Source organism: Reichenbachiella versicolor (assembly GCF_003171675.1).
GTDB classification, from domain to species: domain Bacteria; phylum Bacteroidota; class Bacteroidia; order Cytophagales; family Cyclobacteriaceae; genus Reichenbachiella; species Reichenbachiella versicolor.
In genome coordinates this window covers 1-57,671 of record NZ_QFZQ01000005.1, presented here as the reverse complement: position 1 = coordinate 57,671, position 57,671 = coordinate 1, and the positions used below count along the sequence as shown (strand labels likewise).

The following is a 57,671-nucleotide window of genomic DNA, read 5'->3' as shown; positions in this document are numbered from 1 at the left end:
GTTTCCGCTGCTAGATTATCTAGCTCTACAGTAGAAACACCATCATAGATTCCATTGATTACCTTTTTAGCTATATCAATTGGCTCTAGAAAGCGTGTGTTTAAACCGTAGCACATTTTTTCGATACGTGCTGTTACTTTGTCGAATTTGACGGATTCGTGCCTTCCGTCTCTCTTTACTACTAACATTGGCTATGGGATTAGGGGGTAAGGGTTATACAATATGTTTTTTAAAAATCTTCGTCTAGACTGAATTTAGGAGCATCATCATTTTCTTGATTCATGACGCCAGCTTTTTGATATTCAGCTACTCTCTTCTCAAAGAAGTTGGTTTTTCCCTGAAGAGAAATCATATCCATAAAATCAAATGGATTAGTAGCCTCATATATTTTGGGGCATCTAAGTTCTAAGAGTAGTCGATCCGCTACGAATTCAATATATTGACACATTAGGTCAGCATTCATTCCGATTAGCTTTACAGGAATAGCTTCTGTAACAAACTCTTTTTCTATTTCGACTGCGTCCTTAATAATAGTCTGTATAGTTTCTACGGAAAGCTTGTTTACTAGATGGTCGTTATATAACAAACATGCAAAGTCACAATGCAATCCTTCATCTCTTGAAATTAACTCGTTGGAAAAGGTCAATCCTGGCATCAAGCCTCTCTTTTTTAACCAGAAAATAGAGCAAAAACTACCAGAGAAGAAAATTCCTTCTACAGCTGCAAATGCAATAAGCCTTTCTGCAAAAGATCCATTTTCAATCCATCTTAGTGCCCAATCAGCTTTCTTACCTACGCATGGAATGGTTTCAATAGCATGAAAAAGCTTATCTTTTTCTTCAGCATCTTTTACATAAGTATCTATAAGCAACGAATAAGTTTCGGAGTGTATGTTTTCTATAGCAATCTGAAAACCATAGAAGAACTTCGCTTCTGTATATTGAACTTCTGCAACAAAGTTTTCAGCTAAATTTTCATTAACAATTCCATCACTGGCCGCAAAGAATGCCAACACATGTGTTATGAAGTGTCTTTCGCCATCATTCAGATTCTCCCAGTCCTTTAGGTCTTGACTCAGGTCAATCTCTTCAGCAGTCCAAAAGCTAGCTTCTGCTTGCTTATAAAACTGCCAGATATCGTCTTTCTGTATAGGGAAGAGGACGAATCTATCTTTGTTTTCCTTTAATATTGGTTCGTTTTCCAAATTCTGCTTTTCCATTCTTTTAGGTAAACTCTGTTTAGGTCCCAAAAAATAATAAAACTCCCCTAGGGCACTCCTTTTTTACAAAGTGTGCCTTGCACATATTAGTTAGCTAATGGCGAATTAGCTGGTGGTCGTACGTTTTTCTAAAGGAATACTTGTCCTGGTTGAGCGCATAATACTTTGAACAAGCGTTACAAATATGAAAAAAAGAGCTCTAAAAATCAAAGTCTAAATCTGTCTGCTAAAAGGCATGTTTGCATAATTCAAAAAGTCTTTAAAATAAAGATTAACAGTGAGTTATGTTGGTTTGTTAAATTTTGTCTTCATCGAAATTTAACAGTATAGAGGGGTTGATATTTGCTTAAAAAAAAAATTATTTTTTTAGTGGGGGTAAACAGTTGGATGAGTGTTTGAAAATTGATATAGAACAATTACTTTTGCAGACCCATTTTGAAACGGGATAATATTACAAACAATTTATGTACGCAATAGTTGATATAGCAGGAAAGCAGTTCAAAGTAACGCAAGACCAGTTCATCTATACTCCATCATTGGAAGGTGAAGAAGGCGCTTCCGTAGTGTTTGACAAAGTGTTGTTGGTAGACAATGACGGGAAAGTCAAAGTAGGTGCTCCTACAGTAAGTGGTGCACAAGTTTCAGGTAAGATCCTTTCTCACTTGAAAGACGATAAAGTTATCGTGTTCAAGAAAAAAAGAAGAAAAGGGTACAAAAAGCAAAATGGTCATAGACAAGGATTGACCAAAGTATTGATCGAGAACATAAAATAATAGATATACCATGGCACATAAGAAAGGAGTAGGTAGTTCTAAAAATGGAAGAGAGTCACACAGTAAAAGATTAGGTGTGAAAATCTTCGGAGGTCAGGATATCGTTGCTGGCAACATTATCGTAAGACAGAGAGGTACTCAGCACCACCCAGGTAAAAATGTTGGGATGGGTAAAGATCACACTTTATTTGCATTGACTGATGGTGTGGTTGAATTCAAAAAAGGAAGACAAAATAGATCTTATGTATCTGTAGTTGAGAAAACTGCTGAAGCTTAAGTAAGAAATATTTAAGGTTAATGATACAGAGCCTTCTATGATCATCATAGAAGGCTTTTTTGTTTCATATGGTTGACTCTGCCTGATTATCAAATTTATATTTTAAGTAAAAAGTCATTCTGTAGATGTATCTTCACTTTATGAAAAGACTAATCTTACTTATTGCAATCGCAATGGCTTGCTTTGCATTCTCCCCCCAATCAATTAAAAAGTATAAAGCGGAAGTTTTTTTAGAAGAACAGAATAAGCTTGGTGAAGGAGCTATTTGGAATTATAAAACAAACCAACTTTGGTATATAGATATACTCAATGGTTTATTCAAAACAATTAGCCTTGATCATTCAAATGGAGCTACTTATAATATGGAACAGCATATAGGTACAGTAGTACCTACAGATCAGGGTAATGCTGTAGTAGCACTTCGTGATGGAGTGTATCAATACAGTTTAAAAGAGAAACAATCCACATTAATGACAAGCCCAGATCAAGGAATTGAGGATATTAGATTCAATGATGGTAAATGTGATCCGTCAGGAAGATTTTGGGTAGGGTCCATCGTTAGTAAGAAGAGAGCGGGGGAGGCATCACTTTATAGGGTAGAGAGCAAAGGTGAGACAACAAGAGTTTTGGATAGTATTACTTGTTCTAATGGTATAGTTTGGACTTCTGATAAGAGAACAATGTACTATGTTGATAGTTTTGATAAAAAAGTGAAGGTATTTGACTACGATGATAAAACAGGTAATGTTTCTAATAGGAGAGTAGCTTTTGATGTGTCGCAATATGGGACTCCTGATGGTATGGCGATAGACGCTAATGATAATCTTTGGGTTGCTGTTTGGGGTGGTAGTATGGTCGGCTGCTGGGATCCCGTTTCGGGTAAACTCTTAGCTAAAATCGAAGTTCCAGCTTTAAATGTTACCTCATGTGCCTTTGGTGGTAAGAAGTTGGATTCTTTATTTATTACAACAGCTATTGTAGGAATGAAAAAAGAACAGAGAGATCAATACCCTCTTGCCGGAAGTATTTTCGTTGCTACTCCTGGAGTGAAAGGTGTTAAGACTGATTTTTTTAAAGAGGAGAAACATTAAAATCTTAATACTTAGCCATTGTACTTGGTAATTACTATTAGTTGTAAGGTGCAAGTAAGTCGGCGTATTTCTCTTTTTGGATATTCTAAAATGAAAATAAGTTCTTAAAAATTAATTTTTTAAGTATTGAAACTCCCTCCTCTCCTCTAAAAAAATTCCCAGAAATAGGTTGTTCTAGAACAAGAGTGTATGTTTAAAGTACTCTAATCAAAGAATGGGAATACGATATTTTTAGTCAATTACCATTCAACGACCATTTTTACCATTCGACCTCTTTTTTATACCGTTTGACGATAATCAACGAAAACACCTTCCTACATGCACTACCATTGAGGAAAATTTCACACCAATGTTAGTACAAGAAGTAAACCTCGATAATGTATTTTCTCAATTAAGTAGAGACAGCATTAATATTATATCAATTGGTGAAAAGGCCAGTTTAGATATAGATGAATTGATCGAAAGGTCAAATGAAAACGGAATTAAGATAGCAGGAGGAATTTTTCCTATGATTGTTCATGAGACCAAAGCTTATGATGATGGTCTCATTATTAAGCAAATAGACAAGGGAAATAGAACCATCCTGTTGCAGGATATACACAATACAGAAATTGTCTTTCCGAAGCTAGAAAAGCATGAAAAATCGTGTATAGTTTTTACTGATGGACTTTCTACAGGTACTTCATATTTGCTTGATAGGCTTTATGAGCACTATTGGAACAAATTAAGTTATGTAGGAGGAGGTTGTGGGTCTCTGTCATTAGAGCAAGCACCATGTGTCTTTACTAATGAAGGAGTTTTTCAAAATGCTGCTGTTATTCAATTAATTGATCGCGATATAGATTTAGGTATTTGTCATGGTTGGGAGAAAATTTCTGGGCCATTTGTAGCTAACAAAACTGATGGAAATAGAATTTTAGAACTTAATTGGAGACCGGCTTTTGAAGTTTATAAAGAGGTTGTAGAGCAATACAGTGAATTGAGTTTTGAGGGAAATAGTTTCTTTGATATTTCACAAGCTTTTCCATTTGGTATTTATAAAGAAGGACATGAAGATATAGTAAGAGACCCAATTATGGTTGATGAAGAAGGGGCTCTTGTATGTGTAGGGCAAATAGGTCAGAATGTTTCATTGAATATTTTAAAAGGAGATACTGAGAATTTATTTAGTTCCGCGGCTAAAGCCACAGAAGATTCAATTAAGAATAATAATGTTAAGGACGTATTTGTTGTTGATTGTATCTCTAGAATGCTCTATCTTAAAGAGGATTTTCAAAAAGAACTGCAAGCTGTTCATCAGAAAATCACAGATTCTAACCCTAATGTTGAATTGGAAGGTGTCTTATCTTTAGGCGAAATTGCTTCAAATCATGAAGGGTATTTAGAGTTTTATAATAAAACAATAGTCGTTTCATCAACCAACTAAAACTATATGGATAGAGCACTTGAGTTGCTGTCCTTACTCTACGAGCTCAGCCTTACTAACCAACAATATCTATCTCCCCAAGAAACTGCCAGAAATTTTATTCAGAAATTTCTGTCAAGGAAATCTCTCCAATACGGAGCAGTGTGGAAAATTGATTCTTATGACAAACCTTATATGAGATTGTCTAGAATCTATTCTATCCCAAGTCAACCAGATGAAAGAGAACTTGATCTCGATATATTCTTGAACTCATTTGGTAAAGAAAGTTTTACTTTAACGAAGAAGTCCATATTCAAGAATGTCGATATGGAAGGCGATTTTGTATACTTTCTGTTGAAGGATTTTGCAATTTTTGAATTGTATCATGAGAAAAACGAAAAATTATTTACCAAAGTAGGTTTTGCTCCCTTTTTGGATGTAGTAAAACAGTTTGCCACTAGTCTTGAAAGTAGATACGCTTATGATATGCTTCAGCAAGAAGTTGCCCAGAGAAAAAAAGCGGAGCTGTCTCTTATGGCTAATGAAGAAAAGTTTCGAAGGATTATTGATAATATAAGTCTAGGGCTAATGGAGGTTGATAATAACGAGATCGTTCAATACGCTAATGAATCTTTTCTAGAGTTTACAGGATATGATCTTGAAGAAATTTTAGGAAAGAAGGCATCAGATATATTCTTAGATGAGGAACAAAAGCCTGTAATGTACAATGAAAGTGAGAGTCGTAAGGAAGGTAAATCAAATTCCTATGAACTATCAATGATAGATAAATATGGTAACAAACGCTGGGCAATTATTAGTGGAGCTCCGAACTATGACAAAAACGGGCAGCTTATAGGCTCGATTGGAATACATCTAGATATTACTGAAGAGAAAAAATTGAGACAAGAGAATGAATTTAAGGATGCTCAATTGAAAAAACTTTTTGAGAAGTCTCTTGATGCTCTTGTTTCTATAGATTCTAAGGGAGTAATTTTTGAATGGAGTCCACAAGCAGAGAAAATTTTCGGTTTTTCTGCGGAAGAAATAATAGGTACTCATTTGAGTGAATCTATAGTACCAAGTAAGTATTTGGAGGCGCATGAAACAGGGATGAAAAATTATTTAACCACTGGTCATGGTCCGGTTCTTAATCAGAGAATAGAAATTACAGCTACTAGAAAATCTGGAGAAGAGTTCCCTATTGAGTTGACAGTATTTCCGTTGAAGCATGATCATGAGGAATACTTTACTGCCTTTGTGAGAGACATTACGGAGATTAAGGCTTCCAAAGAGAATATGGAAAAAGCCCTAGAACGGCAAAAGGAATTAAATAATATGAAGTCTCAGTTCATTTCTATGACATCTCATGAATTGAGAACTCCATTAACTACCATAAAAAGCAATACTGAATTGCTTAACTATCAATTGACAGAGCAGGATCAAATAGTTAAAGCAAGATTACTGAAGAATGTTGATAGAATAGAGAATAATGTTGATCGTCTTAATCATTTGATTAACAATATTTTGATGATAGGTAAATTAGATTCGGACAAAGTACCATTTGCACCTGAGCCCATAGATATTGTTCGGTTTATTGAGCGAGAATTGCTACCAGATTTGGAAAGTCGTGGAAAGAACCTTGTCATCGAAGTTTCGGGAGAGCCAGATAAGGTACTTCTGGATAAGAAGTTATTTACTCATATTCTTACCAATTTAGTAGAGAATGCATTTAAGTATTCTGAGGAAAGTCAGAATTCTCCCGAGTTACATTTAATGTATAGGTCAGATGAAGTAGTTATAGATATCAAGGATTATGGAATAGGGATACCACCCGAGGATTTATCTAGCTTGTTTAGTATTTTCTTTAGAGCTTCCAATGTAGGGAATATACAAGGTACAGGATTGGGACTTTCTATTGTAAAACAATTCGTGGAGCTACATGAGGGCACAATAGATGTTACAAGTCAAGTCGGGGAGGGTACAGTTTTTCATCTATACTTCCCAAATAAACCAAACTAACAAAATGGGATATCAAATATTAATTGTAGAAGACGATCAGTGGATCGCAGAATCTCTTTCGGAGATGTTGGAGGTTTTAAATCACGATGTAGTGAGTGTTGTAGACTCTTATGATGCTGCAATAACTATGCTTGAAGAGGTGAAAGTAGAAATAGCTCTACTTGATATACAGATTAGAGGGGAGAAGACGGGTATTGATTTAGCAGAAAAAATCAAAAATGACTATCATATCCCTTTTATATTTACTACTGCGTATGCAGATAAAGAAACAATAAAAAAAGCGTCTGTGCAGAGTCCATATGGGTATCTGGTTAAACCATATGGAATGAAAGATATCAGTGTTAGCTTTGATTTTGCTATAGAAAATCATCGTTTCATATCTGGTATTACAGGGTAGGTTTTGTTTTAGAACAAGAGTGTCCAATCATTTTTTGAAAATGAGATTATTGAAAGTATGACAAGAATTAAATGGTTCTCTACCTCTTAAATAGAGGTAGAAGTTTTTTCTACACAATACTTTAAAGGGAATGATAAATTTGAATAAGAGTCAATCCTTACGTCAATGATTTGATTTAATGATTAACCTTTTATAGCTAGTTGTACCTGAATATGAGATTGTTAGAGAAAATTCAAACAAAAGAACTTATTATAGCTTGCGGTTCCACTTTTTTAGCCTGTATTCTAGTAGAATAAGTGTTTATGGTTGTTTAACCCAGATAAACGGTCTGATAAGATAGTTAAAATGTAGTCTGATATTATTTAACAATTTGACACAGCAATAGCACATGTTGTCGATGCCTACCTTCCATTCAACTTATTACAAGACTTACATAGCCGATTCATTAGTTGCTTTGAGTATTCAACTAAATAAAACAGCTATGTACGAAATTTTAATAGTAATATATAATGTGAAGGAAGAGGTGTACGAGATGTCTAAGGTAGTAGCGGATTACTCCCGAATATATGACGCCAATATCTTGCATGTATTTGAAATATATCAAGAAACACTGGCTAATACAGTTGTTAAGAATTTAAACAGAGCTCGTGAAATGAGTATTGACCCTTCGTATTCTTGGTGAGTTTTAAGGTAGCTTCAGTATTATATAGATGTATATTTTGTCAGCGAATAGATTTTTGAGAAGGGTATTGAAATGGGAGGTTTTTTATGTTAATAATTAACTTCCCTTTCACTAAGCAATAGTGCTTTTATGTCTTAAGTTAAGTGTCTACTCTTTAATTCAAATAACGGATTATTTGATTATATACAATAAACTCTTGTGTTTGTAGAATAAGGAGGAGCAAGAAAATTTACTGGTTTAAAAAGGTAATTTTAGATTTTCATTAAATAAATAGATTGCCTTTAATTGTGTTCCCTGCTTTTCACAGTTCTACTTTCCCACTTTGTTTTATCTTCATTTAGCTTTCTCTTTTCTTTATCAGTAAGGTCCAAAGTCAGTAACTCAGAAAGTTCAGGTTGACCAGCATCAGCCCAAGCAGTATACCATATATCACCAATCATTTTTATACTAGCTCTCATTCTTCGTTCAACCATACCATTAAGAAGCATATGGTATTTGTAGCTATATGGTTTTGAATAGACTTTTACATTCGTGGCACCACGGGTTTCATAGGAGTACTTTTTACCAGGTTTTGTTTCTTCATTAAGTTTCTGTTCCAGTAGTAAAACAGAATCCTTAGCAAGGTGAGCTTTTTCTATTGCCGTCCAAATGTATTCTTGTACGTCGGGAATGTAATTAGCTCTGCCTACAAAAAAGTCATAGTTTTTAGAATATAACTCAGGAAGCCGAGATTCCCAAAAACCATGAATACCATGCTGATGAGTGAGTTGACCATTATAATTTTCCGTAGTGTGTAATGGAACGTTAGCGTCAGCAATATAATGTCCTAAATCAGCCGAGTGTCTTAAAATAGCGTCCAGATTTTTTTCTTCAAACGCTTTTCTAAGCCAGTGGTAGACTCTATATGTATGCCATGGAACGATTCCATATGATAATAAAGTGTCTTCAGAGTATTTTGAAACCGCACTATCCCATCGATGCGGAACTTCTTTGAGTCCGTCTTTTCCATATACATCTAGATCAATAAAATGTCTAGGAGCTTCATTTTTGAGAGAGTATCTACGTTTGTCTGGATTAACAGCATTTTCTGAGATTGATACAATATGCTTTTTGAAAAAAGGCATGAGATCTTGTGGTATTGTAAAAACAGCTAATCGATTGATTTCTTTATGTGCAAAAAATCCCCAAGACGGAGGTTTTGAGTAAGAAGTCGTTTGATAAAAGAGATATATTATGAAAATGAAAGATAGCTTTTTCAAGGAGATTAATTTGATAGAGTAAAATTAAAATGGAAAGTTAGCGATATAGAAATTGCCCGTTTAATTTTCCGTCAATTATGAAGGTTCAAATCAAAATTCTCTGTTTATCTCTGTTCGTACTGAGTGGTTGCGCAATCATGAAGTCAAAGCAACTAACAGTGAGAATGAAAAACAGTTTGGAGAAGTCTGATTACTTCAATTCTCATTTTACAGGTTTTTCTCTGTACGACCCTCTATTGGATCAATACTTGTATGAATGGAATGCTGATAAATATTTTAATCTAGCATCTAATACCAAGCTTTTGACCTACTACGCAGGTCTAAAACTTTTAGGTGATTCAATACCTGCACTCAAATACCGAACCCAAAACGATACATTGTTTTTTACTGGTACTGGTGATCCATCTTTCTTAAATATTGTTTTTAAAGATCAGCCTACTTTTGAATTTTTAAAAGACCGAAAAGAAGATTTAGTTTACGTTTCTCCGTTATTTTATGATCGTTCTCAAGCAGCTGGATGGACTTGGGAGGATTATGAATATTATTACCAACCTGAGAGATCTGGGTTTCCTATCTATGGGAACGAAGTGAGCTTTGTTTATGATTCTACAACCAAAGTTTTTCAGGTACTGCCTACTTTTTTTAAAGATTATACGGAAATTTTATCAGAAACAAATTCATCTCCTCAGCGAATTAAAAATATTAACTCTTTTAATTATAAGCCTGATACTTCTAGAAGTCAACATAAGAACCGTGTTCCTTTTATTGTATCCGATGAACTGATAGTCGAGTTACTTTCAGACACTTTGAATAAAGAGTTAAGCTGGCTCGATACAAGGTATATGGATTTCCCAAACACGTTTTACTCTATGCCTTCAAAGCGTTTATACGCCTACATGCTCAAAGCAAGTGATAATTTGATTGCAGAACATTTACATTATTTGATTTGTACACAAATGGGATTGGCAATGAGGTCTTCTACAATTCGTGAATACGTAAAACGTAATTTCTTTCAAGATGTAAAAAACCAGCCTATTTGGAAGGATGGATCTGGTCTGTCCAGGTACAACTTAGCCACTCCACGTTTTATGATAGAGTTGTTGGTTAAAATTGGGAGAGAAGTGGATATGGATGAGTTAAAATCGATGCTTGCGATCGGAGGCGTGGATGGTACGATTCGTCATTGGTATAAAGCCAACGAAGGAGAATCACCTTTCGTTTTTGCGAAAACAGGTACATTGAGTAACAATCATAATTTAACAGGAGTGATTACGACTAGGTCTGGCCGTAATTTGTTTTTCTCATTTATGAATAATAATTATTCGGGTAGATCTAGTCCTGTTAAGAGTCAAATGGAGAAGGTTTTACGAATGATTCATGAAGAGTATTAAACTAATGTTTTTAATGCTACTTTGTTTAGCATGTCAAGAATATAGAGTTTCATATCCACTTAGCGATCCTAAGATTCAAACTAATAAATCAGATTTAGTAGGAAAATGGAGGTTTGAGAGAGGCTTACTATTGTCAGATTCTTCAGAATTGAGCTATGGTACCAATAGTATAGAGATACGGCCTTTCAATTTGCATGAGTATATTATCAAGTTAGTTCCTGATAGTATAGAGACAGCAAGTGATGTGATGTTGTTTCGAGGGTTTGAAAGTCAAATTGATGCAGTACGGTATGCTAATATGACTTTTTTAGAAGGTGTAGACATAAAACCAATGTATAGTATCTATAAGTTTGAAGTGCTAGGGGAAAAGCTGATATTTTGGGGAGTGCCCGAGCAAGTTTTTGACTCACTCGGTATTTCAATTACTTCAATTTCAAAACACAATAAGTTCATGAAAAAACACTCTTCAAGAGCTATTTGGCTCCATCAATATGAGTATTCTAAGTTGCCTGATTAGCAGCAATCATTATCATTTAGAGATAATTGGACGTCAAAGAAGCTACCAAAAATCTCTTTAATTTTATTCCAATTCTCGGTGTTAATACAATAAGAAACACTGGTGCCTTCAATAGTTCCTTTGATGAATCCAGCCGTTTTTAATTCTTTCAAATGTTGAGATACAGTTGCTTGAGCAAGTCCTAGTTCTCCTACAATTTCACCGCATATACAAGCATTGGCTTCTATCAAGTGCTGTATGATAGCTATGCGAGCAGGGTGTCCAAGCGCCTTTGCCATCATGGCTATTTGATTTTGTTTCTCTGTAAATATTTCGCTCTTAGTCAACCCCATATTTCTCGGACATTTTCTTCATTGCAAATATAGGGATTTTACGATAATGTTAATTTAATGTTAATTTAAAATTTCAAAACTGTTAAAACTTTCAGTATCGAGTTAGCTTAGTTTATCTTCAAATGCTTCAGATTGGAGGATAGTAGCTTTGATGATAGCACTTTTATTGATTTTACCATATATGTGTGGGAAGCTACTTTGACGGCGATTGGAGTATTCCCATTTGAGTGGGGAAAGTAACCAAGGGCTATGTATAGCCAAAACGATGTATTTTTTTACTGGATCAGTATATAACTGAATACTTTCTTCCAATTGTTCTTGGGTACTCGCGTGGATAAAACCTTCTGAGATCATTGATTCAGGAGCGTATTCATAACTAGTGGATTGGTTTTGCCATTGTTCAATTTCGACCACGTGATAGATTAATTCAGGCTTGAGCCTCGATATTTTCCATTTACGCTCATTAAATTGATTTACGAACTCTTTTATGATATCCGGGTGTGATTGAATGAGAAAAATAGACTGATTGTCTTTCTCTTGAATTACAATGGCATCTCGTCCTATGAATCCATAATAGGACCAACCAAAAAAGATAAAGACACACATAAGATTAATTTGATAATTATACCATCCTATAGATAATGCTAACATGGATAGACTAGCACCTATCCCACCTAATATTAGAGGAATAATCAACTTTTTTGGAGTTACATTAATGGAGCTTATTTGGTCATAGTGATATTGATTAATGTTGCCTTTTAAAGTGATGATTAAGTGAGCATGAGTAATTTCAATTTTGTTTTGTTCATCACCTTGTTTTTTTAGATAACATTTTTGGAGAATAGGTATCATATTTTTAGCCATGTAAAAAGTCAACTGTAATTTGGATTAGCTGTTTGGTGTGATCAGGAAGTTCACGATCTGTCCAAGGAGTAACCCCACCAAAAGTATGTGCTGCTCCTTCTATTACTGCTGTTTTGAAAGTAGGGTTAGAAGATTTTAATTGATCTTGATGATCTAATGGTACTGTCTCATCTTTTGTTCCGTGAATACAGAGAGTTGGTACATGTATTTCTTTTACTCTCTTGTCAATAATGTATCTATCTCCTTGCTTGTAAAAATCTTCCACTATTTGGTAATGAAGAGGCATTTGTTGATTAGTTCTAGAGTTTTCTACGTAGATAGTTCCTTCACTACGCCAGTAATCCAAGGCGTTTTGATCCCATCTCCATACGAAGTCGGCAACAGATGCCCAGGTTACCAGTTTTTTTATTCGTCTGTCGTCTGCCGTTTTTATCAATGAAATCCCACCTCCTCGGCTATGTCCAATCAGATACAATTTATTTTTATCACATTTAAGAGGGAAATCACTACTTAATATAAAATCTATGACAGTTTCAATATCATCAGATTCTTTGGTGAAATTGTTTTGTCCAAACGCTTCTAAGTCTACGAAGTCAATAGGGTGTTCTGGAGTGACACCATTGTGAGATAGGTTCATTTTTACAAACGCAAAGCCTTTGCTAGCTATGTTAGTAGCGATTTCGTTTTGATGCATTGCGTCTTTGAAACCTTTAAATCCATGAACATATAATATTATAGGCTGGGAACTGTCTTCAGATCCAGAGCGTATATCAATTCCAAATGGTCTACCTAATTTCGATGTAAGTGTTATTTCTTGGACTTTCATGTTTATTTTAAGATAGTATATGGGTAAAATAACTATAGGCGTCCGTATACATAGGCTAAATCAAGGATAAAACTTATTACTCTAAGGTTTTAACTACTGAATTACATATTTCGAATTAATATTGTGCCCAAATCATGGCTATCAAGATAAAAGACATTCAAGCACCCATTTCTAAAGAAATGTTGGACTTCGAGAAAAAGTTCCGACAATCAATGAAAAGTAATGTGATGCTTCTGGATAAAATTATGACTTACATCGTGAAGCGAAAAGGTAAGCAGATGCGTCCTATGTTCGTTTTCTTGAGTGCAGGTACCGTTGGTCAGATAGGGGATTCTACTTATAGAGGAGCTTCGTTGATAGAATTACTCCATACGGCTACTCTTGTCCATGATGATGTAGTAGATGAGTCCACTTACCGTCGAGGCTTCTTTTCAGTTAATGCACTTTGGAAAAATAAGATTGCAGTTTTGGTAGGAGATTTTCTACTTTCCAGAGGGATGCTACTGTCAATAGATCATGGCGATTTTGATCTGCTGAAAATTGTGTCTGAAGCCATTCGTGAGATGAGTGAAGGGGAGATCCTACAAATGGAAAAAGCCAAGAAACTTGATATCACTGAGGAAGTGTATTATGAAATCATTCGTCAAAAAACCGCTAGTTTGATTACAGCTTGCTGTAAGGTTGGTACAGCTTCGGCAGGAGGAGATCCTGTGGCTATTCAGTCTATGGGTGAGTTTGGTGAGAAAGTAGGTATGGCCTTTCAGATCAAAGATGATTTATTTGATTATGGTACTCAGGAAGTAGGTAAGCCACTAGGTATTGATATTCGTGAGAAGAAAATGACACTTCCTCTTATTCACGCATTGAACAATTCTAGTAAAGTTGAAAAAAAGCATATCATCAAGACCATAAAAAAACATAGTGAGGATAGTGCTAAGGTGAACGAGGTAATTGCGTTTGTTAAAGAAAAGGGTGGAATCGAATACGCTACTGAGGTCATGAATAAGTTTCACTCTGATGCTATTGATATTCTACATACTTTCCCAAAATCAGAAAAACGAACTTCTTTAGAGCAATTGGTACAATTTACGATAGATAGGACAAAGTAAATTATTATTGGGTACTCGCATATTTGGTAGTTATTATTGAAGAGTATCCTATATTTATTTAGTCAGTTCTAACCTTCTCCATCTTCCTCGTGCATATGCAGTGCCGTTACCTTCAGGGATTTTACCATTTGTAACAGCCATAAATTCAATCATAATAGTATCACCATTTTTGATTCTGACTTTGTTAGGAAGAGGGTTAATCTGCTCTTTATAGTTTTTTTCAGACACTTCGTTCTTAATTACCTCGCCGATGTATTTGTTATTGACTTTGATTTTATAAGTAGATTCACCGTCGTCTTCGAGAAGAGTAGTTAATGACAACTTGTATTTTCCCGATTTGCCTTTAAATGTGGTTTGAGCAGCAGCGTATTTATCTCTATATGCTACTCTACCAGCATTAACAGCTAAGCATTTTCTTCTTGTGTCTTGATAACCATTGACATACCCTTCGATATTAGTGAATTTTTCAAAAGATAAAGCCTCTAGAGTATAAGTTGGTTGACAATAACAGAAACTAGATAGAAAAGTTAGTAACAGAATAGATATTAAAAATTTGATCATAGTTTGTTTATTGAAAGTAAAATTTGGGAAGGAAAACAATTAACTGGGGTTTAGTTTTAGATTAAAGCACTATTTGTCTTTGCTATGCCATTCTAAAACTAACTTTTAAATTGAACATGATGAAGAAAGTAAACTAAGAAAGAGAAACTTTCATTCCATTCAATAACACTTTTTCTTCATCGATCAATTCCCTAATGGCTTCAGAGTACAAAAAGTCATCGTTTACCTGAATTTGAATTTTTAGTTCATCAAGTTGAGAGGGAAGGTATTTTAGGTTTTCAAGAATCTTAGATTTGGTAACGTCTAGTGCATCGTGCATATTTTCTTTTTTCTTAGCATTGATACAAACATCACAAGTACCGCAGTTAATATAGGTCACCTCATCAAAATACTCCTGAAATATTCGAGTTCTACAGATGGAATTATTTTCGGCATATCGGGTCATCGCTTCGATTTTTTCATGGATTATTTTGCGGCGCTCCATTGCTTGTTTGTAAGGTCGCTTAAGAGCACTAATCTCGAGGCGGGGGGTCAGGTAAGTTAGTTGTGGTTTGGTTTTTAGCTGATCATAGATAATGATATCCATTTTATGAAGACTTTTAAGCTTTTGGATGATATCAGACTGATTGCTTTTACAAAGTTTTGCGATTTCAAACTCATAAATATGAGTAAAGTCAGTATATAATATCCCACCGTAAAGTCTAAGCAAAGCTTTCATGACAGGCTCCATATTAGAGTTGGCTATCATAAATTTATAAAGTTCGTTCTGATTTGTACTAATCTTAGCAGAGCTCGCCCTTCCCATATTATCATTGATATTGATTAGGCCCATTTCCTGTAGCTTTAGTACAGCATAGTGAGTGTCCAGTGCATTTAGGTTATATGTGTCAGCAAATACTTTAAGTTCAAAGTTGAAGCTTTGAAATTCGCTACTACCTACGGCCAGTTTGAGATAATTTGCAATACTTTGATACACTCTTTGAACGAATTCTAGTGGAGGATTCCTTCGTTCTTCGTTTTTCTTGAGATTGTAAACATCAGTCTGTGAATAGAGTAATACTGAGAAAGCTCTTTTTTCATCTCTTCCCCCTCTTCCAGCTTCTTGATAGTAAGCTTCTAAAGAATCAGGTAGATCCAAGTGTACTACTACCCTGACATCTGGTTTATCAATTCCCATACCAAAGGCATTGGTGGCTACCATGACTCTGCGACGGTTTTCTATCCATTCTTGTTGTTTGCGAGCCCGTGTTTTAGAATCAAGCCCAGCATGGTAAAAATCACAGGTAATTTGATTTTGATAAAGAAATCGAGAGACATTTTCGGTTTCCCTACGACTACGTACATAGACAATCGCACTCCCTTTTACGTTTCGAAGGATTTCAAGCATTTTAGGACCCTTGTTTTCAATTTGGAATGCTGAATAAGATAGATTTTTTCGTGCGAATGATTTTTGAAAAGTATTTGGGTTTTGGAAGCTTAGTTTTTCACAGATATCTTTTTTGGTCTCTTTAGTAGCAGTAGCTGTTAAAGCTATTTTTTTAGCATTTTCTATATAAGGGTAGATAGAATTGATATCCAGATAAGAAGGACGGAAATCAAACCCCCATTGAGAAATACAGTGAGCTTCGTCTACAGCGATCATAGAGACATTCATTTGCTTGAGCCGCTCTACGAATATCTCGGATTTTAATCTTTCAGGAGAAACGTAAAGAAACTTCATATGTCCGCCAATACAATTGTCAAGTAATACATCAATTTCTCGATGAGGCTGACCAGAGTACAGTGATGCAGCACGAATACCTCGTTTTTTGAGTTGATCTACTTGATCTGACATCAACGCGATCAAAGGTGAAATAACTACACACATTCCGTCCATTAACATAGCAGGAACTTGAAAACAGATTGACTTTCCACCACCAGTTGGTAAAAGCGCTAGAGTGTCATGTCCGTCTAAAACCGATTGGATAATATCTTCCTGCATAGGCCTGAAGCTCTCATAGCCCCAGTATTTTTTTAGTATGTCTTGTATAGTTGTCAAGAGTGCTAAAATAGTACTTGAAAATGTACTTTAAGGGATCTGTATTATGGTCTTTAATTGATTTGCTACTTAAAACCGTGTATGATCATTATCGAAATATACATTTTTATAGTTACCAGTTGTCCTCCATTTTTTACATTTCGGCCTTTTTGTTTTACCTCTCGACTACTTTCCGAAAATCCAAGTGGTAGCAATACTACTTTTGATCAGACATACTAAAAGTCACATAAAGACTTTATGATATGTTAAAAGCATTGTGAAAAATTAAGGTTTAGCAAATAGAAGGGTAATGAGAATAATGAAGTTCGTATTTCTAATGATGGTTTTGATGTTTGTTAGTAGTTCAGTTCAGTGTAAGGAGAAGAAGTCTAGTAAAAGCGTAAGTGTAATTGGTAATAAGGCTGTTGAAAAACAAAATACTGAAAACGGTATCACTTTAGATAAGTTTGGCGATTTTGATGGAGATGGAATTATCAACTTATATGATCTATGTCCTTGTGAAAAGGGTGAAAAAACTAACACTGGGTGTCCTGATGAAAGAACGAATTTGAAAATAGCATGACTAACTTAAAAAGGAAACACATGAGACCGTAATAGAATCTATTACAAGTCTCATGCTAGTGTTCCAATACTAAATATTCAAAACAAGTTGGTCTAGGAGTGTTTTAAAAATTAAGGTTTAGCTGGTTTAGAGGTGTTCGAAAATTAAGGTTTAGTTGGTTTAGGGGCTATTTAGAGCTGATTGTCATATCTCGTACATTTTGTTTAACATCTTTTTTTCTTATGGTTTTTCTAGGAACGGTTTCTGTCATTTCTATCAATAAGTAATCACCCAAATCAGATAGTTTATAAGTAAATAGATTATCAATTGGCGTGTAAGTTTCCACTGTCCATCGATCATCTACTACCCATAGATCTTTTTGAAGATTTTTGATTACATAAGTATTCGCTTCCATTTGACTTTCTATGGTAATATCAGGGAACTCTTCAGCGACGTTGCTGATAAACTCCAGAATGTTCTGATCAGCGTTAGATACTTCCATAGCTATGGTCACGTCTAAATCTTTCAGGTATCCTAAGTCTACAGAACGAAACAATGCCCATCTATTCAGTTTGTCATTTTGAAAATACATTGTATCTATATTGCATCCTTTAGGAACATATGTTGTATTCTTCTTAGCTAGTTCGAAATCAAGATCGAGCATTCCAGAAATTAAGTCTTCAGATTCTGCTTTTTTGAATAGCTTATAAACCTCCATTAGTTCTTGACCCTTCTTACCATTGTCTGCATTACAGTGGACAACTGAAAGTATGATAAAAAACAATATAAACTTAGGTGCTTTCATGACCTTGTGTTTGATGGTTATATACAAAGGTCAATTCTAGTTACACATTATGCATCAGGGGATTTATCATTTCAAAATATAAGTGTATCCCGTAGATATAGTTTCAGCGTTTTAGTAATTTGAGGTATTATCAATATTCTTTTTCAACAAAAAACACCAACCCTGTATGTTAATACTATTACTTGATGATCATAAAATCGTTCATAACGTCTTAAGTAAGTTTTTACAAAAACGGTTAGAGGCTGAGGTGCTAGAATGCGCTACAGCTGATGAAGCCTTGATTGAACTAAAGAAGAAGACAGTCGATTTGATAATAACAGACATCTGTATGCCTGAAAAAGATGGAGTTGAATTCGTAAGGGAACTTAGGTCTTATAAAATCGAAACTCCAGTAATAGCCCTGTCAATGATGAAGGATTCAGCTTCTATTAAGAAAATGCTTGGTATGGATGTAGATGCATATCTACTTAAGTCGGGAGATACTGAAGAGTTAGTAAAGGCGATAGAGGCTGTTCAAAATAAACAGAAATATTATTCGAATGCTGTCAAGGATATTATTATGAATAGTGTTACTTACAACAAGAAGAAATATCCTAAAGTGGATCTGACGAACCGAGAGATGGAGATACTAAGGTTACTATTAGAGGAAAAGAGTAATACCGAGATCGCTGAACAACTTTCGATCAGTCATCGAACCGTTGAGACTCATAAGCATAATATAATAGAGAAAGCTAATGCTAAAAATATGGCTGGGCTTGTAAGGTTTGCCTTGAATCAAAAATTGTTTCAGGATTTATTCTACTAGCTAGTTTGGAGCTGCCATAAAATGACAGCCCCACCAAACTAGTCACTCTTAATTGAGTATTTTCGGTTGGATTAAATCAGGTATGAACGACTAAGAACAAAGTTCTTTCTTAAAATGGTTTACAGTTTTTTGCTTCATTCATCAAGATTGTCTGGTTGAAAGATCTCGTTGAGTATTATTTGAACGCTACAAAAAACTGTATTCCGGGGTTTAAGTCCGACCTAATTGATAATCCTGTACCTACCGATAAAAAATTCAAAACCTGCCTTGCTACAGTTATTGTTGGAATTACAATTAAGTCTTCACCATTTTTAATGCCAGCACGTAGATTTAGACCCGTTCGTATCTTATCCCTTCTAGCTTCTATTCCCACATAAATACCTCCAGTTGCTACTTCACGATTCTGAATTTTAGATAATCTATCCATTTCTTCTCTAGCTTCTTGAGATTCAGAGAATGAAGTCATCGTCATTACATCATACTGATAAAATAATCCCGTATCCATTATTATTTGATCATCTGAATTTTTGTATTCAAATAAATAAGGTTTTCCTACACTCCAACCTACTTTTGAGCCTTCTATTGTGAAATCAACGAGAGCTGTTGAAGTAATCACGGGGATTTCCTGAGACAAACATGTTGCTATAGACAACAAAAAAAATGAAAATGTGATAAGAGTTTTCATGACTGTTTTGTTTGGTGTATAACAAAGTTTGTAAATTGACTACATGGTTTTCTATGGGAAATAACCGCATATATTTTTCCGAGATACACGTAAAAACGGTACGTTTAAAACGGATTAGATTTATACCAATACCACTTAGAGATTTTTCTTAAGAGTTGATATTGGAAGCTGGAAATACACTTAGAACCAAATACAGTTTTTTATTCAGTTTTTCTTTTTAGGTTTTTCTCTAATTAGGAATCAACCAAGCTAACATTCAATGATATGAACCTCACTGACAATTTATTAGCCTATTCTAGATTTCGATTGATATTGAATTCAACCAATAAACCTGTAGAAGCCGAGTTAACCGAGGTGAATCAAGGGTTTGAGTTTTATTTTCAAAGCCCTAGAGAAAGACTCATTAGGAAAAGCTTGTTTGAAATATTTGACATTTCTGATGACAAACAAAAGGAACAATGGCTGGATGATTTTTACAAAGTAGCTTATTGCAATGATCACTTTGAAAGGGAACTGTATTTCGATTCATTAGATACTACTTTTAAAGTGAGTGTATCCTCGCCAATTGAAGGTGAAGTCATTACTGTTCTAAATGAAATTCAAAAAGATAGAGTTTGTAATGGCCTATTAAGTGATATCTTAAATAATATTCCAGAGGCTATGTTCACGATGAATTCTACTGGTAGCATTGACTTTGTCAATGAACATATGAGTACATTGACAGGGTATAGCAGTGAAGAGTTAATGGGTAAGTCGATGTGCTCTATAGTTATTAAAGACTCTGGAGATGTCGAAGAACGATTTTCCAAACTTAGGGTCAATGAGGTTTTAACGTTTGAATCTGAGCAAATTGCTAAAAATGGTACTCTTATCCCTGTTGAAGTTAAATTAAAAGTATTAGTTGTTGATGATGAGAAAAAGTACTTCGTCATAGTAAGGGATATAACAAATTATAAAGATGACGAGAGGGTTTTTCGTACGCTTTTTGAACAGGTGCCCTATGGTATTGCTTTAGCTGCTTCTGGTGGACGGTCTTATCTAGTGAATAAGGCTTTAGAAAATATTTTAGGGTATACAGCCGAGGAGATTTATAATATGTCCTTCAAAGACTTTACTTATCCCGAGGACTTTGACTTGAACAATGTGTACTACCAAGATTTGCTTGATGGCAAGATTGATAATTACTCGTTAGAGAAACGTTATGTAAAAAAAGACGGTACAATAGTCCCTGCTTCATTGAAGGTTTGGAAAATAAAAGATCCCAATACACTATCAGGAAAGAGAATAATAGCCATGGTTGAAAATCTTTCTGAGATAAAGAAGAATCAACAGGAGTTGGAGAAGTTTAATAGATTTTTTAATCTATGCTATGATAATTTTTTGATTTCGGATGCTGATGGATTAATTGTAGATCACAATCCAAAGTTCGAGAAAACAATTGGTCATTCGAAAAAAGAAATAAAAGGGAAAAAGTTTTTGAGCTTTGTTCACCCTGAAGATTTATGTAAAACCCTTGTTGAGATTCGGAGGCTAGAAGGTAGTAAAAATACCGTCAATTTCAGAAATAGATATAAAACCAAATCAGGTGTATACAAGCATCTTGAGTGGGTGGTAGTATCTAATAACAGTATGTACTATGCTGTTGCAAGAGACATAACTGACACTGTTATGAATCAGAGAAGAGCAGATGAAGTTGAGTCAGTATATCTAGCTATGCAGGAAGCGGCTCCCTACCCCATTATTTTGCTTGACGCTAAAGGAGAAATAAAGTTTGTAAATAAGCAAACACTACAACTATGGGGATATGATTCATTGTCAGAGCTAGAAGGGAAGTTGATTACTGAATTTGATGATTATTTCACTAGTGAAGGAGTAAAAAGTGTCATTAGTAAAATGAAGTCAGGGAAATTGATAGAGTTTGTAACTAGTCATAAGCTAAAAGATGGTACTAAGATTCCTGTAGAGATGAGAGTCATATATTTATCTATAGGGAAGGAGGAGTTGTTTTATGGCATGGCAAGGGATCTGACAAAAGATCAAGAACAAGAAAAAAAGCTTCAGGTGAAAAATGAACTTCTCAATAGATCTCAGAAAATTGCCAAATTGGGTAGCTGGCATTTGAATGCAGTCAAAAACGATTTTATATGTTCTGATGAGATATACAGAATATTAGATATCGAGCCTCAGTATTTCGACCGAACATTGGATGGATTTTTTAGTTTCGTTCACCCTCAAGAGCAAATTGACCTAAAGGAGTACTTTGAATATTGTGTAGAGAAAAGAGTACCATATAAGATTACGCATAGAATAATGACGAATTCGAATATGGTAAAGTATGTAGAGGAAAATGCAACTTTCGAATTTGATAATGAGCAAGGTTTGATATACGTCAATGGAACAATGCAAGACGTGACGGAGAAAGTCCTTTATCAAGATGAATTAAAAATTAAAAACCATAATCTCAATAGGTTTTTTGAGAATGCTCACATAGGAATAGTTAAAAACGACTTAGAAGGTAAATTTCTAGAGGTAAACCCTGAGTTTTTGAGGATAACAGAGTACTCTTTAGAAGAGCTCAGAGAGATGACAAATTGGGACTTGACTCCCATGGAGTTTTATTCGGAAGAGAAAAAACAACTAAAAAATCTATTGACTGAAGGTAAATATGGATCTTATAAAAAAGAACTAATTACTAAAACACGACATAGAGTCCCCGTATTGATCAATGGTGTAAAAACAAAAGATGCTAATGGAAGTGAGTTTATATGGTCTGTGATACAGGATGTCACAGAAGAGGAAAATTATAAAGATCAGTTGAGGCAGGATATTAAAAAGCTACAAGCACTGTTGCAGCTCGGAAAACTTTTGGCGTTTGAAATTGATCTAGAAACGGATAAGATAATTACTATTTACAATGAATCAGATGCTAAGTTTTTTGATAAATTCAAAGGACTAGCAGAACTGTTTTATTGTATTAAAGAAGAGCACCGAATACTGTTTTCTGGTACTTTACAAGTGATTATAGATGGAGGTTCTTATTCGCAAAATGAAATCCAAGTAAACAATGGGACTAGGTATAACTGGTACAAAGTCGTACTAAGTAGGCTGGATTCTAGACATAGTCAGAATAACTTACCAAGAATTTTTGTTACTCTTAGAAATATACAATCCGAAAAAAATACAGAGTATGAAAGGTTGTTGAGTCAAGAAAAGGAAAGAATAAGGATTGCACGTGATGTTCATGACAGTATAGGTCAAATGCTCGTAGCTACTAGACTTACTTTGCGTACACAGGTACCTAAAGAGGTAAGGAGTAATTATCTAGAAGTAGATGAATTGTTGGAAGAGATGGTAAATGAAAGCAGGTTAATCATCAATAACTTTGGAGAAGGCCTGTCCAGTTCCAGCAGTTTAGAAGAGGCTTTTTATTCAATGGCTGAAAAGATGAATAGAGTTTACCCTGGTGAGATTAAGATTCATTGGAAAGGTAATTCTGAGATTGAAGATTTAACGAAAGCCACACATGTTTTCAGGATATATCAAGAAGCTCTTTCCAATGCTATTAAATACTCTTCTTCCTCACAGATAAGAATAAATGTGCGTAATGTCAATCACTTTTTCATGGACATAATAGATAATGGGGTAGGCTATGATACAAAAACGGTTGCTCCAGGCTATGGTAGGATAAATATGATCGAGAGATCGCGGGAAATCAACCTAGATTTAAAAATAGAAAGTGAAATAGGAAAAGGAACAGCCATTAGGCTAAGACCTTTGAGATGAGATAAGGGAGCTTTTAATAAAAAAGGTCATCAAATAGTTTTTCTTTCAAAGCATACTTCACCAGTCCAGCTATATTTTTAGCCCCTGTTTTTTCCATGATGTTATGCTTGTGAGTTTCAACTGTTCTTAGACTTATAAACAATTCTTCAGCTATTTCACCATTGTTTTTTTCTTTGAGTACTAACTCTAAAACTTGTAATTCTCTCTTTGTGAGTTCTGATCGATTTTCAGCTTTACCGTTATTGACAAGGCTATTCATGATTTTGTCAGTAACACCGTCTGAATAGAATTTTTCGTTGTTTTTTATTTTATTAATTGCCTCCAGAAGCTCTTCAGTGTCGCCTTCTTTTAGAACATAGCCATTGGCTCCAGCTTTGATCATTTTTATGATAGAAGAAGAGTCGTCCATCATAGACAGCGCTATGATTTTGATTTTTTTATCTAGTTTTCTTACTTCTTTGGTTAATTCTATTCCGTTTTTCTGAGGCATGTTAATGTCGGCAATCATGAAGTCGAATTCCTCGGGCACAAATTTGTTGATACCTTCCACTCCATTACTAGCTTGTATGACTTCTGCTTTTAGTTCTTCTTGTAGTACAGTACTTAGTGCCTTACGGACAATGCGGTGATCATCCACCAATAGTATTTTCATAATTGACTTTAGCCGGTATAATAAGTTAAGTGGGTTGTAAACTATCAGTTAGGCTGTTTTTCCTTACTTAATATAGTCAATTAAAGCGAGGTAGGATAGGCTGATTTACTAAATTAACTTAATAAAAAAAGCTGTAGGACAATTCTAACAATAAATAATAATGTCTCGCTCTTTAGCTATTAAAGCTTAGCAATTTTTTCAACAAGTACTTTATTGATATTCTTATAAGATTCAAAAGTCCACCCCCCAATATGCGGACTGAGAATAACATTTTGAAGTTTGAACAACTGTTTGTAAGTATCCAATTGTTCGTTGTTCAGATTTTTCATTTTCTCATTTTCGAGGACATCCAGAGCTGCGTGCGTGACTTTTCCTGATTGTATAGCTGCCAGAAGATCTGCCGTTTCTACAATCTCGCCCCTTGCTGAGTTGATAAAAATTATATTTTTTGAAAACTTCTTAAAGAAGTTAATGTCAACCAAGTCTTTAGTTTCGTCAGTCAACGGTGTGTGAATGCTGAAAATGTCCGCACGCTCGAATATTTCATCTAACTCTACTTCAGTAATAAACTCATCACTAAAATTGGATTTGTATTTGTCAAAAGCGATCACTTCACAATCAAAGCATTTGAGTCTTTGTGCGACCGCACTAGCCATGTATCCATATCCAAGAAGACCTACGGTTTTGCCTTTAATCTCAAATCCTCTATTACCTTCTCTGTCCCAGATAAAATTTCTAACCTCATCATCCGCTTTTGGTAAATTATTGGAGAGACTTAGTAGCATACCCAATACGTGTTCTCCTAAAGCATCTCGGTTCCCTTCAGGAGCATTCACAATTTCTATATCTCGACATTGCAAATAGTCTACATCAAGGTTGTCAATTCCAGCACCAGCTCGACCGATGAATTGTAGTTCACCTTGATTAACCAAAAGTTCTTCGTCAATCGGGGTTTTGCTACGAACGATCATTCCGACATACTGTTGTTCTAGTGCTATGATCTCAGAGCGCTTGATATTAGGTCTATAGTCAGGTTCGTATCCGATTGATTTGACCATATCTGTTATGCTCTCATGCATTTGGTCAATAATGAGGATTCTTTTATTATCGGGCATATTGTGGTTTATAGTCCGTAGAGAAAATGTGCAACTGTGAAGTAAACGCCAAGACCTAGTAGATCGTTCGCAGTAGTAATAAAAGGTCCTGAAGCTAATGCAGGATTTACACCGAACTTATCTAAAAGCAGAGGAGTGATAGTTCCCATGAAAGAGGCTAGCAGAACCACTGAAAATAATGCGATACTAACTGTCCCAGCAATTGACTGATCGGAAGTGGAAAAAATTACAATCCCAAAAACGATAATTGAAAGTATTGTTCCATTTATTATCGCTACAAATAACACCTTGATCATTTTCTGGAACAGCGAGTTTTCAAAAGCATTAGGGCTCGCTAAGCTTTGGACTACTAATGTAGAGGATTGAATTCCAACATTTCCTCCCGTAGCAGTGATTAGAGGGATAAAAAATGCCATGGCAGGAATAATAGCTATGTCCTTTTCAAAAAGGCTTATGAATTTAGCTCCAAGAAGCCCTCCTACTAATCCAATCACAAGCCAGGGAAGGCGTGCCTTAGACAAAATCCAAGCACTATCATCTTCTTCTACATCTCCAGAAATACCTGACATCATTTGTATATCTTCTTCGGCCTGTTCTGTAATTACATCTACTACATCATCTATAGTAATTCTACCCATCAGCTTACCACGAACATTGACCACAGGAAGAGCATCAAGATCATACTTTTGCATGGTGAAAGCAACTTCTTCTTCACTCACGAAAGTTTCTACAGACACGACACTGTCGTCATAAATATCAGAGACTTTCGTATTGTCAGATGACAAAATGATTTTTTTAAGAGATACTCTACCCAGTAAAACATCATTGTCATCGATCACATAAACAGAATAAATCTTTTCTACCTTATCAGTTTGAGTGCGTATTTCTTCTATGCATCGTTTAATGGTCCAATTAAGATTCGCACAGATTAGCTCTTTTGCCATTAGACCACCCGCTACATCATCATCATAATGTAACAGTTCAAGCAGATTGCTAGCTTTATCTTGATCTGTGATATTTGAGATGACTTCCTCTCTGAGTTTGATTGGTAATGTGTCCAACAAGTCTGCACCATCATCAGAATCTAGCTCATTGATGTATATTGATAGTTCATCAGCAGAGAAGTATTCAAGAAAGTTCTCTCTTGCTTCTTCATTTAAATCAACAATGATTTTGGCTCCCACGTCAGCTTTCAAAAGCCCTAAGACGTATTTGGAGGCTTCACTATCAAACTCTTCTAATAATTCAGAAATATCAGCAGGGTTCACTCCATCCAAAGTCGATTGGATAAAATCGACTTCCTGAGTGTCCAGAGCCTCTGTAAAACGCTCTAGGTACTCTTTGGATAGTTCAAACTCCATGTCCTGAATCATGTATTTTGGATTTGTAGTGTTAGTGCAATGAAATCATCAACGGATAGTTGTTCCGCTCTTTTGCTCAGTATCTCTAAACTCCTAATTGATTCGGGCAAATTTAGAGGTTTTAATGCATTGCGCAATGTCTTTCTTCGGGTACTAAAGGAAGCTTTCACGACTTTAATAAAGAGTTTTTCATCACATTCCAATTGTTTAACATTATTCCTTTTTAATGCGATTACTCCTGAATTAACTTTTGGTGGAGGATCGAAAACATGAGGCGGTACAGTGAATAAATATTCTACGTCATAGTATGCTTGTATTAACACGCTAAGAATACCATAAGTTTTGCTACCTTCTTTTGTAGCAATCCGTTCTGCTACTTCTTTTTGGAGCATTCCTACTACTTCTCTGATTTGATCCTTATGGTCTAAGACTTTGAAAAATATCTGAGTCGAGATGTTATAAGGGAAGTTTCCAATAATAGAAAATGGCTCTTCGCCGAAGTATTTCTTTAAATCATCCTTGAGAAAGTCAGCATGAACAATATCGACACGTTTATCTTGGTATTTGTTCTCAAGAAAAGCGATAGACTCTTCATCAAGATCCATTAATATCAACTTTTCAAATTCCTTATCGGAAATGATTATTTCTGAGAGAACTCCAGTGCCGGGACCGATTTCAATGACACGATTCGCATTGGCTCCGCTGTATAAAGCAGCGACGATATCTTCGGCTATGCTAAGGTCGCGCAGGAAATGTTGACCCAGTCGTTTTTTTGGTTTTACATACGTCATGATCAGTCCCCTTTTAGTGAGTTGCAAATTGAGTGAATTACACCACATTATGCAATGAGGCAGTCGAAAGTTATTTTTGCCTCAATGAATTCTAAATCAATGTTCACGAATAAGCCTTCAGATATACAGGTAAGGATAAGTTCATCTCTAAATAGTTTGGTTGATGAAGAAGAGAAAACTAAAATTCTGATAGGTCATTTGATTCAAGGAGAAAAGTCTGGGATAGCAAATGCTGAAGAGCTGAGAGATCTAAAAGATATGATTAAGTTCATAGGAGACGTATCAATTAGTCGTCAGGCGTTAGATGATCTGAGAGGTCTTTGGTGTCATATAAAGGAGCGATCGGGAGCAGAAATAGCTACTAATGCGGTAAAGGAAATAGTGAGTAAGATACAGAACATTTGTAAGGATGAGTCGATTGGGCAGCCAATGAATTATATTCGTGAGTTCTATCGGTTCTCAAGTATTGGTGAATATTTGTTATTCTATTTGGAAGGAGAGATCGAGATCATAAGAATCTTACCGCAGTCAATAGTGGTAATAGAAAGTAGAGGTATATAGATGGAAAAAGGCAATAGACAGTCAAATCAGAAAAAAGAGAAAAAGCCTATCATTGGCATAAGCATTGGAGACATCAATGGAATAGGTCCAGAGGTAATTATCCGATCTTTGGATAACAATAAGATTACCAAGCAAATGACGCCTGTCATCTATGGATCAGCTAAAGTGATGTCTTTTTATCGCAAGAATCTAAACGCAACTCACTTTAATTTTACTCCAATCAATGATTTGAGTAAAGTATACCATAGAAAGGTTAATGTGCTAAACTGTTGGGAAGAGCCAGTAGAATTGACTCCAGGAAAGTCTACTGATGTAGGAGGTAAATATGCTTTCAAAGCACTAGAACTAGCGACTAATGACTTGATAGCAGGAAATATTGATGCTTTGGTTACTGCTCCGATCAATAAGCTGAATATACAAAATGATGATTTTAAGTTTCCAGGACATACAGAGTATCTTACTCAAAAGGCTGAAGCTAAAGATGGTCTTATGTTCATGGTAGCAGAGGATCTCAGAGTAGGTGTATTGACTGGACATATTCCGCTTAAAGATGTGCCATCGAAAATCAAGAAAGAATTCATTGAAGACAAGCTTAAGCTGATGATTTCTTGCCTTAAAGAGGATTTTGGAGTTTTGAAACCAAAAGTTGCTGTATTGGGATTAAATCCTCATGCAGGAGAAGATGGGCTTTTAGGTAAAGAAGAGGTTGAAATCATCAAGCCAGCTGTAGAATCTATCAAGTCGAAAGGGAGTTTGGTGATGGGGCCATTTCCCGCAGATGGTTTTTTTGGTTCTGGACAATACAAAAAATTCGATGGTATTTTAGCAATGTATCATGATCAAGGTTTGGTACCTTTTAAAAGTTTAGTTTTTTCGGCAGGAGTGAATTACACAGCTGGGTTGCCAATAGTGAGAACTTCCCCTGATCACGGAACAGCATACGATTTAGTAGGTAAAAATATAGCAGAACCAGGTTCCATGCTTACAGCTCTTTTTACAGCCTTAGATATTGCCAATCAGAGAAAAGAAGAATTGGTTTGATTGAGTTTATCAAATCGGTTTCAGTAGGTGCTACGTTGGGAGTGTGGAAAGTTACAGAGTCCATTGAAGATTTAGGACTGATGGTTCATTCCAGAGAACGACAAGGGGCTGAAAATTACCATCCAAGGAAAAAAAAGGAGCATTTTGCATCTCGAGTTTTGATAGCAAAAGTAGTAAGGTCTCTAGGGTTAGATTATCATGGTATAGTCAAAGATGACCATGGCAAGCCCTTCTTAGGAGGGTATGATTTGAATCTGTCAATTACCCATACAGATGATTTTGTAGGGTGCTTGATTCACAAAACAGCTCCTTGCGGAATGGATATTGAGAATCTTCGTCCGCAGCTATTTAAAATCAAAAACAAATATCTCAACCTAACGGAACAAAAAGAGTACGGTTCAGATCTAGAAATGCTGACAAAGGCATGGTCAGCTAAAGAAACTATTTACAAGATCTATGGGCGAAAGAATCTAAATTTCTCTGAAAATATTCAAGTAACTGCTATGTCAGACTCCCAAATAGAAGCATCTGTAAAAACGGAAGAAGTACATCAAGAGTATACACTTCAAGTGGAGAGGCTAGAAAAGTCTTTTTTGGTTTATTCTGTTTGAAAAAAATAACGCTGATCCATTTCTTTTGATTAGTTACCTTAGTCTTATGGCGGTCAAATTAATCATGTTCATTCTGCTAGCTATAATAGCAAATTTTACAGTTCTTGGGCAAGGTAAATCCCTAGCAGAGATGTCTTTTTATGATGTGTCTAGGAAAGAGTTTTTAAGTACAGATCAGTTGTTTGGTGACAAAGGTCTAGTTATTGTCTTTACAAGTCTCAATTGCCCATATTCTCAGAAATATGAAGGCCGTCTTGTTAAAATGAAGCAAAAATATCAAGACCAAGGAGTAAATGTAGTTTTGGTTAATTCCAATGACCCGAGTATTGGAGAGCCAGAGAATATCCCTATGATGAGAGCTAGAGCTGAGGATTTAGGGATACAATATTTTTCAGACCAGAGTCAAACAATAAAGAGTATTCTGAAAGTGTCAAAAAATGGAGAAGTTGTCGTCTTGACTAGAAAAGATGGGGCTTATAAGACGCTTTATCAAGGCGCAATAGATGATAATCCACTTTCTGATAAAGGCATTAAAGAGAATTATCTTCAAAATGCAATCGACCATCTTTTAGACGGAAAAGATAATATCTCTGTTAACTATGTACGTCCAATTGGATGTCACATTAAATAGCACAAGAAAGATAGTCTTTTGAGGGAATGAAAGAGTGTGGAGATAAATTAAGACTAGTTTTCTATTGCCTTTAATAATTCCTTGATGTCATCAGATTTTTTGTATTCACCTAATTTCTCAAAAGATGCTATTAGGTTACGCAATGCTCTTGCAATGATGTCAACATTGCTGCATGGCTGATAATAGATGTCTAATCGATCTAGGTTTAATTGATCAAGATAATTGTCAATATCATCCGTGGTGAAAATGATACCATTGTTAAAAACATTGATGTAAAACTGCTCCTTGTCGGTTTTATATGTAACAATGAACAGGTTAGGTAGATTGACACCATAAATTGGCATTTTCAGTCGCTTAGCTAAGAGTAAATAGACAACACACATGCTAAGAGGGTTGCCTTTTTTAGACTCTAGCACTACGTTGATCATACCATTGGAGGGAGAATGGAAGTTCTTTGAGTTTGGGCGAAACTTGAGTTTATTATACATGACATCATTTAAGATTTTAACCTGTTCCATTTCAGTCAAATTCTCTTTGAATTCAGGCCATGCCTCATAGTAATACTGCTCAAATTTTCTAACTAAGTATTTTAAGTTTAAGTCTGGGTATTGGTAATTGGCGACTAGCATCATTCCTTCCAAAAGATCTTCTGCGCCCTCAGTCTTCCATTCAACTAATTTTTCTTTAAGAAGTTCATACTGCAATGAATGAATGATATCTTCTATTTTGGTTCGTACATCAGGAATTAGGCTTTTTTCCATCCATTCCTTTTCCAACTGAGGAATGATAGATGTACCAAGAGATCGAAGCTTATTTTCGACATTAGAAACGATCTCATGGTCATCATCCTCTAATAGGGAAACCATGGCTTTTAATTGAGAGGGTCTGATTTCTTCCTGTATGTCCGTCTTATTTTCTTCCATTACTGCTATTCTCCATCTTCAAACCTACGTCTTTTGCCTAAAAATCAGTGACCAAAAAACTGCTTTTTATAATTAACGAAATTTTAGTCGAAAGTTATAGTTGGTGTACCTAATTGATCTCTGAATATTTCTATTTCTAATTAGATTGCACCAAAAAAGTAAAAAACACCCGTGTTTACATCAGAGACCACTGTACGAGTAAGATATGCTGAGACGGACCAGATGGGGTATGTCTACTATGGTAACTACGCTACCTATTATGAAGTTGCTAGAATAGAGACTTTAAGAGATCTTGGGTATTCGTATAAAAAAATGGAGGAGAACGGTGTGATGCTGCCCGTTTTAGAAAACAAATCGAAGTATATCAAACCTGGAAAGTATGATGATTTGTTGACCATTAAGGTCACAATTCCTAAGATGCCAGATGTCAGAATAATCTTTAAATACGAAGTATTCAATGAAGCGGGAGACCTCATTAATATAGGTGAAACTACTTTGGTGTTTGTAAATACCAAGACTGGTAAGCCGTGTAAAATGCCAGATGTATTGCATGATATTCTTATAGCGTATTATCAATGATTAGGCGAAGAATACATAATAAACTAATGTATTTCAGATGGTACGCACGTTTCATCCGAAAGCTGCAAAAGCGAAAACTGAATAAGCACCGTACCAATTTATATAGTACGATAGTGACATTTTTGGATAATGTCACCAACAACGATTTGGCTATAAAGGCCAGTGGAGTAGCCTTTAGTTTTACATTAGCAATTTTCCCTAGTATTATTTTCATATTTACACTGATACCTTATATCCATCAGGTTTTTCCTCATGTGAGCAATGACAGTATCCTGAGTATGGTAGCAAGTGTGATGCCTTCTACGATGTATGAGTCTGTAGAAGGAACTATACTAGATATCATTCAGATTAAGCGTCAGGGACTGCTTTCTTTTGGTGCGATCTTGGCGATGGCGCTATCAACGAATGGTATGCACGGCTTGATGAAAGCCTTTAATAGTATTTTCAAGCAAGATGAAAAGCGGAGTGTTGTCAAGACTCGGATGATCTCAGCAGGATTGACTTTGATGATGTCTTCTGTCTTGTTCTTTTCTATATTTCTTTTGGTCATTGGTAAGACCTTTTTGGATTACTTACAGAATGCAGCTCATGTGACAGATGACTTTATTATTTATCTGTTGTTCTTTGTGAAGTATTCGATCATTGGTCTTTCGCTACTCGTGGCAGTTTCATCCGTATATTATTTTGCCCCTGCTATTCATGATAGGTGGACATTTTTCTCATCAGGAGCCATTTTTTCTGCAATAGCAATAGGTGTGGTGTCCTATGGTTTTTCTGTATACATCAACAACTTCGCAGGGTATCATAAGTTTTATGGATCTATTGGGATCATGATCGCATTGATGATTTGGTTGTATTTGCTAGCGTATATTTTATTGTTGGGATTTGAATATAATGCAAGTGTCTCACGGTCAATTCATTCTAATAAAATTGAACATACAACTTCAATTTTTGATTAATTTTTTTCTTATCCTATTTGCTTAAAAAGAATTTAAATCTACATTTGCACTCCCATTCGAAAAGATGGAACGCATAGACCCAGAGAAGTGACAGAGTGGTCGAATGTACCGGTCTTGAAAACCGGCGTACCGCAAGGTACCGGGGGTTCGAATCCCTCCTTCTCTGCAAAAACCTCAGTTCATCGAGCTGAGGTTTTTTCTTTTTATGCCTGTCTAGCTTCTTATCAGATTTAAAGGATCTATTTGGTCAATTTGACTTTCCCTTCTTGAGTCTTTATTTTTCAAAAAGAGAATAAATGGTGTTATTTATTAAGGCTTTTACAACGTTTTGGTGATTTCTATGTCTTATGACTGAAACATCTAAGCACTATGTCTATTTACACTACAGAAATTACCTCAAGTAAATTGGTTTCCGACAACCCTTTACACAATCGATTACTCAAAGCTTATTATTTATCATTGCCATCTATCAAAGGAGATTTGCTCGAGGTAGGCTGTGGTATGGGAAGGGGTTTTGAAGTCGTATGGCCTCATGTTGATAGCTATACTGCCATAGATAAGATCCCTAAAGTCGTTGATGGGTTAGCTGAAGTATTTCAAGAGATAGATTTCAAATGCATGAATGTTCCTCCTTTTCATGGTATAGAAAGCAACTCCTTTGATACAGTGATCAGTTTTCAAGTCATAGAACATATCAAGGATGATAGACTTTTTCTTGAAGAAATACGAAGGGTTTTGAAACCAGGAGGTAAGGCGTTCTTGACTACTCCCAATATCACCATGAGCCTAACTAGAAATCCATGGCACATCAGAGAGTACACCAGAATGACCTTAGAAAGACTAGTTCAAAGTGTCTTTCAAGATTACGAGATCTATGGGGTAATAGGGAACGAAAAGGTGATGGAGTACTATGAAAGAAATAAGAAGTCAGTCGAGCGAATTACTCGATTTGATCTCTTTGACTTTCAACATCGGCTACCTGCTTGGATGTTACGCATGCCCTATGATATATTGAATCGAATGAATCGGATGATACTCAAAAAACAGAACTCTGATTTGGTAACGAGTATAGGTCTTGATGACTATGATGTCGATGAGTCAACAAACGACGGTTTTGACTTTTTCTGTGTCCTGACCAAGTAGGTTTGCTGTATGTCATTACTCAATATTTTCACCTTTTTTAAAAAGGTGTTAGCCAAGCTAGGTCTTGGTTTGCTGTTAATAGTATTGATCGTTTTAGTGTTTTTTATTGATCTTTTATCGCCTAATCAGTCCTATCAAGATTTTAATCGAAGGTTGAATAAGTAAGGTTTAGGTCATTATCAGTCTTTGAGTACGAATTGCAACTTGGTCATTGATCACAGTGACTGTCAGTTGTAATAAAATTCAATTTTAATAAGGGAACCTTACCTACCTCCACAGATTTTTTTCATTTTTTTCGAAAGTGTAAGAAATATACAATTTTGAGATTTATCCATACTCTAGCTTCGTGCCGATAGTAACGATTGATCGATCAATTAAGAGAAAGCTAGTTTTTATACTCTTTAAGTGCCGATTATCTAAAAGAAAGAGATAAATGATAAAGGAATACAAACAACAACTTAATCTAAGGAGCCTGAGGCTGTATCTAAAGTAGTCATTCATAGGTGCGAAGTGATCTGTAAGGGTATGTATATGTTTTTAGCGATCAGATCAATGCTTCGTTCCTGCATTTATTGATTACAATCAGAATGACCGGTTTTATGACTACTGATACAGCCTCTTTTACAAAGCTGGAATTCACTAAATCCAGCAAAGAATATGAATAATTTGTCAAAAATAGAGTTGTATTCAGCTCTTTGAAATATCAGCCTTCCTCCCTGTCTATCCCGCCACTTTTTTTACATAATTATCATAACTAATTAAATGAAGAAAACAATACTATTTATTGCCTTAGCCATACTGACACATGGACTAAGCGCTCAGGTCACAGAGCTGTGGGGAGTCACTCCTAATAGTATCTTTCAAGGGACAATATTCAAGTTAGACGTTAATAAAGAGTTTCAAAGTGTTGCATATGTTCCTTCTGATGGTCAAAATTCAGAAAGTTCCCTGATAGAAGGAGAGACAGGAGTGTTTTATGGAATGACCCGAATAGGTGGAGCTTTAAATAAAGGTGTGATTTTTAGTTATACACCTTCAGATTCAAAGTATCAAGTGCTTCATGTCTTTAGTGGACAAGATGGGCAGTACCCTACAGGTTCATTGATCAAAGCTACAGATGGTTTATTCTATGGAGTCACCAGTACTGGAGGAACTAGCGACAACGGTGTTTTATTTTCTTATGACGCACAAGTAGGTATCTACTCAGTACTTTATCACTTCAAAGAAACAGATGAGCTTAGTCCAATAGGATCCTTGCTAGAAGGAAGTGATGGGAAGCTATACGGTCTCACTAGTTCATCTGGTGATGGGACTATATTTAGTTTTAATCCAGTTGACAATACTTTTGAACAGTTGTATGCTCTAGCAGGGAAAGATGGTAACGATTTTGAAGGCTCCTTGATAGAAGCAAGTAATGGTTTGCTATATGGAATGACACAGTACGGAGGTGATGGGAATACAGGAGTGATTTTTAGCTTTAATACTTCAAACAATACTTATTCTAAGGTTCATGATTTTGGAAATACTTTGGATGGACATATAGGTGGAGAATATCCCCAAGGGGCACTTATGGAAGCTAATGATGGGAAATTATATGGCGTTGCTGGGTATGGAGGAACTAGTGATGAAGGGGTTATATTTAGTTATGACCTATCAGGAACTTCGGGATTTACAGTAGTTCATTACTTTGACGGCTCTAATGGAAGTGAACCTAATGGGTCTTTGATACAAGCCTCCAATGGAAAACTATATGGTACGACAGGAGCTGGAGGAAGTAGTCGGTATGGTGTTCTATTTAGCTATGATCTTAGTGGTTCCGGATTCAATGTAGAGTACAACTATTCTCGTGGAGGAAATAGAGTCTATAGTATAGCCGCAAATGTCATTGAAGCCCAAGATGGTAAGTTTTATGGTATAGGGACTAGAGATTCTAGTTACCCTAATTATGGAGGGATATATAGTATTGACTTGTCAAGTACTGCTAATTATTCGACACTATATAAACTTAAAAATTCATTCGGACAAGGGCTCACCGGGCTAACTATGGCCAGTGATGGGATATTTTATGGAGTCGCTGCATTTGGAGGAGAAAAGAGTAACGGTGGAGTGATTTTTAGTATAGACCGCTCCAATAATCAGTATTCCAAGCTGTATGATTTTGATGGAAGTAATTCAAATCCACGAATCGGATTCAGGCCTCAGGGTACATTAGTAGAAGGAGATGAAGGTCTACTATATGGAGTCACAAGGTGGGGAGGTAGAAACTCTTATGGTGTGATTTTTGAATATAACACTAATGAAGGGAATTACACTGTGCTGCATCATTTTGATGATAAAGAACGCCCAACAAGCTCACTAATTATGGGAAAAAACGGAAAGCTTTATGGTAGTACTGCACAAGGAGGGAAATCAAATGCTGGGATACTGTTTAGTTATGATCTTGGAGGAGCAGGGTATCTTAAGTTGGCAGACTTTTTTGATATAGGTGCTGAAAGTAGTAGGGCTCCATTGGTTGAAGGTGATGACAACCTGTTGTATGGGACTACTATCGGTGGAGGAAGTCAGGACGGTGGAGTGCTATTTAGCTATAATCTTACAGCCAATGAACTAGTAAGTGTTTATGAGTTTAATGGGACATCTAATGGAGATTCTCCCTACTCATTAGTCAAAAGTAGAAAGGGTACATTATATGGTACGACTTTAAATGGAGGAAGTAATGGAAAAGGTACTATTTATAGCTATGAGCCTGCAAACTCCACCTATACTAAATTACATGACTTTGACGGAACCACTGGAGGGCATTCCTATGCAGGTCTGGAAGAAGACCAAGATGGAGTATTATATGGTGTGACCTCAGAGGGGGGAGCTTCGGATGCAGGCGTATTGTTTAGTTTTAATACAAATGATGGTACTTATACGAAAATTCATGATTTTGTAATAAACGAAGGAAACGCGCGAACCTCTCTAGTAAGAATAAGAACCTGTGAGCCGAAAGATCATACACTTATATCGCGAACCGTAGATTGTCAATTTGAAGCTCCTACTATTAATGATGACTGCTTAGGGTTACTAACAGGTACCATCGAAAAGGGGTGGGATTTTGAAGCGAACGAAGGAGTTACAAAGGATATTGTTTGGACCTTTGATGATACATATGGTAACTATATTGAAGCCACTCAATCAATCACCTTCGATGATGTCACTAATCCAGTACCTGATTTGGAAGAGTTGCCAGAGATCATTTCTGACAAAGAAATATTAGAATCAAGTATTGTGATCCCTACAGCCACGGATGACTGTAGCTCAAACATCACCGTGACCCACGATATAGAGTTTCCTATCACTAGAAGTGTCAAGATCAACTGGACTTTTGATGATAATCATGGTAATAAAATCTCTCAAACCCAGAATGTGGTAATCAATTCTACACTATCCGTAGGAGAAGATTTAGAAAGCGACTTTACAGTATATCCAAATCCAGCTAGTGGTATCATTACCATTAATAGTACCAGTAGTGAATTAGTACAGGTGCTCAGCCTAGAAGGAGTAGTGCTACTGTCGTCAGATAAGAAGACTGTAGATATCAGTACACTATCGACAGGAATCTACATTATCAAGCAAGGAAGTAAAGTGACACAGTTCATCAAAGAATAAACGCAACAATTCATATATAAAAGGACAGGGCTCAGACCATAAAGTTGGTTTGAGCCCTATGTTCAAAATTATTCTTGATATCACCCACCTCCGATTTATCCCACTTTTTTACATAATTATCATAGCTAATTAAATGAAGAAAACATTACTATTTATTGCCTTAGCCATACTGACACATGGACTAAGTGCTCAGGTCACAGAGCTATGGGGAGTTTCTCATGTAGGTACTCGTCAGGGATCAATATTCAAACTTGATGTCAACAAGGATTTTCAACATATACTGAATGTTCCTAATGAAGGTCAAGGCTCAACAGGAAATTTAGTAGAGGTACGAGACGGTATATTCTTTGGTATGACTTCAGAAGGAGGTCTTTCAAATAAAGGGGCAATTTTTGGATACAGTGAAGTAAATTCAAATTACCAAATTCTCCATAGTTTCAATGGGGCTGACGGTCAAAATCCAGAAGGCTCATTAATTCTAGCTAGTGATGGTCTACTGTATGGAATAACAAATACAGGAGGTGCCAACAACGATGGAGTGATTTTTTCATACAATACTGGAGATGACATCTTTCAAGTGATTCATCACTTTGATGCGGCTAATAGTCCAAACCCCGCAGGAACATTGTTGGAAGGTAGCGACGGCAAATTATACGGTATTACAAGACCTCCTTCTGGCTCTGCAACTATTTTTAGTTTTGATCCAGATACTAAAGTTGTAGCACAACTGTATGAGCTTACAGGTAATGACGGTAGTAATCCAAGGAGTTCTCTAATCGAGGGAAGCGGGGGGCTGTTATATGGTGCTACGGCTAGTGGTGGTAGTTCCAGTCTTGGAGTCTTATTTGGCTTTAATACTACCAATAACACTTATACCAAGCTTCATGACTTTAATCGGACAGACGGACGTTCTCCTGAAGGAGCGTTAACACTAGCCAACGACGGAAAGCTATATGGAACCACACGATTTGGAGGGGCGCGCGGCGAAGGCGTTTTGTTTAATTATGATTTATCCGGTTCTGCTGGTCTTACAGTTATTCATCATTTCGATGAAAAAGTTACTGGCGAATTCCCGACTGGTTCATTGATTCAAGCTAATGATGGTAAGCTATATGGTTTAACATTAAGAGGAAATGATGCAGCAGCAACGGGCAGTAATAGAGGAGTATTGTTTAGTTATGATCCATTAGGAGCAGGATTTCAGGTAGAACATTCTTTTTTAGCAGAACAAGCGCGGTACTCTGATGGTTCTCTAATAGAGGGGAGCAATGGTAAGTTGTATGGAATATCATATGGTGGAGGACCTGTTGGGTTTGGAATGATTTACAGCTATGAACCCAATGGTTCTGGATATGAGTCATTACATGCTCTATCTAGTCCATTTGGGCAGTACCCTACAGGGTATTTAATCCAAGCCAAAGACGGCTTGATATATGGTTTATCCAAATCAGGCGGTAGGAATAATGGTGGAGTAATTTTTAAGATAGACCGAACTACCAATGAGTATTCGAAACTTTATGATTTTGAGTCTTCGACGGGTGAGTCGCCACAAGAGTCTCTAGTAGAAGGGGATGATGGGTTGCTATATGGCGTAGCCCGTAAAGGAGGTGTCCAAAATAAAGGCGTAATTTTTAAATATAACATTAATAGTAGCAGCTATTCAGTTCTTTATGAATTCGTCAAAGGGGTCAATGGAGATAATCCAGCTTCACTTACTATGATCAGTGATGGTAAACTGTATGGTACCACATTGAATGGCGGAAAATCAGACAAGGGTGTGCTATTTAGTTACGATTTGAGCGGAACGTATAAAAAGTTAATTGACTTCGCTGATCTGGGAGGAGTAAAAGGTTACGGTGCTCCGGTAGAAGGTGATGATCATCTCTTGTATGGAACTGCCATTGGAGATGAAAAGAAAGTACTATATAGCTATAATCCTGCAGATGGTGAACTAACCGAACTCTATGATTTTAGTGCAGATGATGGCATCCCACCAGTACTATTGCTAAAAAGTAGAAAAGGTACTTTGTATGGCACGACACGTGATGGTGGAAGTAGAGATGAAGGAACTATATTCAGCTACGAGACGGCTACAGGGACATATACCAAGCTTTACGATTTTTTTGGCGGTGTAAATGGAGCGGCTGAGCCTGGTCAAAGATTGACAGAAGATAAGAACGGAGTGCTATATGGTATGACACGTCGTTTGGGCTCTGCTGGTAAAGGAATTATTTTCAAGTTCAATACTGCAGATAATTCATTTGAACAAATTCATAAGTTTAGATCAATAGCTAATATTTCAACTCCCCCTACGACTTTACTACAAGTCAGGACATGTCAGTCAGATGATCATATTCTTGCTCCCAAAACGGTAGATTGTCATGGTTTAGAGTCTCCTACAATCGACGATTCTTGCTTAGGTATATTGGAAAATGGTGAGATATATGAGTTCGATTTTGAAGCGAACGAAGGAGTCACAAAGGATATTGTTTGGACCTTTGATGATATATATGGTAACTATATTGAAGCCACTCAATCAATCACCTTCGATGATGTCACTAATCCAGTACCTGATTTGGAAGAGTTGCCAGAGATCATTTCTGATACAGAAATATTAGAATCAAGTATTGTGATCCCTACAGCCACGGATGACTGTAGCTCAAACATCACCGTGACACACGATATAGAGTTCCCTATCACGAGAAGTGTCAAGATCAACTGGACTTTTGATGATAATCATGGTAATAAAATCTCTCAAACCCAGAATGTGATTGTAGAAATACCTTCAACTCCAGATCCTAATACCCCAGGAGATGATATTCTATCCGTAGGAGAAGGTTTAGAAAGAGACTTTACAGTATATCCAAATCCAGCTAGTGGTATCATTACCATTAATAGTACCAGTAGAGAATTAGTACAAGTGCTCAGTCTAGAAGGAGTAGTGCTGCTATCGTCAGATAAGAAGACTGTAGATATAAGTATACTATCGACAGGAATCTACATCATCAAGCAAGGAAGCAAAGTGACACAGTTCATCAAAGAATAAACGCAACAATTCATATATAAAAGGACAGGGCTCAGATCATAAAGTTGGTTTGGGCCCTTCGTTCAAAATTATTCTTGAGATCATCCACCCGATTTATCCCACTTTTTTAAATAATTATCATAGCTAATTAAATGAAGAAAACATTACTATTTATCGCCTTAGCCATACTGACGCATGGACTAAGCGCTCAGGTCACAGAGCTGTGGGGAAGCTCTGGTTCAGGTTCACGAAATGGATCAATATTTAAGTTTGACGTCAATAAAGAATACCAACACGTATTGGATGTTCCTGATGATGGAGAGAAGCCAATAGGCAACTTGGTAGAAGTACGTGAGGGGGTATTCTATGGAATGACTGAAGACGGAGGTACAAGAGGTCGAGGAACTATTTTTAGGTATGATGAAGCCGATACGAAGTATCAGTTAGTTCATAGTTTTGGAATAACAGAAGATCAAGGTGAAGACCCTAGAGGTTCACTGCTTCATGCCAGTGATGGTTTGCTCTATGGAGTCACTTTTACTGGAGGAGTTAATGACAAGGGGACTATTTTTTCTTATGATCCAGAGGTAGGAACTTATGAAGTACTCTATCACTTTGTAGGAGATGGAGTATCTGACCGGGCAAACCCCAGTAAAACTTTATTGGAAGGTAGTGATGGGAAGTTGTATGGTGTTACGGGTTCATATTCAGGTAACTCTAGCATTTTTAGCTTTGATCCAAGAGATAAAACTTTCGCATTACTGCATAAGTTCAGTGGAACCCCAAACTCATTGATAGAGGGAAATGCTGGAGTGTTATACGGATCTACTCTCAGAGGAGGTAGTTCAGATAAGGGGGTGCTATTTAGTTTTGACACCTCAGATGATACATACACTAAGCTTTATGATTTTGACGGAACGACACACGGTGGTACTCCCGTAGGGGCATTAATGTTCGCGAATGATGGCAAGCTATATGGAAGTACATATAGAGGTGGAGCTAATGGCGATGGTATTTTATACAGCTATGATGTGTCAGGCGCGGCAGGCCTCACAGTGCTTCATGATTTTGATTATTATGTAAATGGCTATGGTCCAAGAGGCTCATTGATACAAGCGGCTAATGGTAAGCTATATGGTGTGACGTTTGCAGGTCGAACATCCGCCACCACAGAGGATAGAGGTGTTTTATTTAGTTATGACCTAGCTGGAGTTGGTTTTAAGGTAGAGCACTCCTTTGAGGACGGACAAGCAGACCATACTATAGGTTCACTGATAGAAGGTAGTAATGGTAAGCTCTACGCTGTTTCTTCTAAAGGAGGAGTATCAGGTTTAGGAGTGATTTACAACTACGATCCAGCTAGCGAGGAGTACGCGTCATTGTATGAGTTGATTAATTGGGGGAAATTATTAGACAGTCCAAATTTAATGCAAGCTAAGGATGGAATGTTATATGGAGTTGCTCTCAGGGGAGGTAATAATAGTGAGACGGATTCTCAGGGGGATGGTGTCCTTTTTAGAATAGATCCTTTTACCAGTCAATATACCAAACTCCATGATTTTAAAGGAAGTACAGGTGGTAAACCAGGAGCTGGAGTAATAGAAGGAGAAGCTGGTGTGTTTTATGGTACGACTAGTGCTGGAGGTGCCTATGGTGATGGAGTGATCTTCAAGTATGACGTCAATAGTAAAGAGTACACTGTTCTTTATCATTTTGATGGTTTTAAATCATTCAAGGTTACTCTAGGTTCAGATGGTAAGTTATATGGAGTTACATTTAGAGGAGGGAAATCTGACAAGGGTTTGTTGTACAGCTATGATATCAATAGCTCATCGTTTAGTAAACTAGCAGATTTTGATGATATTGGTGCATCTTTTCCATTTACATTATTGACAGAGGTCAATCGCAATCTTTTCTATGGTGTAACTAATTATGGTGTTCTATATAGCTATGATCTGGTAGAAGGTAAACTCACCAAGCATCATGATTTTAGAGGAATAGATGGGTCGGCTCCATCTGCATCGTTACTTAAGAGTAGAAAGAGCAGTACTTTATATGGTACTACACGACAAGGAGGAAGTAACGATATGGGAGTTATTTTTAGCTATGAGCCTGCTACTAATACTTATACCAAACTGTATGATTTTGATAGTGAAAGTGGTATTCATTCTTATTTTGGGCTGGTAGAAGATAAGGACGGTGTATTATACGGTATAGCACGAGAAGGAGGAGAGTATGACGAAGGTACTATGTACAAGTTCAATACTGCTGATAACTCATTTGAAAAAATCCATGATTTCGCAAAAAGGAGCTATGATAATTTACTTCAAGTCAGGATTTGTCAACCCGAAGAGAATCATAATGTCTCAGCCAAAACTGACTGCCAGTTTGAAGCTCCTACCATCAATGACGCCTGCTTAGGAATGCTGACAGGTACTACAGAGGATGAGTTGGATTTTGAAGCGAACAAAGGTACGACTAAGGATGTCTCTTGGACTTTTGATGACGGCTATGGTTACACCTTTGAAGCCACTCAATCAATCACCTTTGATGATGTCACTAATCCAGTACCTGATTTGGAAGAATTGCCAGAGATCATTTCTGACAAAGAAATATTAGAATCAAGTATCGTGATCCCTACAGCCACGGATGACTGTAGCTCAAACATCACCGTGACACACGATATAGAGTTTCCTATCACTAGAAGTGTCAAGATCAACTGGACTTTTGATGATAATCATGGTAATAAAATCTCTCAAACCCAGAATGTAGTAATCAATTCTACACTATCCGTAGGAGAAGATTTAGAAAGTGACTTTACAGTATATCCAAATCCAGCTAGTGGTATCATTACCATTAATAGTACCAGTAGAGAATTAGTACAGGTGCTAAGTCTAGAAGGAGTAGTACTACTGTCGTCAGATAAGAAGACTATAGATATCAGTACACTATCGACAGGAATCTACATCATCAAGCAAGGAAGCAAAGTGACACAGTTCATCAAAGAATAAACGCAACAATTCATATATAAAAGGACAGGGCTCAGATCATAAAGTTGGTTTGGGCCCTTCGTTTGATAATCAAATCCACAATAGACCCTAATACTCCCACTTCGATTTAAAAACCTATTGATTCATACTTATTTGACGTTTCACAAAAAAGAATGAAAATTATACTGCCTGATCCCAATGGTGCAGCGTATTGAGAGAGTTTAATTACTAAGTGTAAGCTGTATTGAACCATACCTGAAAAAAGCTTACACTAAAAATGGTTTGGTCCTTAAATCAGATGCGTTTAGAAAGGCGGTAGAAAGACTCAACGACCATCCAAAGTCTCATCTATCTCCTTTAAAAAAGCCTTATAGCTATTCTTTTTCCTTTTTCTAGAGAAATAGATTATTCCTCCCAAGATGAACATCAGAGTCAATAATACGCCAGTAGAAATCATCCAAGCAATGTATCTCTGTTCTAGTTTATCATTTTCCAAACTCTTTTCATGCTCCTGAACCATCAAGTCAGCATTAGCCTTTTCCAAATTTTTGTTCGACTCACTGATTCTTTCGAGAATACCTATATTTTTCAACAAGTGCTCATCATTTTTAGCCTTAGCCACTAGCTTGAGGTATTCGAAGGACTCTTTCAGTTGCGGCAAATCAAGAGCATTGCGAGTAGGGTTGAAATTGAGATCAAGAGCTTTGTCAAGATAGATTAGCGCCGAATCATATTGCTCGAGGTGGTAATAGCACCTTCCTAAGTTGTTGAGCATCGGTATATAAATATCATAGTAAGTTTCGTCGATCAGCCGTTCAGTCTTCAGGAACAACCCAATGGCTTTTCTATACCTTCCTTCGGTCATATCAATAAAACCCGCATTGACATATGATGTAGTGATATGTTCGATCTCAATACCAGGGACTTCTCCCGATTCGATGTACAATTTATAAGCTAGCTTTAGATTCCCCATCTCTTCACTATTCCTTCCAAGTTGATTTAGAGACCTTGAAACCATTTTATGTATATGTTCATCTTTAGCCATCTCCAGACATCTGAAAAGAGTCTCAGACGAGGCTTTATTTTGCCCCTGATTTCGCTGTGATATACCAATGTTGAACAAGCAGTTTACGATTCGGGAATTGTCTTTTTGGGATTCGGCTATTGCCAATGCACTCTCAAACTCCTTCTGAGCCTGCTTAAAATCACTCATTTGAAAATTAATAGCTGCCGAGAGCTGACTTATTTTATACTCCAAGTCCTTCAAGTTTCCATGCTTTAGGACTAACTCCCTTGTTTTGAGTAAATAGGATAGACTTTTTAGTAGTTCATCACTTTTGTAGTATTGAATAGATATCAGGTAATAATAACCCGCCAGTTCAGGTAAGCGAGGTCTGGTGTTCGTATTCAAGTATTCATCCAGTAGATCGATCGATTGTTGAGCTGAGTTTATAGAGTCAGCTTTAGACCTTAACTGTTCAAAAGGGGAGATTTTAGTCTGAGCTACTAATGCACTGGCTAAAATAAATATTGAAAGTTTCAGAGGCATTCGCGTTCGTTTTAGTTCTACACTATAGCTATTTTGACTTTGTTAATTGGATTTCGATATGCTCAAATGGTAATCTGAATACACTTCTATGAATCATTGACCAAACAAATTGGAATTGTAGTTAGTTCGAACCAGCGACTGGATAGTTTGGCTGAGGAATCACAAAAGTAAATGGAATTTGATACAGATCTATCTTTTCCTAGTTTTGGAGAGAAGAGTAGATCAAAAATCTGCTCAGACTTGATTGATAAGAAGATATTATAGGATGAAAATAGCACTGAAAAACGTAGCATCACTAGCTATGTCACTACTTGCCCTGATGGCATGTGAATCAAAAAAAGAAACAGCCATCAAAAAGCCCAATGTAGTACTTTTTGTAGTCGATGACTTAGGATGGACAGATGCCGCTACGTTTGGAAGCGACCTATACCAGACCCCTAATGTAGACCGACTCGCAGAAGATGGAGTCAAGTTCACCGATGCCTATGCAGCCTGTACCGTATGTTCCCCATCAAGAGCCAGTCTAATGACTGGAAAATATCCAGCAACCATCAACTGTACCGACTGGATCACGGGACACAAGAAGCCATTTGCCAAAATGGCGATCCCAGAGTGGACCATGTATATGGACCCAAAAGAATATACACTAGCCGAAGCCCTCAAAGATGAAGGATACAATACCATTCACTTAGGCAAATGGCACCTCGGGGAGACGGAAAACTACTGGCCCGAAAACCAAGGATTTGATCAAAATATCGCAGGACATTCAGCAGGATCTCCCAAGTCCCACGGTGGAGGAGGCTATTTTAGCCCTTACCAAAATCCTCGACTAGAAGATGGCCCAGAAGGAGAATACCTCACAGAGCGACTCGCAGCCGAAGCCTCAGCCTACATACAAGCCAGTGCCACGTCCGAAAAACCATTTTACATGAACCTATGGCTGTACAATGTACACACACCACTACAAGCCAAAGAAGATAAGATCCGTAAATACGAAGCGATAGCCAACGACAGTCTGCATCATAGCAATCCCGTATATGCCGCGATGGTCGAGCACATGGACGATGCCGTAGGACAAGTAGTCGATCAACTCAAGGCTACAGGAATCTATGACAATACTATTTTTATATTCTTCAGTGACAATGGAGGGCTGAGAAAAAACTTTAAAAAGACCCAAAGCGTCACCGACAACTACCCACTCAGAAGCGGCAAAGGAGATATCTATGAAGGAGGAGTCAGAGTGCCATTAGTTATTAGCTGGCCAGACGGCATAGAAGGAGGGCGAATATCCAAAACCATCGCCATATCTCCGGATATATACCCGACAGTACTAAGCCTGATCAAGTCCCAAAACACAGAAGCTCTCAAAAATATCGATGGAAAGGACTTGTCAAGCACCCTACTATCCAACCAAGATCAAGACAGAGGTGCAGTATATTGGCACTATCCACACTACCACCTCGAAGGAGCCAAACCCTATAGTGCAGTAAGAAAAGGAAACTGGAAACTAATCCAAGTATTCGAAGAAGAACAACTTCAACTCTACAATCTCAAGGAAGACATCGGAGAGACCATCAATAAGGTCGATGAGCAACCAGACATCACCAAAGAATTGTTTCAGATGCTAAACCAATGGAGAGAAAAAGTAGGCGCTCAGCTACCAACAGCCAATCCTAATTATGATCCAGTACATGAGGAGAAATGGCTTTTCAAAAAGTCCGCGATCGTCACACCAGAGGATCTAGAAGCACTAAAATCTAAAACAAAAGAGAGTCATATAGGTCATTGATAGAAGAAATAGACCAAACCTTAATCAATCACTGATCGGAGTCAAGAGAAAAAATTATTTCCCTCAATGACCGGTGGAATCAAGCCCCGTAGAATTTTTTTTTACCAACTCAAGCCGATTTACTAGTCGAAAAAAGTTTCACGGAGGACATCTGCTGACTTGGAGCTCGTAAATTTTCTACGAGCTCTGCGCCGTTCGGATTACTCCAAAAAAAATATTTTTGGGTCCACTTAGCGCCGATTACTTCGCAGAAATTATTATTTCGCTTTTCTCAGCACTGATTTTTCGATTAAAAAAATCTACGAGCTTCTAGCGGTGCGGATTACTCCTAAAAATATTTTTTTTCGCTTTCGCCAGCCGGATTACTCAATCTAGAAAATTTGCGTCCTTCAAGTCAGCAGATGTGGAGCAAAAAACTTTTTTGGAAGACCAACTTCAGTAGCTTTCGTCTTATTTAAAATTTAAAACACTCATATTGAGTGGAGTGAAACATCTTTTACACTCTCATGCACCTTCGATAGACGGTAGACTAGTGCAAAACTTCCATCTATCTCCCCGAAAAATCTTCCCAATCACTTCAAACAAGCCAACGGCAGCCGTTATCTTTGACTTTGCAGCATTTGATTAACTTAAACCGTTCAATATGATTAAGCTTAGAACAAGCTACTTATTGCCAGCAGAGCTGGCCGAAACAACAGCTAATTACCTAAAGGCCATCCAAGAGGCAGGAATTACAGACCCATTCGTACTCAAGATCGTCGATCTACTAGAGCTAGATCTTGAAGCGCTACAGCAAGCACTCGTAGCCGTACGACTCAATCAGTTGGTGAGCGAACTCTCTAAACTAGATGCACTGAGAGATGATTTGTTCATAGGATTTAGAGACCTAGTCGATGCTAACAAGCGTCGTCGAAGTGAAGTGATCCAAGAGGCATACAACAAAGTTTGGCCTGTGATAGAGCAAGCCGGCACTGGACTTTACCGATTGGGATACACAGAGCAGTCAGGTAAGCTATCTGCACTCTTCAACGAACTAGATGAAGAGCAGTATCAGCCAGCAATGACTACAATGAATGTCAAGGAGATCTATGAGGAACTGAAGCAAGCGCAAGTCGAATTCAACAACCTCTACAACGAGCGCCTTGAAGCCGATCAGCTAGCGGACTATCCGACACTCTCGGAAGCCAAGTCAGGTATAGCGCCACACCTCAATGCACTAATCAGCACCTTCGACATCCTTCAAAGTACAACTGACGGAGAATTCGAAGAGTTGATTACGCAAATCGATGGAATCACCAGTTCAGTCATGACAGTCGCCAAGGCTAGAAAGACCCGTTCTGAAAACGAAGCCACCGAGACAGAGGAAGAAGCTCCAGAAGAAGTAGCTTAAATCAATCTTTTAATCAACCGCCCCAGCAGCTGTTGGGGTGGTTTAGATTAAATGTCTGAAATACAAAAATTACTTTTCATTATTGGTTGTTGTATCAAGAGCCATGATAAACATCGGCAACAAGACTTTAGTCAAAGAATGTACTTAAGAGCCTAGTTGTAAAAAAAAAATTCAAGAAGAATGAAAAGAAGGCCGGGCGATTTTAATTGCTGACTTATATCTCATTGGGGTTGCATGTCAAGTTCTATTTTAGGCTAAAACAAATCTCAGAATTAAAGAAGGTTTGTTTTTTAACTAGTGCATATCAGATTATCCGACCTTTTGATTCTAAAAAATGTACATAAACGATTAAGATTTTGTAAATAATGGTTTCATCACTTTGATTTTTACAAAGTCATGATTAATTATTGCAAAATAACATCTTCATTCCATTCGAAAGCATTGTGTGCCATGCGAGCCTCTAGTTCAGAGCAATGCATAGACGAATACCTTCATAGTAGACATTAATAATCTGGTAAATCAAGTATTGCCCAGATATTAAATGTTATTTATTTCACTGTTTTTTATTGTTATTAATTCAGAAAAAAAATACGTTTGCGAGTAACGTTCTAGTTTTGAGTTAAATGAACGATTTTTCTCGATAGTGCGTCCGTGATCCACTTAGAAGCCTTTTTAGGTAAATCCCTCACTTGTTATTAGATATCCCAATATCATTTTATTCTGTCTATTAAAAGGATAGACGGGCAGGTTATTATTTATTCTTAAAAAAACAAAAGGGTATGTCTTCGTTTTTGACCGAAAAGGGCCGTCAGCTATGGGTGCTTTTCATGGTTATTTCATTTTTTCAACTGTCCTCACCGTTGGTAGCAAGTCCTGACTGTGAGATATTTAGAGGTAATTTTCAAGGATTAGCAAATGGCACTAAAAGTGCATCTGGTATAGGGGGCTGGAACTTAGATGAGTCCAATACTCCATCTGCCAAACAGTTTGCTGTAAGATCCAATCGACTGATCGCAGAAAATCTCGGTGGAGTCGGCGTCTGGTACAGTAACCAAATTCCTATCAAAGGAAATACTGGAGTACAAGTTTCGGTCAAGATTCATACAGAAGGTGACCTCGTTGGTTCTGAATATGTTAAAGCTTACTACAGAGTAGACGGAGGACCTCAAATAAAATTTGGAGAGGTATTCGGATTTGTAGGTACTCGAACCTTGATCTCTCCAGAGTTCAATGGTGACCATGTACAATTCATCGTTGAATTCTATAATTACGACAAAGGAGGCTCTCAAACCTCAAAGCAGTACATTGAGAGATTTGATTTATTCAAAGAAAAAGGCGAATGCGCAAGCGAGCCACTCTGTGATGCTCTAGCCACTACCATTTGGCATGAAAGATTTTCGCTAAGTAATAACACACAAAACGACACAGGTTCTACCGCTTGGTCTACTACCAGTACAGGCTCAGGACCAGGATATGTATTTAGCAATGCCTTCGTAGTCACCAATACAGGCTTGGATCAAGAAATCGGTCTTTACACAGAGAACGTCAATATCGCTTCAGGTCAGACAGTTTCACTTTCTTTCAATCTTAGAAGCCGTACTCGAAATGGAGACACTTTTGATGATTCAGGAAGTAGTATGGACTATATCAGAGCTTATTATAGAGTAGATAACGGTCCAGAGACCTTGTTTTTTGAAAACATAGCTGCCGTAGATACAGGAAGTGAAGGCTGGAAAACAGTTAGTACGGGAGCACTAAGTGGCAGCAGGGTTAAGCTCATAATAAAAGGTAGAGCTTCAGGATCCAATGAAATTTACTTCATAGATGATATAAAAGTAAAGGCAATTGAATCCATCACTGCAACAGCCAGTGTAAGCGGCAAGTTGACCTGCTCGCAGAATACAGTTACCCTTTCAGGATCGACCAACCTCAGTTCACCAAATTATTTATGGACCGGCCCCAATGGATTTTCATCTTCATCTCAAAGTCCATCTGTAGATGCTGCTGGAACTTATACGCTACAAGTATCTAAGGATGGTTGTTCAGCTACGACTAGTGTTACAGTGGTCGAAGAGAAAACTCTTCCAAGCGTAACAGTAACGAGTTCTGGATCTTTGTCTTGTTCTACAGATGTGACTTTGAATGTGTCTACTTCCGTATCAGGAGCCACTTACAGTTGGTCAGGACCTGGAGGGTTTTCTAGCACTCTTAAAAATCCAACAGTAGGAGAACCGGGCAAGTATACGGTCACGGTAACAGATCCAGTAGGAGGATGTTCCACTACCAAATCAATCGACGTAGTGGAAGACAATACCGATACCTTTTGGTTAGAAGAGTTCAATTTCCCTACCGGAACGTCATCAGATACAGGCGAGACGGCTTGGTCAATACAGAGTAGTTCTTCTTCAGGAATTCATTACGTATTAGGTAATCAGATTAAAGTCTCGTTTGAGAGTTCAAACGAAATGATTTGGAGATCTGAAGAAGTAGATATTTCATCTCGTGGAGAAGTATCATTTTCAATCGACCTGAAGAGTGATACATATGAGCCAAGAGATTACTTCGAGAGTAGTGATTATATCAATGTCTACTATAGATTGAATGGAGGATCAGAAACCTTGTTATTTGGAAATACCGCAGGGTTGAATGGAGTAGATAATGGCCCATCTACTTTGACAGTAACATCTGACCCGCTTACAGGAAGTACACTTCAGATCATCGTCAAAGCAAAAAACTCACACGAAACCGAAAGATATTGTTTTGACAATGTAGCAATCAGCAGCCAATCTTCAGGAGGAGATGTAGCAATAGCCACTTCTGTATCTAATAAGATCACTTGTAAGGCTAGCACTGCGCAAATCATCACAACCGTCTCAGGCGGAACGGTTTCTTCTTTTGAATGGACAGGACCTGATTCTTACTCGTCAACAAATCAAAACCCAACCGTCAATCAGGCAGGTACATACAATTTGACAGCGACGTTGCCTGGAGGATGTACAGTAACAGAATCAGTCACTGTAGAAGAAAATAAAAACGAGCCAGATTTAGTGGCTACTGGAGGAGAGCTAAGCTGCGCAGTTAGCAGTGTGACTCTAAATGCTACCTCGTCTGTCGCAGGTGTAAGTTATAGCTGGGTAGGACCAGCAAGTTTTAGCTCTTCATCACAAAACCCTACTGTATCAACAGCAGGAACCTATATCGTGACTGCTACTAATCCTATCAATGGCTGTTCATCTTCAAAATCTATTCAGGTAACTGTCTTAGGAAGAGAAATGCTATGGGTAGAAAACTTCAATCTGCCTGATGGCACTAATAACGATACCGGGAGCACTTCTTGGTCACAAAACATTAATCCAACAGGTTCTGTAGGTGACCCTGGAGAGCCATTTTTCGCTACAAAGGATCAATCTTTTTATGTCTACAACTTAGATGGTGAAGGCATTTGGACTTCAGGATTAATCGACATCACAGGCAAGGAGAGTGTTAAGTTTTCGCTGACTGGTCATGGCTCTGGAGATTTGGATAGTGACTTGGATGATGCTATGTATGATTACTTCAGAGTGTATTATTCGATTGACTCAGGAACTGAAGTCAAGATCTTTGATGAAGATGGAGAGATGTCATTGTCTGTCATCGAATCACCAGAGTTGACAGGAAATACACTCCAGATCATATTGAAACTACGAACTACTGGACTCACAGAAAACTATTCCTTTGACAATATAGAAGTATCAGCAGGTAGTGAAATACTTGACTTGGAGGCTAGTGTTGATGGTGCTATTAACTGTATCAATTCAACCGTTCAGCTCAATGCGACATCATCATCTACAGGAGTAACTTATAGCTGGACAGGGCCAGAAGGTTTTACTTCTTCATTACAAAACCCAGAAGTATCTGAATCTGGAACATACACCGTCACGGTATCGAGCACCGCTAGTGGTTGTACGAATAGCACTACTGTAGAAGTAAAAGAAGAAATCTCAACACCTGATTTGGTAGCTACAGGAGGAGAGTTGACATGTTCAGTATCTAGTGTTACACTAAGTGCTTCATCGTCAGTATCAGGAGCTACTTACGCATGGACAGGACCTGATGGTTTTAGCTCTTCTACTCAAAACCCATCAGTCAGCATTGTTGGTGATTATACAGTGAAAGTAGTAGACCCAAGTAATGGGTGTTCTAATACTAAATCAGTTAAAGTAATACAGAGTGGAGCTTCAAATGTCTTTTGGTTAGAAGACTTTGATCTTGCTACAGGTACTACTTCAGACACAGGAGAGACTGCTTGGTCAATACAGACCACTTCTACTTCAGGTTATTATTTTGTAAGAAACTCGGAGTTCAAAGTGTCATTCTCCAATGCTGACCAACTAACATGGAAATCAGAAGCAGTGGATATTTCTTCTCGTGGAGAGGTGATTTTCTCCATTGATTTAAAGAGTGATACAGATAAATCTAGTGACTATTTTGAAACCAGTGACTACCTCAATGTTTATTATAAATTGAATGGCGGATCTGAGGTTCTTTTATCTGAGAATATTGGGGGACTAAATGGAGTAGATAATGGTTTATCTACTTTGACAGTATCGTCAGGGGCATTAACAGGAAGTACACTTCAAATCATAGTACGAGCTAAAAACTCTCACGAAAGTGAAAGATATTACTTTGATAATGTAACTATGACAGGTGACAATGATAGTGGAGCATCTTCTATCATAACCTCCGTGAGCAATCCAATTACTTGTATTAATAGTAGTGCTCAGATTACAGCAACAATTACCGATGGTACCACTTCATCATTCCAATGGTCAGGTCCAGAAGGATATACATCAAGTGTTCAAAACCCAATAGTAAGCTTAGCTGGCACATATCGTTTGACTGCTACTTTATCGGGAGGATGTTCAATCGTTGGTTTTGCAGTAGTAGATATAGATAAAGATGAACCAGGTATAGATGCATCTGTTTCAGGTGATATTACTTGTGAAGTATCGTCTGTTGAGCTAACCTCAATTTCTCCAACAACAAACGCGACTTACTCATGGACAGGTCCTGACGGCTATAGTTCTACAGAGCAAAACCCTACAGTATCTGAAGCAGGAGTATATACCGCCATCGCTACAAATCCGATTAACGGCTGTACTTCTACAAAACCAGTTCAGGTGATCAGCCAAACAAGAGAGAAGATATGGACAGAAGACTTCAATTTATCTGATGGTATTACAAATGATACAGGAAGTACCGCTTGGACCTCAGTCGTAAATGGTACTGGATCAGTAGGTGATGCAGGCAATACTTATTTTGAGACTAAAGATCAGGCTTTTTATGTCTACAATCTTGATGGGGAAGGAATCTGGAAATCTGAGATTATTGATATCAGTGGAAAAGAAGGTCTTAGATTTACTCTAAAAGGTCAAGGTTTTGGGGACCTTAATGACGACCCTACGGATGAGGTGTTTGATTACTTCAGAGTTTATTATGTAGTTGATTCAGGTACAGAAATCAAACTATTTGATGAACAAGGAATGATGCCGTTTAGCATTATAGAATCACCAACACTGGCAGGAAATACGCTTCAGATTATATTGAAAGTAAGAACTACAGGGATACATGAAAACTATGCTTTTGATGATGTAGAAGTTACAGCTGATCAAGGAGCTGTTGATTTGGCTGTGACAGTTAATGGAGTGATTAATTGTGATAACCCAACCGTGGAGTTAAATGCAGCTTCTTCGTCAGTAAGTTCAACATATGCATGGACAGGTCCAGAAGGCTTTACTTCCGCCGATCAAAAACCAGAGGTATCTGAAGGAGGAAGATATACAGTGATAGCTACGAATACAGCAAGTGGTTGTACTCAAACCGGGTATGTAGATGTGGAGGAAAACAAAACACCTCCTACTTTCAGTTTGTCAGCGGATGATAAGTTGACGTGTGATGATACGGAAGTGACCATTACACTGACTACAGATCTATCAGAAGAGAACGCAAAATTTGAATGGACAGGGCCAGAAGGCTTTACCTCAGCAGCTCAAAACCCTGAAGTGTCAGAAGCTGGAAAGTATACTGTCATTGTCACTAATAAAGAAAATGGTTGTTCAGAGACAGACTTCATAGATATAGAAGGAGATAAATCACTTCCAACGTTGAGCTTATCTGTGGATGATAAGTTGACATGTGCTGATACAGAAGTAACGATTACATTGACAACAGATCTATCAGAAGAAGATGCGACTTTTGAATGGACAGGACCAGAAGGCTTTACTTCCGCTGTCCAAAACCCGGAAGTAACAGAATCTGGAAGATATGATGTCAAAGTTATTAATAAAGAGACAGGTTGTTTCAAGGCTGATTTCATAGAAGTAGAGGAAGATAAAACCCTTCCAACTTTGAGTTTGTCAGCGGATGATAAGTTGACATGTTCTGATACAGAAGTAACGATTACACTGACTACAGATCTATCAGAAGAAGATGCGACTTTTGAATGGACAGGCCCAGAAGGCTTTACTTCCGCTGTTCAAAATCCAGAAGTAACTGAATCTGGAAGATATGATGTCAAGGTTATAAATAAAGAGACCGGTTGTTTCAAGACTGATTTCATAGAAGTAGAGGAAGATAAAACCCTTCCAACATTGAGTTTGTCAGCGGATGATAAGTTGACATGTGCTGATACAGAAGTAACGATTACATTGACAACAGATCTGTCAGAAGAAGATGCGACTTTTGAATGGACAGGACCAGAAGGCTTTACTTCCGCGGTTCAAAATCCAGAAGTAACAGAATCTGGAAGATATGATGTCAAGGTTATAAATAAAGAGACCGGTTGTTTCAAGACTGATTTCATAGAAGTAGAGGAAGACAAAACGCTACCAACGTTGAGTTTGTCAGCGGATGATAAGTTGACATGTGCTGATACAGAAGTAACGATTACATTGACAACAGATCTATCAGAAGAAGATGCGACTTTTGAGTGGACAGGTCCAGAAGGCTTTACTTCCGCGGTTCAAAATCCAGAAGTAACAGAATCTGGAAGGTACGATGTCAAGGTTATAAATAAAGAGACCGGTTGTTTCAAGACTGATTTCATAGAAGTAGAGGAAGACAAAACGCTACCAACGTTGAGTTTGTCAGCAGACGATAAGTTGACATGTGCTGATACAGAAGTAACGATTACATTGACAACAGATCTATCAGAAGAAGATGCGACTTTTGAATGGACAGGACCAGAAGGCTTTACTTCCGCCGTTCAAAACCCATCGGTAAGCGAATCAGGAAGATATGATGTTAAGGTTATAAATAAAGAGACCGGTTGCTTCAAGGCTGATTTCATAGAAGTAGAGGAAGACAAAACCCTTCCAACATTGAGTTTGTCAGTAGACGATAAGTTGACATGTGTTGATACAGAAGTAACGATTACATTGACAACAGATCTATCAGAAGAAGATGCGACTTTTGAATGGACAGGACCAGAAGGCTTTACTTCCGCGGTTCAAAACCCAGCGGTAAGCGAATCAGGAAGATATGATGTCAAGGTTATTAATAAAGAGACTGGTTGCTTCAAGACTGATTTCATAGAAGTAGAGGAAGATAAAACACCTCCGACATTCAGTTTATCTGTTGATGAAATATTGACTTGTGACAATCCAGAGGTGATGATTAACTTGACAACAGATCTATCAGAAGAAGATGCAACATTTGTATGGACAGGTCCAGAAGGATTTAGTTCGGTAGCTCAAAATCCTATCGTAACTTCAGCAGGGAACTTTGAGGTGAAGGTATCAGATGCTGATACTGGTTGTTCGGATGTTTCTGATATTGATGTTACTGAAGATAAATCAGTTCCAAAATACACTATCGCGACTACAGGTACTTTGACTTGTGACGTTCCTGAAAAAAGAATCTATGCTGGTTCTAGTACTCCGAATGTTACATTCTTATGGGAAGGGCCGGATGAGTGGTCTACTACCAATCGTTTTCCATATGTGTCAGTTCCTGGTGTGTACACACTTACTGTTACTAAGTTGAACAATGGATGTAGTATCAATAAAGACATTACAGTAAGACAGGATTTGACCTTCCCTGAAATTGTAACCTCAGGTGGAACTATTACATGTTCCGAATCCACAGTACAGATTTCAGTTGATGTAGATGCTGTTGATCCTATTTATTCATGGGTAGGTCCTGATGGTTTTACATCCTCTTCAGCATCTCCTTTTGTTGATACACCAGGCAAGTATGTCGTTACGATAACTTTCGATGGTTCTGAATGTGAAGAAAGTAAAGAAGTTGTTGTTGATGAATTAATACAAATCCCTGATTTGGTAGCAGCGGGAGGTGCTGTAAATTGTGTAAACAAATCAATAGCGCTTGAGGCAAGTTCTTCTGTTGTCAATGTGACATACAGTTGGACAGGACCAAATGGCTTTACAAGTACTGAACAAAATCCAGAGGTTTCAGAAATAGGAACCTATACTGTTGTAGTTACTGATCCAGTATATAAGTGCACTAATTCCACTTCAGTTGAAGTAACAGAGGATTTTAGTGTTCCAGAAGACATATTATTATCAGTAAGCGGTGAATTAAACTGTGATACTGAAGAAGTAACATTGAATGCCAGCTCTTCTACAGCGGGAGTTTCGTATGAATGGAGTGGTCCTTCGATGTTTAGCAGTACCGATTCTAGCCCGTCTGTATCTGTGTCAGGAGAGTATACATTAGTAGTGACACATCCAAGTTCGGGTTGTACAGCAACAGATAAGATAGAAGTAGAGGAAGATAAAGCTACCCCTGATCTGACTCTAGATGATGAAATATATCATACATGTATTACCGATGCTAATGGAGGAATAGTATTGAGTCCAACGTCGACAATTACCGATTTGACATATGAGTGGAAAGTACCAGATGGACATGATTTGTTCCTTGGTTCATTGGATGAGCAAAATCTTGAAGTTAAGCTTTCTAGTTTGACAGGCATTTATGAAGTGACAGCAACGAATCCAAGCAATGGTTGTAAGGCAACTGAAACTATTGAGATAAAAGCGAATCTAAGCGCTCCATCAGATATTGTTGTCAGTGTAAGCGGCGACTTGAGTTGTGTAGTAGACGAAGTGACACTAAGTGCAAGCTCGACGACTGTAGGCGCGACATATTCATGGGAAGGCCCAGAAGGTTATAGCAGCACAGATTCAAGTCCATTAGCGTTCAAAGCAGGGACTTACAAAGTAGTAGTTACTCATCCTGAATCAGGCTGTACCGATAGCAAGACGATAGAAGTAGAAAACAATGACAGTAAGCCATCAGATATTACAGTAAGCGTAGACAAATCGTTGAGTTGTGTAGTAGACGAAGTAACACTAAGTGCAAGCTCGACGACTGCAGGAGCGACGTATTCATGGGAAGGTCCAGAAGGTTATAGCAGCACAGATTCAAGTCCATTAGCGTTCAAAGCCGGGACTTACAAAGTAGAAGTTACTCATCCTGAATCAGGCTGTACCGATAGCAAGACGATAGAAGTAGAATACGATGAGA

General features: G+C 37.3%; 41 protein-coding genes, 1 tRNA gene and 1 pseudogene (1 of these 43 running past the window's edge). 27 read left to right on the top strand and 16 right to left on the bottom strand.

Going from position 1 to position 57,671, the window contains the following annotated elements; translation table 11 throughout:
* On the bottom strand, nucleotides 1–188 hold the 5' portion of the coding sequence (locus DKG80_RS10695) for a ribonucleoside-diphosphate reductase subunit alpha (RefSeq protein ID WP_109831337.1). The gene continues 2,161 nt to the left of window position 1, outside the view; 188 of the gene's 2,349 nt are visible here — the first part of the coding sequence; its start codon is at nucleotides 186–188; the stop codon falls past the left edge of the window.
* 41 nt (nucleotides 189–229) lie between these two features.
* Complete coding sequence (locus DKG80_RS10690) at nucleotides 230–1,219, bottom strand: ribonucleoside-diphosphate reductase small subunit (RefSeq protein WP_109831336.1); 990 nt, start codon at nucleotides 1,217–1,219, stop codon at nucleotides 230–232.
* Between the two features lie 464 nt (nucleotides 1,220–1,683).
* Between DKG80_RS10690 and rplU the strand changes: the two genes are divergently transcribed.
* The 7 genes from rplU to DKG80_RS10655 all read left to right on the top strand — a co-directional run bounded on the left by rplU (nucleotide 1,684) and on the right by DKG80_RS10655 (nucleotide 7,863).
* Nucleotides 1,684–1,992, top strand: a complete 309-nt coding sequence (gene rplU, locus DKG80_RS10685) for a 50S ribosomal protein L21 (protein WP_109831335.1) — start codon at nucleotides 1,684–1,686, stop codon at nucleotides 1,990–1,992.
* 10 nt (nucleotides 1,993–2,002) lie between these two features.
* Nucleotides 2,003–2,269 (top strand): 50S ribosomal protein L27, encoded by a 267-nt coding sequence (gene rpmA, locus DKG80_RS10680; protein WP_109831334.1) that lies wholly within the window; start codon nucleotides 2,003–2,005, stop codon nucleotides 2,267–2,269.
* 140 nt (nucleotides 2,270–2,409) lie between these two features.
* A complete protein-coding gene (locus DKG80_RS10675) occupies nucleotides 2,410–3,360 on the top strand; it encodes an SMP-30/gluconolactonase/LRE family protein (RefSeq protein WP_162555823.1) in 951 nt (316 codons plus the stop codon).
* A gap of 349 nt (nucleotides 3,361–3,709) precedes the next feature.
* The gene (locus DKG80_RS10670; RefSeq protein WP_109831332.1) at nucleotides 3,710–4,786 is read left to right on the top strand and encodes an FIST signal transduction protein; all 1,077 of its coding nucleotides are present in this window, start codon (nucleotides 3,710–3,712) and stop codon (nucleotides 4,784–4,786) included.
* Nucleotides 4,787–4,792: 6 nt separating this feature from the next.
* Nucleotides 4,793–6,784: a sensor histidine kinase gene (locus DKG80_RS10665; protein ID WP_109831331.1), complete on the top strand. Its 1,992-nt coding sequence runs from the start codon at nucleotides 4,793–4,795 to the stop codon at nucleotides 6,782–6,784.
* A gap of 4 nt (nucleotides 6,785–6,788) precedes the next feature.
* Nucleotides 6,789–7,181 (top strand): response regulator, encoded by a 393-nt coding sequence (locus DKG80_RS10660; RefSeq protein ID WP_162555822.1) that lies wholly within the window; start codon nucleotides 6,789–6,791, stop codon nucleotides 7,179–7,181.
* A 481-nt stretch (nucleotides 7,182–7,662) separates the two neighbouring features.
* Nucleotides 7,663–7,863 (top strand): hypothetical protein, encoded by a 201-nt coding sequence (locus DKG80_RS10655; RefSeq protein ID WP_162555821.1) that lies wholly within the window; start codon nucleotides 7,663–7,665, stop codon nucleotides 7,861–7,863.
* A 281-nt stretch (nucleotides 7,864–8,144) separates the two neighbouring features.
* Here DKG80_RS10655 and DKG80_RS10650 read toward each other — a convergent pair whose 3' ends face one another.
* Nucleotides 8,145–9,122, bottom strand: coding sequence for a zinc dependent phospholipase C family protein (locus tag DKG80_RS10650; RefSeq protein WP_109831328.1), 978 nt, complete (start codon nucleotides 9,120–9,122; stop codon nucleotides 8,145–8,147).
* Between the two features lie 164 nt (nucleotides 9,123–9,286).
* Between DKG80_RS10650 and DKG80_RS10645 the strand changes: the two genes are divergently transcribed.
* Both DKG80_RS10645 and DKG80_RS10640 read left to right on the top strand, forming a co-directional pair.
* Nucleotides 9,287–10,513: a D-alanyl-D-alanine carboxypeptidase gene (locus DKG80_RS10645; protein WP_221409110.1), complete on the top strand. Its 1,227-nt coding sequence runs from the start codon at nucleotides 9,287–9,289 to the stop codon at nucleotides 10,511–10,513.
* On the top strand, nucleotides 10,500–11,030 hold the full coding sequence (locus DKG80_RS10640; RefSeq protein WP_109831326.1) for a hypothetical protein: 531 nt from the start codon (nucleotides 10,500–10,502) through the stop codon (nucleotides 11,028–11,030). The genes DKG80_RS10645 and DKG80_RS10640 overlap by 14 nt, the downstream gene beginning before the upstream one ends.
* Here DKG80_RS10640 and DKG80_RS10635 read toward each other — a convergent pair.
* The 3 genes from DKG80_RS10635 to DKG80_RS10625 all read right to left on the bottom strand — a co-directional run bounded on the left by DKG80_RS10635 (nucleotide 11,027) and on the right by DKG80_RS10625 (nucleotide 13,052).
* Complete coding sequence (locus tag DKG80_RS10635; protein WP_109831325.1) at nucleotides 11,027–11,362, bottom strand: ArsR/SmtB family transcription factor; 336 nt, start codon at nucleotides 11,360–11,362, stop codon at nucleotides 11,027–11,029. The genes DKG80_RS10640 and DKG80_RS10635 overlap by 4 nt on opposite strands.
* Before the next feature lie 102 nt (nucleotides 11,363–11,464).
* Nucleotides 11,465–12,226 carry a DUF952 domain-containing protein gene (locus DKG80_RS10630; protein WP_109831324.1) on the bottom strand — a complete coding sequence of 254 codons (762 nt, stop codon included), beginning with the start codon at nucleotides 12,224–12,226 and terminating at the stop codon, nucleotides 11,465–11,467.
* Nucleotides 12,219–13,052, bottom strand: a complete 834-nt coding sequence (locus DKG80_RS10625) for an alpha/beta hydrolase family protein (RefSeq protein WP_109831323.1) — start codon at nucleotides 13,050–13,052, stop codon at nucleotides 12,219–12,221. Before DKG80_RS10625 ends, DKG80_RS10630 begins: the two co-directional genes overlap by 8 nt.
* Nucleotides 13,053–13,186: 134 nt before the next feature.
* Between DKG80_RS10625 and DKG80_RS10620 the strand changes: the two genes are divergently transcribed.
* Entirely contained in the window at nucleotides 13,187–14,161 is a 975-nt protein-coding gene (locus tag DKG80_RS10620) for a polyprenyl synthetase family protein (RefSeq protein WP_109831322.1), read from the top strand.
* Nucleotides 14,162–14,215: 54 nt separating this feature from the next.
* Here the strand turns inward: DKG80_RS10620 and DKG80_RS10615 are convergent, their stop codons facing one another.
* Both DKG80_RS10615 and DKG80_RS10610 read right to left on the bottom strand, forming a co-directional pair.
* On the bottom strand, nucleotides 14,216–14,722 hold the full coding sequence (locus tag DKG80_RS10615) for a hypothetical protein (RefSeq protein WP_109831321.1): 507 nt from the start codon (nucleotides 14,720–14,722) through the stop codon (nucleotides 14,216–14,218).
* Between the two features lie 133 nt (nucleotides 14,723–14,855).
* Nucleotides 14,856–16,760 carry a RecQ family ATP-dependent DNA helicase gene (locus tag DKG80_RS10610; RefSeq protein WP_245906995.1) on the bottom strand — a complete coding sequence of 635 codons (1,905 nt, stop codon included), beginning with the start codon at nucleotides 16,758–16,760 and terminating at the stop codon, nucleotides 14,856–14,858.
* 289 nt (nucleotides 16,761–17,049) lie between these two features.
* Here DKG80_RS10610 and DKG80_RS10605 point away from each other — a divergent pair, with 289 nt between their 5' ends.
* Nucleotides 17,050–17,322, top strand: a complete 273-nt coding sequence (locus tag DKG80_RS10605) for a hypothetical protein (protein WP_162555818.1) — start codon at nucleotides 17,050–17,052, stop codon at nucleotides 17,320–17,322.
* Nucleotides 17,323–17,488: 166 nt separating this feature from the next.
* Here the strand turns inward: DKG80_RS10605 and DKG80_RS10600 are convergent, their stop codons facing one another.
* Complete coding sequence (locus DKG80_RS10600; protein WP_109831319.1) at nucleotides 17,489–18,106, bottom strand: hypothetical protein; 618 nt, start codon at nucleotides 18,104–18,106, stop codon at nucleotides 17,489–17,491.
* 166 nt (nucleotides 18,107–18,272) lie between these two features.
* Here DKG80_RS10600 and DKG80_RS10595 point away from each other — a divergent pair, with 166 nt between their 5' ends.
* On the top strand, nucleotides 18,273–18,911 hold the full coding sequence (locus DKG80_RS10595; protein WP_109831318.1) for a response regulator transcription factor: 639 nt from the start codon (nucleotides 18,273–18,275) through the stop codon (nucleotides 18,909–18,911).
* A 175-nt stretch (nucleotides 18,912–19,086) separates the two neighbouring features.
* Here the strand turns inward: DKG80_RS10595 and DKG80_RS10590 are convergent, their stop codons facing one another.
* Nucleotides 19,087–19,596, bottom strand: coding sequence for a hypothetical protein (locus tag DKG80_RS10590; protein WP_109831317.1), 510 nt, complete (start codon nucleotides 19,594–19,596; stop codon nucleotides 19,087–19,089).
* A 264-nt stretch (nucleotides 19,597–19,860) separates the two neighbouring features.
* On the opposite strand from DKG80_RS10590, the gene DKG80_RS10585 reads away from it, so the two are divergent.
* A complete protein-coding gene (locus DKG80_RS10585; protein ID WP_109831316.1) occupies nucleotides 19,861–23,379 on the top strand; it encodes a PAS domain-containing sensor histidine kinase in 3,519 nt (1,172 codons plus the stop codon).
* Between the two features lie 13 nt (nucleotides 23,380–23,392).
* Here DKG80_RS10585 and DKG80_RS10580 read toward each other — a convergent pair whose 3' ends face one another.
* The 4 genes from DKG80_RS10580 to rsmA all read right to left on the bottom strand — a co-directional run bounded on the left by DKG80_RS10580 (nucleotide 23,393) and on the right by rsmA (nucleotide 27,298).
* Nucleotides 23,393–24,031 (bottom strand): response regulator transcription factor, encoded by a 639-nt coding sequence (locus DKG80_RS10580; RefSeq protein ID WP_109831315.1) that lies wholly within the window; start codon nucleotides 24,029–24,031, stop codon nucleotides 23,393–23,395.
* 179 nt (nucleotides 24,032–24,210) lie between these two features.
* On the bottom strand, nucleotides 24,211–25,146 hold the full coding sequence (locus tag DKG80_RS10575) for an NAD(P)-dependent oxidoreductase (RefSeq protein ID WP_109831314.1): 936 nt from the start codon (nucleotides 25,144–25,146) through the stop codon (nucleotides 24,211–24,213).
* An 8-nt stretch (nucleotides 25,147–25,154) separates the two neighbouring features.
* Nucleotides 25,155–26,519, bottom strand: a complete 1,365-nt coding sequence (gene mgtE / locus DKG80_RS10570; protein WP_245906994.1) for a magnesium transporter — start codon at nucleotides 26,517–26,519, stop codon at nucleotides 25,155–25,157.
* Nucleotides 26,516–27,298, bottom strand: coding sequence for a 16S rRNA (adenine(1518)-N(6)/adenine(1519)-N(6))-dimethyltransferase RsmA (rsmA, locus tag DKG80_RS10565; RefSeq protein ID WP_109831313.1), 783 nt, complete (start codon nucleotides 27,296–27,298; stop codon nucleotides 26,516–26,518). The genes mgtE and rsmA overlap by 4 nt, the downstream gene beginning before the upstream one ends.
* 99 nt (nucleotides 27,299–27,397) lie before the next feature.
* On the opposite strand from rsmA, the gene DKG80_RS10560 reads away from it, so the two are divergent.
* The 4 genes from DKG80_RS10560 to DKG80_RS10545 all read left to right on the top strand — a co-directional run bounded on the left by DKG80_RS10560 (nucleotide 27,398) and on the right by DKG80_RS10545 (nucleotide 30,142).
* Nucleotides 27,398–27,859, top strand: coding sequence for a type II toxin-antitoxin system RelE/ParE family toxin (locus tag DKG80_RS10560; protein WP_162555817.1), 462 nt, complete (start codon nucleotides 27,398–27,400; stop codon nucleotides 27,857–27,859).
* Nucleotides 27,860–28,900, top strand: coding sequence for a 4-hydroxythreonine-4-phosphate dehydrogenase PdxA (gene pdxA / locus DKG80_RS10555; RefSeq protein ID WP_109831311.1), 1,041 nt, complete (start codon nucleotides 27,860–27,862; stop codon nucleotides 28,898–28,900).
* On the top strand, nucleotides 28,897–29,511 hold the full coding sequence (locus tag DKG80_RS10550) for a 4'-phosphopantetheinyl transferase family protein (RefSeq protein WP_109831310.1): 615 nt from the start codon (nucleotides 28,897–28,899) through the stop codon (nucleotides 29,509–29,511). The genes pdxA and DKG80_RS10550 overlap by 4 nt, the downstream gene beginning before the upstream one ends.
* A gap of 64 nt (nucleotides 29,512–29,575) precedes the next feature.
* Nucleotides 29,576–30,142, top strand: a complete 567-nt coding sequence (locus DKG80_RS10545; RefSeq protein ID WP_221409109.1) for a redoxin domain-containing protein — start codon at nucleotides 29,576–29,578, stop codon at nucleotides 30,140–30,142.
* 53 nt (nucleotides 30,143–30,195) lie between these two features.
* On the opposite strand, the gene DKG80_RS10540 is transcribed toward DKG80_RS10545, so the two are convergent.
* Nucleotides 30,196–31,065 (bottom strand): transglutaminase-like domain-containing protein, encoded by an 870-nt coding sequence (locus tag DKG80_RS10540; RefSeq protein ID WP_317048732.1) that lies wholly within the window; start codon nucleotides 31,063–31,065, stop codon nucleotides 30,196–30,198.
* Between the two features lie 171 nt (nucleotides 31,066–31,236).
* On the opposite strand from DKG80_RS10540, the gene DKG80_RS10535 reads away from it, so the two are divergent.
* The 7 genes from DKG80_RS10535 (at nucleotide 31,237) to DKG80_RS10505 (ending at nucleotide 43,436) form a co-directional block, all read left to right on the top strand.
* On the top strand, nucleotides 31,237–31,644 hold the full coding sequence (locus tag DKG80_RS10535) for an acyl-CoA thioesterase (protein WP_109831308.1): 408 nt from the start codon (nucleotides 31,237–31,239) through the stop codon (nucleotides 31,642–31,644).
* A gap of 26 nt (nucleotides 31,645–31,670) precedes the next feature.
* The gene (locus DKG80_RS10530; protein WP_162555816.1) at nucleotides 31,671–32,603 is read left to right on the top strand and encodes a YihY/virulence factor BrkB family protein; all 933 of its coding nucleotides are present in this window, start codon (nucleotides 31,671–31,673) and stop codon (nucleotides 32,601–32,603) included.
* A gap of 81 nt (nucleotides 32,604–32,684) precedes the next feature.
* Nucleotides 32,685–32,769 (top strand) — tRNA-Ser (locus DKG80_RS10525).
* A gap of 203 nt (nucleotides 32,770–32,972) precedes the next feature.
* Nucleotides 32,973–33,746, top strand: coding sequence for a class I SAM-dependent methyltransferase (locus DKG80_RS10520; RefSeq protein ID WP_109831306.1), 774 nt, complete (start codon nucleotides 32,973–32,975; stop codon nucleotides 33,744–33,746).
* A 762-nt stretch (nucleotides 33,747–34,508) separates the two neighbouring features.
* The gene (locus tag DKG80_RS10515) at nucleotides 34,509–37,400 is read left to right on the top strand and encodes a choice-of-anchor tandem repeat GloVer-containing protein (protein WP_109831305.1); all 2,892 of its coding nucleotides are present in this window, start codon (nucleotides 34,509–34,511) and stop codon (nucleotides 37,398–37,400) included.
* Between the two features lie 133 nt (nucleotides 37,401–37,533).
* Nucleotides 37,534–40,446, top strand: coding sequence for a choice-of-anchor tandem repeat GloVer-containing protein (locus DKG80_RS10510; protein WP_109831304.1), 2,913 nt, complete (start codon nucleotides 37,534–37,536; stop codon nucleotides 40,444–40,446).
* A 131-nt stretch (nucleotides 40,447–40,577) separates the two neighbouring features.
* Nucleotides 40,578–43,436, top strand: coding sequence for a choice-of-anchor tandem repeat GloVer-containing protein (locus DKG80_RS10505; protein WP_109831303.1), 2,859 nt, complete (start codon nucleotides 40,578–40,580; stop codon nucleotides 43,434–43,436).
* Nucleotides 43,437–43,740: 304 nt separating this feature from the next.
* Here the strand turns inward: DKG80_RS10505 and DKG80_RS10500 are convergent, their stop codons facing one another.
* Nucleotides 43,741–44,964, bottom strand: coding sequence for a tetratricopeptide repeat protein (locus DKG80_RS10500; RefSeq protein WP_109831302.1), 1,224 nt, complete (start codon nucleotides 44,962–44,964; stop codon nucleotides 43,741–43,743).
* A 265-nt stretch (nucleotides 44,965–45,229) separates the two neighbouring features.
* On the opposite strand from DKG80_RS10500, the gene DKG80_RS10495 reads away from it, so the two are divergent.
* The 3 genes and pseudogenes from DKG80_RS10495 to DKG80_RS10485 form a co-directional block, all read left to right on the top strand.
* On the top strand, nucleotides 45,230–46,753 hold the full coding sequence (locus tag DKG80_RS10495; RefSeq protein ID WP_109831301.1) for a sulfatase: 1,524 nt from the start codon (nucleotides 45,230–45,232) through the stop codon (nucleotides 46,751–46,753).
* A gap of 643 nt (nucleotides 46,754–47,396) precedes the next feature.
* Nucleotides 47,397–48,143 carry a DUF6261 family protein gene (locus tag DKG80_RS10490; protein WP_109831300.1) on the top strand — a complete coding sequence of 249 codons (747 nt, stop codon included), beginning with the start codon at nucleotides 47,397–47,399 and terminating at the stop codon, nucleotides 48,141–48,143.
* 779 nt (nucleotides 48,144–48,922) lie between these two features.
* Nucleotides 48,923–57,671: pseudogene (locus DKG80_RS10485) on the top strand (hypothetical protein); the annotation flags it as partial.

Bases quoted from the DNA above. Each gene is read 5' to 3' on its own strand.
- DKG80_RS10690 (WP_109831336.1), bottom strand. From the start codon at position 1,219: ATGGAAAAGCAGAATTTGGAAAACGAACCAATATTAAAGGAAAACAAA.
- rplU (WP_109831335.1), top strand. From the start codon at position 1,684: ATGTACGCAATAGTTGATATAGCAGGAAAGCAGTTCAAAGTAACGCAA.
- rpmA (WP_109831334.1), top strand. From the start codon at position 2,003: ATGGCACATAAGAAAGGAGTAGGTAGTTCTAAAAATGGAAGAGAGTCA.
- DKG80_RS10675 (WP_162555823.1), top strand. From the start codon at position 2,410: ATGAAAAGACTAATCTTACTTATTGCAATCGCAATGGCTTGCTTTGCA.
- DKG80_RS10670 (WP_109831332.1), top strand. From the start codon at position 3,710: ATGTTAGTACAAGAAGTAAACCTCGATAATGTATTTTCTCAATTAAGT.
- DKG80_RS10665 (WP_109831331.1), top strand. From the start codon at position 4,793: ATGGATAGAGCACTTGAGTTGCTGTCCTTACTCTACGAGCTCAGCCTT.
- DKG80_RS10660 (WP_162555822.1), top strand. From the start codon at position 6,789: ATGGGATATCAAATATTAATTGTAGAAGACGATCAGTGGATCGCAGAA.
- DKG80_RS10655 (WP_162555821.1), top strand. From the start codon at position 7,663: ATGTACGAAATTTTAATAGTAATATATAATGTGAAGGAAGAGGTGTAC.
- DKG80_RS10645 (WP_221409110.1), top strand. From the start codon at position 9,287: ATGAAAAACAGTTTGGAGAAGTCTGATTACTTCAATTCTCATTTTACA.
- DKG80_RS10640 (WP_109831326.1), top strand. From the start codon at position 10,500: ATGAAGAGTATTAAACTAATGTTTTTAATGCTACTTTGTTTAGCATGT.
- DKG80_RS10635 (WP_109831325.1), bottom strand. From the start codon at position 11,362: ATGGGGTTGACTAAGAGCGAAATATTTACAGAGAAACAAAATCAAATA.
- DKG80_RS10630 (WP_109831324.1), bottom strand. From the start codon at position 12,226: ATGGCTAAAAATATGATACCTATTCTCCAAAAATGTTATCTAAAAAAA.
- DKG80_RS10625 (WP_109831323.1), bottom strand. From the start codon at position 13,052: ATGAAAGTCCAAGAAATAACACTTACATCGAAATTAGGTAGACCATTT.
- DKG80_RS10620 (WP_109831322.1), top strand. From the start codon at position 13,187: ATGGCTATCAAGATAAAAGACATTCAAGCACCCATTTCTAAAGAAATG.
- DKG80_RS10615 (WP_109831321.1), bottom strand. From the start codon at position 14,722: ATGATCAAATTTTTAATATCTATTCTGTTACTAACTTTTCTATCTAGT.
- DKG80_RS10605 (WP_162555818.1), top strand. From the start codon at position 17,050: ATGAGAATAATGAAGTTCGTATTTCTAATGATGGTTTTGATGTTTGTT.
- DKG80_RS10600 (WP_109831319.1), bottom strand. From the start codon at position 18,106: ATGAAAGCACCTAAGTTTATATTGTTTTTTATCATACTTTCAGTTGTC.
- DKG80_RS10595 (WP_109831318.1), top strand. From the start codon at position 18,273: ATGTTAATACTATTACTTGATGATCATAAAATCGTTCATAACGTCTTA.
- DKG80_RS10590 (WP_109831317.1), bottom strand. From the start codon at position 19,596: ATGAAAACTCTTATCACATTTTCATTTTTTTTGTTGTCTATAGCAACA.
- DKG80_RS10585 (WP_109831316.1), top strand. From the start codon at position 19,861: ATGAACCTCACTGACAATTTATTAGCCTATTCTAGATTTCGATTGATA.
- DKG80_RS10580 (WP_109831315.1), bottom strand. From the start codon at position 24,031: ATGAAAATACTATTGGTGGATGATCACCGCATTGTCCGTAAGGCACTA.
- DKG80_RS10575 (WP_109831314.1), bottom strand. From the start codon at position 25,146: ATGCCCGATAATAAAAGAATCCTCATTATTGACCAAATGCATGAGAGC.
- mgtE (WP_245906994.1), bottom strand. From the start codon at position 26,519: ATGATTCAGGACATGGAGTTTGAACTATCCAAAGAGTACCTAGAGCGT.
- rsmA (WP_109831313.1), bottom strand. From the start codon at position 27,298: ATGACGTATGTAAAACCAAAAAAACGACTGGGTCAACATTTCCTGCGC.
- DKG80_RS10560 (WP_162555817.1), top strand. From the start codon at position 27,398: ATGTTCACGAATAAGCCTTCAGATATACAGGTAAGGATAAGTTCATCT.
- pdxA (WP_109831311.1), top strand. From the start codon at position 27,860: ATGGAAAAAGGCAATAGACAGTCAAATCAGAAAAAAGAGAAAAAGCCT.
- DKG80_RS10545 (WP_221409109.1), top strand. From the start codon at position 29,576: ATGTTCATTCTGCTAGCTATAATAGCAAATTTTACAGTTCTTGGGCAA.
- DKG80_RS10540 (WP_317048732.1), bottom strand. From the start codon at position 31,065: ATGGAAGAAAATAAGACGGACATACAGGAAGAAATCAGACCCTCTCAA.
- DKG80_RS10530 (WP_162555816.1), top strand. From the start codon at position 31,671: ATGTATTTCAGATGGTACGCACGTTTCATCCGAAAGCTGCAAAAGCGA.
- DKG80_RS10520 (WP_109831306.1), top strand. From the start codon at position 32,973: ATGTCTATTTACACTACAGAAATTACCTCAAGTAAATTGGTTTCCGAC.
- DKG80_RS10515 (WP_109831305.1), top strand. From the start codon at position 34,509: ATGAAGAAAACAATACTATTTATTGCCTTAGCCATACTGACACATGGA.
- DKG80_RS10510 (WP_109831304.1), top strand. From the start codon at position 37,534: ATGAAGAAAACATTACTATTTATTGCCTTAGCCATACTGACACATGGA.
- DKG80_RS10505 (WP_109831303.1), top strand. From the start codon at position 40,578: ATGAAGAAAACATTACTATTTATCGCCTTAGCCATACTGACGCATGGA.
- DKG80_RS10500 (WP_109831302.1), bottom strand. From the start codon at position 44,964: ATGCCTCTGAAACTTTCAATATTTATTTTAGCCAGTGCATTAGTAGCT.
- DKG80_RS10495 (WP_109831301.1), top strand. From the start codon at position 45,230: ATGAAAATAGCACTGAAAAACGTAGCATCACTAGCTATGTCACTACTT.
- DKG80_RS10490 (WP_109831300.1), top strand. From the start codon at position 47,397: ATGATTAAGCTTAGAACAAGCTACTTATTGCCAGCAGAGCTGGCCGAA.